Here is a 55667-nt window from a genome sequence, read left to right on the forward strand (position 1 = left end):
CCTCTCCAGATATCTGCACTGCCAAGAGCTGTGAGAGCTTTTGCTGCCTTGAAAAAGAATGGCTAAATAAATCATCCAAGACAGTTGCTCCCACAAGGGGATGGCGGTGACTTGATGGAGATTTGGCAGGCAAAAAAAAACGGGAACCTGTGACGGCTCCCGTTTTCTTGACCACCGGCGCGAATCACTTCGCCTGGTAGATGATCCCCGGGCTGCACTGGATCATCTGGTAATGATCCGGCAAGCCGTTCAGCGCTTCGGATGCACCGAGGAACAGGTAGCCGCCCGGCTTAAGGGTGCCGTGTATACGCAGCAGGATGTCCTTCTTCACTTCGGCGGAGAAGTAGATCAGTACGTTACGGCAGAACACGATGTCGAATTTGCCCAGGCTGGCATAGCTGTCCAGCAGGTTGAACGAGCGGAATTCCACCCGGTTCTTGATCGGCGCCTTGACCACCCAGCGCCCCGGCCCTTTCGGATCGAAGTAGCGTTGCAGGCGATCAGGCGACAGGCCGCGGCCGATGGCCAGACTGTCGTACTCACCCGTCTTGCAGTTGTTAAGCATGGTCCCGGACAGGTCCGTGGCAACGATCTGCACGCCACCTTTCAACTGGCCGATATTGGTCCGCTCGAACTCGTCGATGGACATCGACAGCGAATAGGGTTCCTGGCCCGACGAGCAAGCGGCCGACCAGATCCGCAGGCGCTGGCCCGGGCTGGCCTTGATGGCCGCCGGCAGCACTTTGTTTTTCAATACTTCGAACGGATAGGTATCGCGAAACCACAGGGTTTCGTTGGTGGTCATGGCATCCACCACCATTTCGCGCAAACCGCTGCGCGGCTGGGTCTGGATACGCTGCACCAGCTCGCCCAACGATTTGAGGCCCTGTTGCTCCATCAATTTGTTGAGACGGCTCGACACCAGATATTGCTTGTTTTCACCAAGCAATATGCCACAGGCTTTTTCCAGGAAGACCCGGAACTGTTCGAAATCCAAATTACCCGTAGACAAGTTACCGCCTCTTTCCATTGTATTGATTTGCCGGGCGCACAACGCGCCCGACCTTTATCCAGCTGTCTTGATCCGATCGACCACCCGGGAAGCCAGGTCATCGGGGCGGAACTTGGCAAGAAAATCGTCGGCACCGACCTTCTTGACCATTGCCTGGTTGAAGACGCCCGACAGGGACGTGTGCAGGATGATGTGCAGCTTTTGCATACGCGGATCGCTGCGAATTTCCGACGTCAGGGTATACCCGTCCATCTCCGGCATCTCGATGTCGGAGATCATCATCAGAAACTCCTCTTCCGGCTTCTTGCCCTCGTCAACCATGTTTCGCAAGTAATCCAACGCCTGCCGCCCATCGTTCAGCGCAATCACTTCAACGCCGATCGTCTGCAGGCAACGGGTCACCTGCTTACGTGCCACTGATGAGTCGTCCACCGTCAGTACCCGCAACGAAATCGCCTTGTGCTGGGTTTCGGCATCCACCACACCGTGGGAAATGGTTTCCGTGGTCGGCGCCACTTCGGCGAGGATTTTCTCCACGTCGATGATTTCCACCAACTGGCCGTCGACCCGGGTTACCGCCGTCAGGTAGTGATCGCGGCCGGTGCCCTTGGGCGGTGGATGGATCTCTTCCCAGTTCATGTTGACGATGCGCTCCACCGAGCGCACCAGGAAACCCTGGGTCTTGGTGTTGTACTCGGTGATGATCACAAACGGATTGCTCTGATCCAGCAGCCGACCGGAACCGGTGGCCATCGCCAGATCGAGAATCGGGATGGTCGCTCCCCGGATATTTGCCACACCGCACACGACGGGACTGGACTTGGGCATCAAGGTCAGCTTGGGGCATTGCAGCACCTCGCGCACCTTGAATACGTTGATCCCATATAACTGCTGGCCATCGAGACGGAACAACAACAGCTCCAGGCGATTCTGACCGACCAGCTGTGTGCGCTGGTTTACCGAATCCATCACTCCCGCCATGCCCTGACTCCTACCTAACGCTAATGTGTCCGACGCGCATTCATCACTAAACGGCACGGGGCTTGCTATTCAACCGGCATGAACGCACAAACGACATTTTCTCGACGCCTGACCACTCATTGCCGCCTCTGGCTCGGTATGCTGTTGGCTGTCTGCCTGTTCGCCTCGGGGGGACGCGCCCTTGCCGAAGCTCCGGTTACCTTGCCTGATCTCCTTATCGGCGTCACTCAGGGCTTTCTTGAATTCACCGTAGAAGACTATCTGGCTTCCAGTCAAACCGAAGGTCGCTACGAAATCGAAGTCAACCAGATCGACCCGCGCTTGCGCATGCCAATGTGTGACAAGGAATTGACTGCGTCCCTGGAAAGCCCTGCCAGGCCACTGGGACGGGTCACGGTAAAGGTCCGTTGCGACAGCGCGGCCCCCTGGACGGTCTTCGTGCCAGCCCAGGTACGCCTGTTTCGCGAAATCGTCACCACCACCCGCCCTTTGAAACGGGCCGGAATCGTCGAGCCCCAGGACGTGACGTTGCGTGAACGGGATGTCAGCCAGATCACCCAAGGGTTCCTGACTTCCGTCGATCAGGCCATCGGACAGAAACTTGTCCGACCAATGGTAGCCGACCAGATCGTGACTCTTTTGCACCTGGAACAGGCCGAAGTCGTCCGCAAAGGTGACCAGGTGGTGATCACGGCCCGTAGCGGCACCCTGGCCGTGCGGATGCCCGGCGAAGCCCTGTCCAATGGCGGCATGAACGAACAGATTCGAGTGAAGAACCTAAATTCCCAACGCGTCATCAAGGCGCAAGTGATGGCCCCAGGCCAGGTGGAAGTGGCTATGTAGTGATCCGGTAGAGACGGGTAGAAAGCTGGCGCTTGACCCTGCTGTTCCCTAGACTGTGCCTTACGCAAGGCAAGCGCAGACGTGCGCACGCTCATTGAACAAATGAGCCTAAAGTTTTTTGGGGGATGGCCGAAAACATGGCAAGCGTCCAAATACCCAGAGGTTTTTTACCATGGTCATCGATTTCAATCGTTTAAACAGCTCCTCACCATTGACAGGCACTACGCGCACCAACGCCAGCAAGGAAACTGAAAAATCCTCGCCGGCCGAGCAGGCCACCACTGTCAAGAACGGGGAGTCGGTACACCTCAGTGATGAGGCTCAGCAGTTGCAGAAGATTACTGACAAGCTGCGCGATCAACCTGTCGTCGACAACGCCCGCGTGGCCGAGTTGAAAGCAGCCATCGCCGATGGCAGCTATAAGGTCGACAGCAACCGTGTAGCCAGCAAACTGCTCAACTTCGAAGCCCAGCGCTAGGCCGCCGCCAGCGCAGGCTTTTGGATGCTAAGACCCAAGGCCAGCCATGCACGACACTCATTTATTGCAATTGATCATCGACGACTTTGTTCCAGCACAACAATTGCTGGAGCTGCTGCAGACCGAATCCCTGGCGCTGCATGGTCGCGACATGCCCTTGCTGGAAAATATCCTGGCACAGAAACAGGCATTGATCATTCTGCTCGATCAGCATGGCCGCAAACGCAGCGAGATTCTCGCCAGCCTCAATCTGCCCGCCAACAACGATGGCCTCGAGCAACTGGCCAGCCAGTCGACGATCGGCGATCAGTTGTTGTCCCAAAGCGCAGTGCTCAATGATCTGCTCGCCCAGTGCCAGGCGGCCAACGCCCGCAACGGCCAGTCGATCCAACTCCAGCAAGCCGCTACCGCCAACCAGTTGCGCATCCTCAATGGCGGTGAAATCCCGACGCTTTACGATGCTCGCGGCTCGACCGCCAAGATGGTCAAGCACCGCCCGCTCAGCCAGGCATGAAACGAACCATGCCTGCGCTCTATCAACCCGCGATAGATGCTGGCAAAATGCTGGCCATTCGTAGTCGTATTTTGCTTGGAGATTGACCCACCGTGTTCAATGCCTCAAACGCGGATGATGCTCCGCAACCGCCCAAGGTCCTTACCACGCCCCTGGAAATCTCCGGCAACCTGCGGATGCTGCAAGATAGCCACGATCCGTTGATCATTACCTTCCACGAACGCACCCAGCGCTTCCAGAGCTACCTGGTCGACGTCGATCGCGAGAAGAACACCATCGCCCTGGATGAAATGATCCCTCGCGACGGGGAGCGTTTCCTGCTCGCGGGCGAGCCGTTTCGGGTCGAAGGTTTCCATGATGGCGTGCGCATCGCATGGGAAGGCAAGGGTCCGCTGACGATCAATGAGTCCCACGATGGTCGCTGCTACCGTGGCGCCTTGCCCGACGAAGTGGTTTATCACCAACGTCGCAACGCCTTCCGCGCAGCCTTGAAGCTGGCGCAACTGGTGAGCATCGAACTGGGCGGCGACAAGCTCAAGTCACCCGTGAGCGGCAAACTGCTGGATATCTCCGCCACCGGCTGCAAGCTGCGCTTCGATGGCGACATCACCGAGCGCCTGCAATTGGGCCAGGTTTACGAGCGCTTCATCGCCGCCCTGCCCTTTGGCAACATGACGGCACCGGTCGAACTGCGCTACCTGCATTTCGAAGAACGCATCAACACCACCTTCGCCGGCGTGCGCTTCCACAATATCAGTGGCCTGGTGCAGCGGCAGGTCGAGCGTTTCGTCTATCAGCTGCAGCGCGAAGCGCGCCGCTTCGATAAAGACGATATCTGATCCCCAGCCCCGAATATTTTCTGCGCCTGGACCGACCTCATCGCGAGCAGGCTCGCTCCCATAAGGACTTGCGGTTTACCGCCCCCATATGGGAGCGAGCCTGCTCGCGATTGGCGACACCACTGCCTACTTACCTGGCTTGAGGTTCCTCAGCGTCAGCCCCCTCGGTGACCGGCTCTGCAACCGGCTCGACCTCCGGATTCGGCGTCACCTGCATCTGCTCTTGCACCACCTGCTCATCGACCCTCGGGTCGAGACACGCCACCAGCGGGGAACTGGACATGCTGTCGGGCATCGCCACGTGATGCAGCGGCGCGTCATCGACCTGATGCAGGTTGGTCACCGCTTTTGGCCGTATGCGCCACACCAGTACCAGTGCAAAGAAGGTGAAGAAGGCGTACAGCATGTGGCTGCCGAATGAGTTCATCAGCACCCCGGCCACCAGCGGGCCAATACTCGCACCTACGCCGTACGTCACCAGCAGCATCGCTGTCAGCGACACCCGGCGATCCGCTTCGACGTGGTCGTTGGAAAACGCCACCGCCAGCGGGTACAGGCAGAATTGCATCAGCGAACAGAAAAAACCGGCGACGAACAGCACTTCCAGCGGCACCGTCGACAGGATCGCCAATGGCGACGCGAAGACTGCCAGGCACAATGCAAAGCAACGGATCAGCAGCGCCCGGTCGTAACGGTCGGACAGCCAGCCCAACGGCCACTGCACCAACAGACCGGCAAAGATGCAGCTGCCCATGAACAGCCCCACCTGTTCGGTCGACAGCCCTTGCTGGGACGCATACAGCGGCGCCAGACCATAGAACGAGCCGACGATCAATCCGGAACCCAGCACCGTGCTCAGCGACTGCGGCACGCGCTTGATGAAGAACCGTGGCTCCATGGGCGCCGGACGCAACGGCGCCGGGTGGATCCGTCGGGTCAACGCCACCGGCACCAGGCACAGGGCAAAACACAACGCCACCAGCATCAGCAGCTCCAACCCCAGGGCCGGGTGGATCACGAGGATCAGTTGACCCAACACCATCCCCAGGTACGAGGCGATCATGTAGCCGCTGAACACCACCCCACGCTGCTTGGCATCGGCCTGCTCGTTGAGCCAACTCTCGATGACCATGTACTGGCACATCATGCCGAGGCCGACGATAACCCGCAGCACCACCCAGGCCGGCAGCCAGCTCACCAGGCCGTGGCCCAGCACCGCCGCACCGACGATCCCGGCACAGGCCGAATAGGCACGGATATGCCCGACGCGGGCAATCAGCCGATGGCCGATCTTGCCACCCAGCACCAGGCCGAAATAGTTGGCGGCCATCAGCGCACCGACCCACAGGCTATCCACATGCTCGGCAGCCAGGCGCAAGGCCAGGTAGGTACTCAAAAGCCCCGAACCGATAAGCATCATCAGCGAGGCGAAATAAAGCGCTCGAAAAGGTTTCCAGACTTGGCGCATCGGCGTTCCGAGCGGCTCCTTGAGATAAGTAGGGGCTGCCTCTGTAGACAGCCCGAATGCGACTTTACGTACAAAGCCTAGGCCTGGGCTGCCAGCACACGCCGTTCCCAGGGGGTGATTTCATCAAAGTAGCTGGTCAGTTCCAGGGTTTTCGTCGCAATGTAGCCTTCGATGAACTCCGTACCGAACAGTTCCTTCGCTAGAAGGCTACGTTTCAGACGCTCCAGGGCAGCGTGCAGGGTACATGGCAACGACAGATTATCCGGTACCTGGAATTCGCCCTGTATCGCAGCGCTCGGCTCCAGGCGATTTTCAATCCCATGAAGACCGGCCGCCAGGCTGGCGGCAATCGCCAGATAGGGGTTGGCATCCGCCCCGGGCAAGCGATTCTCGACCCGTCGGGCCACTGGCGAACTGGCCGGAATCCGTAACCCGGCCGAGCGATTGTCGTGAGACCAGCAGGCATTGTTCGGCGAGGCGAACGGATGACACAGGCGCTGGTAGGAATTGACGTTCGGCGCGAACAGCGCCGTGAAGTCCGCCATGCCCGCCTGCTGTCCACCGATGAAGTGCCGAAACGCTGCCGTCGGCTCGCCGACCTCGTCGCTGAACACATTACGACCGCTGTCCAGCTCGACGACACTCTGGTGAATGTGCATCGAACTGCCCGGCGTATGGGCCAGCGGCTTGGCCATGCATACCACGGTCAGGCCGTGCTTGAGAGCGACTTCCTTGAGCAGGTGCTTGAACAGGAACGTCTGGTCGGCCAGCAGCAGGGCATCGCCATGCAGCAGATTGATCTCGAACTGGCTCACGCCCATTTCATGCATGAAGGTATCGCGCGGCAACCCCAGGGCTGCCATGCATTCATAGACCTCATTGAAGAATGGGCGCAGGCCGTTGTTGGAGCTGACACTGAATGCCGAGTGGCCGTCTTCACGACGCCCATCCAGGCCCACCGGCGGTTGGAATGGCTGGGTCGGATCCGGGTTGGGTGCAAAAACAAAGAATTCCAGCTCGGTCGCCACCACCGGTGCCAGGCCCCGGGCGGCGTACCGGGCGATCACCGTCTTGAGCTGGCCACGCGTCGAGAGCCGGGAGCTTTCACCGGTCAGTTCGTCGGCATCGCAGATGGCCAGGGCGCGGGGATGCGAGCTCCAGGGCAGGCGGTGGATCTGTTTCGGGTCGGCCACCAACGCCAGGTCGCCATCGTCACTGCCATAGAAACGCGACGGCGGATAGCCGCCCATGATGCATTGCAGCAGCACGCCCCGGGCCATTTGCAATCGCCGCCCCTCCAGGAAACCCGCGGCGGTCATCACCTTGCCCCGCGGTACGCCATTGAGGTCCGGCGTGACACATTCAATCTCATCAATGCCCGTCAGTCGCTGCGCGATTGAACATTGATCATCGGTCGTCATGACGCATTCCTTGTTATGTGCGAGCCGCGAACGGCAACCCGTACAAAATAGGCTTCAGCTGTTCGGAATATCAAGCACTCGGGGACAATAAACATCGAGCCTGGGGACACCCCTGTGGGAGCGAGCCTGCTCGCGATGGCGGCGGGTCAGCTCATACCGGATTGGCTGATACACCGCTATCGCGAGCAGGCTCGCTCCCACAAGTATTTTGTGCTGTCGGGGCCACCTGCATGGAACAGGTTCAGGGCAGATAAATCCGGAACACGCCGCCCCCCAGCACACCGCCATTGGCAATTTCGGTCCGCCCGCACACGCCGCCGCGCTGGTGCAGCCCGGCGATCCGCGCGGCGAAGTAAAGGCCCAGCCCGGTGCTGCCGCTGCTGTGGTTGATACCTTGCACATAATCGGCCTGACGTTCGAGCATTTCAGGCGGATAGCCTTCGCCGTCGTCATTGATGGTGAGCACCAATTGCCCGGCTTCATCGCTGGCACTGATCAACAACGTCTGCCGGGCGTGGCGAATGGCATTGTTGATGCAGTTGTCGAGCACCGAAGCGATCAGCTCACGGTCGAAGAAGCCCAGTGGGCTCAACGGATCGACTTCATACGTGACCATGATCCCACGGCTGCGGAACACCTCCCGATGGCCGGCCAGCTGCGCCTCGATAAAGTCGTCCAGCTCGTGGTAGGCCGGGTGCAGCGGCAACTGGTTGACACCCAGCTTGTACAGCCCCAGCAGCTGCACCATCAAGCCATTGAGGTGGGCGAATTCGAACTCCATCACGCCCTGCTCGGAGGTCTGCTGCACCTCTTCAGGCAAGCGCTCGAGCCACTGCGCATGAGCCTGCATGAGCAAGGTCAGGGAGTTTTTCATGTCGTGCACGGTCGATGCGATCACCGTGGAAAAATCGAGTGCCTGTTCGCTGTCATTCATCGCCAAATGCCTTGCTTCGCAGTTTCTGATAGCGCGCAAAACGCGCATCGGTGTCGGGCATCATGCCCACCAGTTTCAGGCAGGCGCGACATTCCTCCAGCAGCTCCGATTCCACACTGGTATCGGTGCCATGCAGCAGGGATTGCGCCATATTCAGGGCAATACTGATGTTCTTCGGTTGCATCTTCAGCGCACGACGGAACAGCTCCCGTGCCTCGGGCAACGCGCCGGTCTTGTAGACCCGCACACCTTCGCGGTTCAGTTCGGCGGCGGCATTGCCTTGATTGAGGATGTTCGGGTCGTCGGTGAGCTTGGCAATACCCTGCATCACCGTCGGGTCATCCCCGTAGATTTCCGCGCAGTTCTTGAGCATCGATTCGCCGGCGCTGGTCTGGCCGAGCATCTGCAATTGCTTGGCTACCAGCAGCGCGGCCTCGGCACTCATGAATTGCTCCATGCCATCGAGGCGCTGCAGGGCCTGCTCGGTGAGTTTTTCCGCGGTTTCGGCGTCGTTCAACAACAGGCTCGTGGCTTTCATCAGTCGCGCCCGGACCTGCAGTCCCGGGTCGTTGAGGTTTTCCTTCGCCACCGCGCTGAGGGTCGTGTTGATCTCCAACCGGGTCCGGGTGTCGAGGCCCTTTTCGCTGCCCTTGCTGATAAGTGCATGGGCCAGGCCGAGGTTGCTTTCCGGATCCTTGAAACGCGACTGCGCGCCCTGCCCGACCGCCTGGCGATAGGCTCTGGAAGCGGTGTCGAAGTCTTCGTTGGCCATCGCCAACTTGCCCAGCAACGATTGCCGGCGAACCGCCAGGGGCGACAGGCGAACCGCTTCTTCCAGCACCTCCTGGGCCTGTTTCGTGTCGCCTTCGGCCACCAGCACATCGGCCATACCATCATACAAGGCAGGCATCATCGGAAAGGCCTTGAGGGCCTTTTCATAGACAGCCTTGGCCTGCGTCACCTGACCGCGCTTGAACATCAATTTGCCCAGGCCCGCATAGGCCCAAGGCAACGGACGATCGGCCAGGATGGTGTTGTACAGGCGCTCCAGGGCTTCGTTCTGGTTCAGGTCCCGCAGCGCATCGGCCCGATAACGCAGACACAACGGCCCGTAGCGCGGATCCTGCTTGCACAGGGCGATGCAGGCATTGAGCACTTCCAGCGGCTTGCCACGATCCAGCGCCTGGAGAATCGGCTTGAGCAGGGTCTTGCGCTGCTCCAGCCGCTCCAACCGCTGGGCCAGGCCCGAACGGTTGAAAGGCTTGGTCAGGTACGCATCGGGCTCATGCTCCAGGGCACTGAGTACCATGGCCTGGCTGGTCTCGGCAGTCACCATGAGGAACACGCTTTCATGGCTGATGAGCTTCTCGATCATCAGGTCTTCCAGCACCTGCTGACCGTTCTTGCGGCCGTCGCCCAAGTGATAGTCCTGCAGGATGAAGTCATAGCGCTTCTGCGAACACATGCGCAGCGCCACTTCACCGGTATCGGCGGTGTCCACGTCCTTGACGCCCAACTCACGCAACATGGAGCGGATCGAGCTGCGGAAATCCGAGAAATCATCGACGATCAGAAAACTTTTTTGGTGGTACGCCAGCATCGAGGATGTCCAGGCAAGTAAAAAGGTGCACCCAATGGCAGACAACGAAAATGCGGTCCTGCAACCCGTGGGCGCGCAGATGATAGCCACCAGCCATTATGGAGCAAGAGATTTCCGAACCTCTTGCCCTGGCTGTGCCGTGGCGCACATTGCGAACCTTTCCGGCACACACAGGTGTGGGAGAAAAACGGGCTCATCAGGCTATCGGCTGAATTCGGCTTTCCGTTAAGCGGATCGCAAGGAAGAGATTAGAAGATTGTTACCCAGACGCAGGTGCCCGGGACAGGAAGCTCATTTGAAGATGTCAGAAACCGAGGTCGACTCAGTGCTCTGCACCAGATCGATCAACCAGGTCCGGAATGCCACGACTTTTTTCGAGTTGGCAATTTCCAGTGGCGTCACCAGATAAAAGCCCAGATCGGACTTCAACTTGAGGTTGAACGGCGCTACCAGTCTGCCGGCTTTCAAATCGTCATCGACATAGGTGGAACGACCGATACACACCCCCAGCCCGTCGATTGCAGCCTGCACCGCCATCATCGCCAGATCGAACGTCAGCCGCGTGCCTTCAGCGAGCTTCTTCGGTTGCCCGGCCGCGCTCAGCCACATGTTCCAGTCGTTACTGGTCATGCCACTGACCTGCAACAGCGTGTGATTGACCAGATCGACCGGGCTTTTCAAGGCTTTGGGACCGGTCAGCAGCTTGGGACTGCATACAGGAAATATCTCATCGGACATGAGCCAGTCCGCCCGCAAGCCCTTCCAGTCGCCGAAACCGTAGCGGATCGCGGCGTCGATGCCGCCCTTGCGAAAGTCGACCAATTCGGTTGATGCGGTGACCCGCACGTCAATATTGGGAAATGCGTCCTGAAAGGACGCCAGGCGTGGCAGCAGCCACTTGGATGCCAGGGAAACCAGCGTGCTGATGGTCAATACGCTGTTTTTGGTCGACTCGAGCAGCATTTCCGTGGAATAGCGCAACTCATGAAATGCCGAGCGAATACCCGGCAAATAAGCATGGCCTTCGGTGGTCAATGCCAGACCGTCCTTGAGCCGCAGGAACAGGCGGACGCCCAGCTCATCTTCAAGGCGGCGGATCTGATGGCTGATGGCCGTCTGCGTGACATTCAGCTCTTCGGCGGCCTTGGTAAAACTCATATGGCGAGCAGCAGATTCAAACGCTTTCAATCCATTGAGAGAGGGAATTCTGGCGACCATAAGGCTGCGTAATGCTCATGAGATTTTGTCATAAGGTAGCGCCAAAGAAGTCCTTTGCAAAATGTTTTGCCGGTCATGGATCCTGGCGGCCCGCGCATTCGGGCTTACGTTACCGCCTATAAGGAAATCCCCATGAAACTGTACTTTGCCCCCATGACCTGCTCACTGTCGCCGCACATCGTGCTGCGTGAACTGGGCTTGCCTTTCGAATTGATCCGAGTCAACAACAAGACCAAAGCCACCGCCGACAGCCATGACTTCCGCGACATCAACCCAAAGGGTTACGTGGCCGCACTGATGCTGGATAACGGCCAGGTGCTGACCGAAGGTCCGGCCATCGTTCAATACCTGGCGGATCAAGTTCCGGGCAATTCCCTGGCGCCGGCCAACGGCACTTGGGAACGCACTCGCCTGCAGGAACTGCTGAACTTCATCACTTCGGAAATCCACGGTGGCAGCGCGCCGCTGTTCAATGTCGATATTCCTGAGCCCACCAAAGAAATTTTCCGGCAGAAGCTGTTCAAGCGCCTGGACTACCTGAACAACGGCCTGATGAACAAAGACTATCTGTTGGGTGACTTCGGCCTGGCCGATGCGTACCTGTTCACCGTGCTTAAGTGGCTGCCTTTCTTCAATATCGATATCGAGAAGTGGCCGAAACTTGAGTCATTCATGAATCGCATCGAAACACGTCCAAGCGTGCGCGCCGCCATAGCCGCGGAAGAGGCCACGCAACCGGTTTAACAGCCGGTCGATGCTGGCTTCTGCTGATGCTTTGGAGAGTCGGGTTGGCACTGTACCGCTATCGACGAACGGTTCGAGAGGTTACGCCAACCTTTGATCATATGGTGTCCCAGGGCAGGTTCGAACTGCCAACCTTCCCCTTAGGAGGGGGATGCTCTATCCAATTGAGCTACTGAGACACAGGTCGACCACGAGAAACGCGGTGCGATGGACGGCGTGCATGTTAACGGCCAGCCTGGCGTTTGTCATGTCGTCCGTAGGCTTTTTAAGTGTAGGCAAATGCTGCAGCCCATAGCCCCCAGCCCGATGACACGGATAAACGGGACGCCGCTCATCCGCCCCCATCTGCCTCCGCTAGTAAATCGGCAAATTGCCACTATCCTATACAATACAAGGACAGCACCGGTCTTTGCTGCCGTTCCGGTTATCCGCCGGACGGTATGGCACATAGACACGATGTGATGGTCATAGCATGCGGACCTGCTGATTTTCCAAACCAGTCCGCATTTTTGATGAAGAGTAATAGCAGAACGCCTTTACGCGGATCAATATTTGTCACAGAATTGGCGCCAATGATCTGGCAATTTTGAGGCATGATGCGGGCCTCTTAACAATTCAGGTTGAACATTTGGCTACGGTGCTTGTCCTATCGACATCCTGCGGCCAATCCCGAGAACCGCTCCCCTGAACTAACCGGTTAAATAAATATGCGCCCAATGACAAAGGCAATTTATTCCAGCCGTACGGCTGACAAGTTCGTCGTACGTCTGCCAGACGGAATGCGGGAACGCATTGCCGAGGTGGCTCGCAATCATCATCGCAGCATGAACTCTGAAATCATCGCGCGCCTTGAGCAAAGCCTTATCCAGGAAGGCGCGTTGGGTGAAGAACTGAGCATGCGCCTGGACAGCCCGGAGCTGTCATTGCATGAGCGAGAATTGCTTCAACGCTTCCGACAACTCTCCCACCGCCAGCAGAACGCCCTCGTTTCGCTGATTGCCCACCAGGATGCAGAAATGGCCGCAGACGCGCCCTGATCGCACCGCAATACCCAAAGCCAGCCTTATGCTGGCTTTTTTTTGCCTGGGATTTGGGCTCGACTTGTATTTTCGAGCCCCAAAAAGCCGCCAGACAGGCGTAATACCGTTGTGGCGAGGGGATTTATCCCCTCGCCACAACGAGCTGGGCAAGTCTTAAGTGGACAGCGTTACATCAGATAAGCGGTTTTTTTGACCAGCGACTCAGAGCAGGAAGATGGTCGCCAGCCCGAGGAAAATAAAGAACCCGCCGCTGTCGGTCATGGCGGTAATCATCACGCTCGCGCCCATGGCCGGGTCACGCCCCAACCGGGCAAGGGTCATGGGGATCAATACGCCCATCAATGCCGCCAACAGCAAGTTGAGGGTCATCGCTGCCGTCATGACCACCCCCAATGACCAACTGCCATAGAGCAGATACGCCACCACACCGATCACCCCCCCCCAAAGCACGCCATTGATCAGAGCCACCGCCAGTTCCTTGCGCATCAATCGCGAGGTATTGCCGGTGCTGACCTGATCCAGCGCCATGGCGCGAACGATCATGGTGATGGTCTGGTTGCCGGAGTTGCCGCCGATCCCGGCAACGATGGGCATCAGCGCCGCAAGCGCCACCAACCGCTCAATGGAACCTTCGAACAACCCAATGACCCGGGAAGCAACAAACGCCGTGATCAGATTGATCGCCAGCCAGGCCCAACGGTTGCGCAGGGATTTCCAGACCGAGGCGAAGATGTCTTCCTCTTCACGCAGACCGGCCATGTTGAGGACTTCGCTCTCGCTTTCCTCACGAATCAGGTCGACCATTTCATCGATGGTCAGACGGCCGATCAGCTTGCCGTTCTTGTCAACCACCGGGGCGGAAATCAAGTCATAACGTTCGAACGCCTGGGCCGCATCATAGGCGTCTTCGTCCGGATGAAAACTTACCGGATCGCTGGCCATGACGTCGGCCACCTGCTTTTCCGGGTCGTTGACCAGCAATCGCTTGATCGGCAGCACACCCTTGAGCACGCCGTCGTAGTCGACCACAAAAAGCTTGTCGGTATGCCCCGGCAGCTCCTTGAGACGACGCAGGTAGCGCAATACCACTTCGAGACTGACATCCTCACGGATCGTCACCATCTCGAAGTCCATCAACGCACCGACCTGCTCCTCGTCATAAGACAACGCCGAGCGCACGCGCTCACGCTGCTGGCCGTCGAGGGCTTCCATCAGTTCGTGGACAACGTCCCGTGGCAGTTCAGGTGCAAGGTCGGCGAGTTCGTCGGCGTCCATTTCCTTGGCCGCCGCCAGCAACTCGTGATCATCCATGTCGGCGATCAGGGTTTCACGAACCGAGTCGGACACTTCGAGCAGGATGTCACCGTCGCGATCAGCCTTGACCAGCTGCCAGACCGTCAGGCGCTCTTCCAGCGGCAGGGCTTCGAGGATGTAGGCGACGTCGGCGGAGTGCAGGTCATCGAGTTTGCGCTGCAACTCGACGAGGTTCTGCCGGTGGACCAGGTTCTCGACCCGATCATGATGCGGGCCTTCCTGGCGATGCGTCAGGTCCTCCACGACCCGCTGGCGATGCAGCAGCTCAACGACTTGCGCGAGACGGTCCTGAAGGCTTTCCTGCGTTTTCTTTACTTCAATTTCGGTCATAGGCGAACTCCACTCCCAGCAGTGGGGCACGCCGGAAGGATCAATCAGTCAATTCATGATTGGTGAAACGCGGTTTTGAGTAACTACTGGGTAAGTCCATGGAAGTATTCCAAAGCCCCGGCGGGGCTGACGGGCGCAATCATACACCGCTTGGCGTTTTAAAACGTTAAAAAATCACGGCAAGAACAAGCGCTTGCGAGACAAACCTGAACGCAGGCTGAACCTGTGGAATTACGACGTTTTATCCTGAAAAGAAAACACACCACCCGGCAAAAATGGAGCGGCTACCCTGAGGACAATCAACTGATCACAAGCCCGTGGGAGCAAAGCTTGCTCGCGATTGCAGACAGTCAATAGACAGCGAATCGGCTGGTCTACCGCTGTCGCGAGCAAGCTTTGCTCCCCGGGTAATGCATCAACTCCCACCTTTCATCCGCAAGGAAGGCGCTCGAATGCCGCTCAATCGCTATATGCTTCTGCTCGTCACCCTGTGCTGCCTGCCTTCGCGAGCGGCCGAGCACACCGTTCATCGCTGCGAAAACAGCGCAGGGCATGTCACCTTCACCACCTTGAGCTGTGGCCCGGAAGAAAACCAGTCAGTGCAGCGAATCCATCCGTACAGCCCTGGCACAATAGCCCCCGCCGGCGAATCGCTGCTGCCCGAAGCAGAGCACCGACAAACATCCAGCAACAAAACCAGGCGCAGGGAACCGACGGTCGTTGGTCAGCTCGAAGAGCGCTGTGGAAATCTACTGACCGCCGGGCAGCGGCGCGATGCGATCATGGACAGGCGCATCGTCACGGGCATGAGCCAGCAGGACGTGGAAAGCGCCCTCGGCAAACCTGACTCAATCAAGATCCGGAATTCGAGCACCCGCTACACCTACAAAGAGAAGAGCGGTCGCAGCGCAGAGGTCGTGTTCGATGAGAAAGGCTGTGTAAAAGGCAAATCGTAGGCAACAAAAAGCCCGCGTTAAACGCGGGCTTCTTGATATATGGTGCACTCGACAGGATTCGAACCTGTGACCGCTCGGTTCGTAGCCGAGTACTCTATCCAGCTGAGCTACGAGTGCAGGTTGTGGTTTTATACCAGATCACAACTGGTTGAAGCCAAGTTATTTGCATTGCTGCAAACGACTCTTAAATGGTGCACTCGACAGGATTCGAACCTGTGACCGCTCGGTTCGTAGCCGAGTACTCTATCCAGCTGAGCTACGAGTGCATGTGTTGCCGCGCATTATAGGTCGTCGAATCTTTTTGTAAAGCGCTTTTTCCAGTAATTTCAACAACTTACTGAACAAGCCGGATCACAACGCACTACATGAATAATGGCGGAGAACGGGGGATTCGAACCCCCGACACCCTTTTGAGGTGTACTCCCTTAGCAGGGGAGCGCCTTCGGCCACTCGGCCAGCTCTCCGCAACACGGGGCGTATATTAACCACCTTCATCCCCGTTTGCAAACATAAAAATCGATAAAAATTAATGGCTTGGTTCGTCGTCCTTCTCTTTCTTGATACGCAGGTAAATTTCCTCCCGGTGCACCGCGACCTCTTTCGGGGCGTTGACGCCAATACGCACTTGGTTTCCTTTGACGCCGAGCACGGTCACGGTGATTTCGCCATCGCCAATAATCAGGCTCTCTGCGCACCGACGAGTCAGAATCAGCATACCTTTCTCCTCACGCAATTCAGTTCAGGGACTACAAGTCTGCAAAACAAGGGCGTCGGACCTGCAACCGCAACGGTCGCAGCCTACAGGCCTCAGTATTGACCAGCGCGAGCAAAAGAACAGTTTTGAGACGCGCCATTCAAAAAAACAAAGGGCGCGGTAGAACCGCGCCCTTGGGACAACGCCTTATTCGCCCTGTCGAGCGGCTGCGTCGAGTTCGAAAGCCGTGTGCAGGGCACGCACGGCCAGTTCCAGGTATTTCTCTTCGATCACCACGGAAACCTTGATTTCCGAAGTCGAGATCATCTGGATATTGATGCTTTCCTTGGCCAGGGATTCGAACATGCGGCTGGCCACGCCTGCATGGGAGCGCATGCCGACGCCGACGATCGACACCTTGGCGATCTTGGTGTCCCCCACCACTTCCCGGGCACCGATCTCGGCTGCGGTCTTCTTCAGCACGGCTTCGGCGGCCTGGTAGTCGTTGCGGTGCACGGTGAACGTGAAGTCGGTGGTGTTATCGTGCGCGACGTTCTGCACGATCATGTCGACTTCGATGTTCGCGGCACTGATCGGGCCGAGAATCTTGAAGGCCACGCCGGGGGTGTCTGGCACGCCACGGATGGTCAGCTTGGCTTCATCGCGGTTGAAGGCGATGCCGGAAATGATCGGCTGTTCCATGGATTCCTCTTCATCAATAGTAATGAGGGTGCCCGGACCCTCTTTGAAGCTGTGCAGGACGCGCAGCGGAACATTGTATTTGCCAGCGAATTCGACCGCCCGGATCTGCAGTACCTTCGAGCCGAGACTGGCCATTTCCAGCATCTCTTCGAAGGTGATCTTGTCCAGGCGCTGAGCCACGGGAACCACACGCGGATCGGTGGTGTAGACGCCATCCACATCGGTGTAGATCTGGCATTCGTCAGCCTTGAGAGCTGCCGCCAGCGCAACACCGGTGGTGTCGGAACCGCCACGACCGAGGGTGGTGATATTGCCGTGCTCGTCCACGCCCTGGAAACCGGCGACCACCACGACGCGGCCAGCCTTCAGGTCAGCGCGAATCTTCTGATCGTCGATCTGCAGGATACGCGCCTTGTTGTGCGCGCTGTCCGTCAGGATACGCACCTGGTTGCCGGTGTAGGACACCGCCGGCACGCCACGCTTCATCAGCGCCATAGCCAGCAAGGCGATAGTCACCTGCTCGCCGGTGGACACGATCACATCCAGCTCACGGGGAACCGGCTGCTGCTCGCCACTGATTTGCTTGGCCAGATCGATCAGACGGTTGGTTTCGCCGCTCATTGCCGACAGCACAACCACCAGGTCATCGCCCGCATCACGGAATTTCTTAACCTTGTCGGCGACTTGTTCGATTCTCTCGACAGTGCCGACCGAGGTGCCTCCAAATTTCTGTACGATCAAAGCCATTTCAAAGCCGCCTCTGCCCATGAAGGGCGCCCAATAGTTACTACGGCGGTCGGGCCCGCGACTAGACCGCGAGCCCGAAGCACCGCCTTAAATACCCTGCTCTACAAATGCAACGGTCTGGGCCAGTGCCGCGTCCAGTGCGCCAACGTCGGTACCGCCGCCTTGCGCCATGTCCGGACGACCACCGCCCTTGCCGCCCACTGCCGCTGCGGCCTGCTTCATCAAATCACCGGCTTTGAGTTGGCCGGTCAGGTCCTTGGTCACGCCTGCGACGAGAACGACCTTTTCCTCATGGACACTGCCGAGCAGGATCACTGCGCGGCCGAGTTTGTTTTTCAGCTGATCGACCAGTCCCAACAGGGCCTTGCCGTCCTGACCGTCCAGACGCACGGCCAGTACTTTCACACCCTTGACGTCCACGGCCTGGGCCGACAGATCGTCGCCCGCGGCGCTGGCAGCCTTGGCCTGCAACTGCTCGAGTTGCTTCTCCAGCAGGCGGTTGCGCTCCAGCACTGCCGACAGCTTGTCGATCAGGTTGTCGCGGCTGCCCTTGATCAGGCTCGCCGCTTCCTTGAGTTGTTCTTCGGCAGCGTTGAGGTACGCCAGTGCCGCGGCACCGGTAACCGCTTCGATACGCCGCACGCCGGAGGCCACGCCGCCTTCACTGATGATCTTCAGCAGGCCGATGTCGCCGGTCCGGTTGGCGTGGATGCCACCGCACAGCTCCACCGAGAAATCCCCCATGCTCAGCACGCGCACGCTGTCGCCGTACTTCTCGCCAAACAACGCCATGGCGCCTTTCTTCTTGGCGGTGTCGATGTCGGTTTCTTCGGTTTCTACCGGGGAGTTCTTACGAATCTCGGCATTGACGATGTCTTCCAGGGCCTTCAGTTGCTCTGGCTTGATGGCTTCGAAGTGGCTGAAGTCAAAGCGCAGGCGCTGGCTGTCGACCAACGAACCCTTCTGCTGGACATGCTCGCCCAACACTCGGCGCAACGCGGCGTGCAGCAAGTGGGTGGCAGAGTGATTCAGCGAAGTGGCGTGGCGCACTTCGGCGTCGACATGGGCGGACACCGGCGCAGCGACCATCAGGCTGCCCGAAGCCACTACGCCGTGGTGCAGGAATGCCCCGCCGGTCTTCGTAGTGTCGCGCACGTCGAAGCGCGAGCTGCCGGCCTGCAGGTAACCGCTGTCGCCGATCTGACCGCCGGATTCGGCATAGAACGGGGTCGTGTCGAGCACGATCACGCCTTCCTGGCCTTCGCTCAGGATGTCGACCGATTGGCCGTCCTTATAGATGGCCACGATCTTGGCCGAACCGGTGGTGCCGGCGTAGCCGGTGAATTCGGTGGCCACGTCAACCTTGACCAGGCTGTTGTAGTCCATGCCGAAGGCGCTGGCGGAGCGCGCGCGCACCCGCTGGGCTTCCATCTCGCGCTCGAAGCCTTCTTCGTCGAGGGTCAGGTTGCGTTCACGGGCGATGTCGCCGGTCAGGTCCATCGGGAAACCATAGGTGTCGTACAGCTTGAACACCACATCGCCCGGCACCACGTTGCCCTTGAGTTCGGCCAGGTCCTGCTCGAGGATCTTCAGGCCCTGCTCCAGGGTCTTGGCGAACTGCTCTTCTTCGGCCTTGAGCACACGCTCGATGTGCGCCTGCTGGGATTTCAGTTCCGGGAAGGCATCCCCCATCTCGGCCACCAGGGCCGCCACGATCTGATAGAAGAAGCTGCCCTTGGCGCCCAGCTTGTTGCCGTGACGGCAGGCGCGACGGATGATCCGGCGCAGCACGTAACCGCGGCCCTCGTTGGACGGCAGCACGCCGTCGGCAATCAGGAAGCCACAGGAACGGATATGGTCGGCGACCACTTTCAGCGAGGCCTGGTTGTCGTTGGTGCAACCGATGGCCTTGGCCGAGGCGTTCAGCAGGCTCTGGAACAGGTCGATTTCGTAGTTGGAGTGAACGTGCTGCAGCACCGCACTGATCCGCTCCAGGCCCATGCCGGTGTCGACCGACGGTGCCGGCAGCGGATGCAACACGCCATCAGCGGTGCGGTTGAACTGCATGAACACGTTGTTCCAGATCTCGATGTAGCGGTCGCCGTCTTCTTCCGGCGAGCCGGGTGGGCCGCCCCAGATGTCGGCGCCGTGATCGTAGAAGATCTCGGTGCAAGGGCCGCACGGACCGGTATCGCCCATGGTCCAGAAGTTGTCGGAGGCGTAAGGCGCGCCCTTGTTGTCGCCGATGCGCACCATGCGCTCGGCCGGCACACCGACCTCTTTGGTCCAGATGTCATAGGCTTCGTCATCGGTGGCGTAGACCGTTACCCAGAGTTTTTCCTTGGGCAGGTTCAGCCACTTGTCGGACGTCAGGAAGGTCCAGGCGAAGGTGATGGCGTCGCGCTTGAAATAGTCGCCGAAGCTGAAGTTACCCAGCATTTCGAAAAACGTGTGGTGACGAGCGGTATAACCGACGTTTTCCAGGTCGTTGTGCTTGCCGCCGGCGCGCACGCACTTCTGGCTGCTCACCGCACGGGTGTAGGCACGTTTCTCCTGGCCCAGGAAGCAGTCCTTGAACTGGTTCATCCCCGCGTTGGTGAACAGCAGGGTCGGGTCATTGCCCGGGATCAAAGAGCTGGAGGCTACTCGGGTGTGGCCTTGCTCTTCGAAGAAGCGAAGGAAGGCTTCACGGATTTCTGCGCTTTTCATTAGGTTCTTCCACGGAGGCTGCGGCCAAAGGCCTGTGCAAAACGTCAACAGACGAAGCAACGGCAAAGGGCCGCATTATATCGGCCCTGCGCTTGGGGTACAGCGTGTTATGCGATAGAAACTGTCAATTGGGTCGCTTAGGCGATCAGTTGCCGGAAAATTCGACGAAAGTGGCGATCACCCGGTCGATTTGCGCAGCGCTGACGTCCAGGTGGGTCACCATCCGCAGGCGCGGCGCGGCAACGAGCTTGATGCCCCGCTCGGCGGCAAATGCCTTGAGCGCCTCGGCCCGTTCGCCCATGTGCACATAGACCATGTTGGTCTGCACCGGCTCGACCTCATAACCCGCCGCCTGTAACCCTTCGGCAAGGCGCCGGGCATTGGCGTGGTCGTCGGCCAGGCGCTGGACTTGATGATCGAGGGCATACAGCCCCGCTGCGGCCAGGATCCCGGCCTGGCGCATGCCGCCGCCAACCATTTTGCGCAATCGGCGCGCCTTGTCGATCAAGTCGACGCTGCCGCACAGGACCGAACCGATCGGCGCCCCCAGGCCTTTGGACAGGCACACCGACACCGAATCGAAATACTGGGTGATCTCCCGCGCGTCGACATCGAGCTTGACCGCTGCGTTGTACAACCGGGCGCCGTCCAGGTGCAGCGCCAAGCCGTGTTCCCGGGTGAAACGCCGGGCGCGGGCCAGGTATTCCAATGGCAACACCTTGCCTTGCATGGTGTTTTCCAGGGCCAGCAGGCGGGTGCGGGCAAAATGGAAGTCATCGGGCTTGATCGCCGCGGCGACTTGCGCCAGGTCCAGGGAACCGTCCGCCTGCACCTCAAGAGGCTGGGGCTGGATCGAACCGAGCACCGCCGCGCCGCCGCCTTCGTATTTGTAGGTGTGGGCCTGCTGGCCGACGATGTACTCATCGCCACGCTCGCAATGGGCCATCAACCCCAGCAGGTTGCTCATGGTGCCACTGGGCACGAACAACGCCGCCGCAAACCCCAGGCGCCCGGCGAGTTCGGCTTCGAGACGATTGACAGTCGGGTCCTCGCCGTACACGTCATCGCCGGTCGGCGCGCCGGCCATGGCATCCAGCATGGCGGCGGAAGGTTGGGTGACCGTGTCGCTGCGAAGATCAATAACGCTCATGAATCTGGCCTCGGGTGCTGGTGGAGGGAATTCCCTTTCGAAGGGTAATTACTGCGGGCATGGTGGGAATTAATCAAGGCTGATCCAGGGAAAAGACACAACACCCCTGCTCGCTCCCACAAAGGTTATGTGTTAAAAATCCTGCGCCGCCACACAGCGTAGCGGCAAAACGTTCTCAGGGCGGGGTGTAATTCCCCACCGGCGGTAATTGCATGCAAGGTGCATAGCCCGCGAGCGCTTGGCAATGCACGGCTTTTGCGGTGCGGCGGCAAGGTCAGCAGACCCGGTGCGATCCCAGGGCCGACGGTCATAGTCCGGATGAAGAGAGAACGGGATCGGCACCCAAGGACCGTTTGCGACTATCTGTGCGCGGCGTACCCTCGACTCCCCTTCGATTCATGACGCCCTGTTTTTCACACAAACAGGAACCAGAACATGCAACCCACTGCAATCGACAGCAAAATCAAACATCCGGGCGAGCGCGTTGCGTTCATCCAGGCCTGCTGGCACAAGGAAATTGTCGACCAGAGCCGTCACGGCTTCGTCGCGGAAATGATCAACCAGGGCTACCAGGAAAGTGATATCGACTGCTTCGAAGTCGGTGGCGCCTTCGAGATCCCGCTGCATGCCAAGCTGCTGGCCAAATCCGGCCGCTACGCCGGCATCGTCGCCGCCGGCCTGGTGGTGGATGGCGGCATCTACCGGCATGAGTTCGTCGCCCAATCGGTGATCAGCGGCCTGATGCAGGTGCAGTTGGAAACCGAGGTGCCGGTGTTCTCGGTGGTGCTCACGCCGCACCACTTCCACGCCGGGGAAGAGCACCAGAAGTTCTTCTTCGAGCACTTCGTGCACAAGGGTCAGGAAGCGGCGAAGACCTGCGCCGATACCCTGCACAAAACCCGGGCGTTGCGTCGCACTGAGCCGCGCGCCTTAGCCGTCTAACACTGGCCACAATGTGGGAGCGAGCCTGCTCGCGATGACGGAGTGTCAGTCGCCATGATGTTGGCTGATAGAACGCTATCGCGAGCAGGCTCGCTCCCACAGGGGGCCTGCTTATCGCAAATATTGCAGCCACCACAAAACAACTGTGGGAGCGGGCTTGCTCGCGAAGGCGGTGTGTCAGTAAACGATAATGTTGCTGATACACCGCTTTCGCGAGCAAGCCCGCTCCCACATTTGGAATGCGACGCCTTTCAGACCAGGTTTTCGCCGGTGGCCGGCACGATCAGGATGCCGGCCCGCAAACCATTCTTCACCTTGGGGTTGGGGAAGATGATCCGCGCCCCCTCTTCTTCGATCACCCAACGGGTCTGGGCGATGTCTTCGGCCAGCACATAACCTTTTCCCAGCTCCGAAAAGTTTTCGATATCCGCTGGCAGGTTCAGGCGGAAACTGTCGCTGTGCTTGATGATTTCCCGGGCCACGCTGAACAGCTGGAGGCCATCCAGCCCTTCGTCCAGCTCAGGTTCGTTGCCTTCGATGATCTGCTTCAGGCGGGTTTCCAGCAGGCTGACATTGACGCCTTCGTTCTCCCCGAACGGCCGCGCCTTGCCTAGTTCCAAAGTAAAGGATTCGGCCCCGAGCTGGTCGTAGGTGTAGGCGCTGAACACGATGGACGGCTTGTTCTGCAGCAACACCGCTTCCATGCCCGCCGCACGCAGGCGGGCCAGCTCACGACGTGAATGTTGTCGACCTTCCTTCCAGGGGTACAGGGCGAACTGCTCGATCTTCGAGCCGCGGATGGCCGTGTGCAGGTCGTAATGCAAGCGACTGCGCTCTGGCCGGTTGAAGAAGCTGGCAGCCAGCCGCTCCAGCTCGCACGCCCGCAGCGCTTCCGGGCCGCCGCTCAGTTCATGACGGCCATTGAAAAGCCGGTTGACGTCCTGCTCGACGAAACGCTCACCGCGGCGGATGGCCTCGGGATTGCCGAACAGGAACAGAATACGAGCCCGAGGCTTCACGTCACCACGGGCGATGTCATGCAGCAGGCGGTCGAGCAATTCGATGGGCGCGGTTTCGTTACCGTGGATCCCTGCCGATAACAGCAGGTCCAGGCCATTATCCCGGGCTTCGGGCGGCTTGACCTCCAGCGCACCCTCGCTCAACCAGCGCATGCGCACGCCTTCGACAGTCAGTTGAGTCTTCTCCGCCGGTTCACGGCCGGCGAGGGTCAGTTCAAGCAGTTTGCCGAGGGCGAGCATAGCGCGGTTTCCTTAATGGTCGTGGCCGCAATCCGGGCCATGGACATGGTCATCGTCGCCGAGGTCGGCCGGTTCCATTTCCAGCTGCAGGCTGACCAGGTTGGTTGCCAACGGGCGCAACAACAGGTTGGCGTATTCCTCATCCCCTTCCTCGACATCCACGCCGATCAGCAGCTGACCGCGGCCGTCCTGCTGGATCCACAACTCCTTGCCCTGCCACATCACCGCCACGCGGGTGCAAGAGGTTTCCAGCTGGGTGCCGTCGGTGTCTTCAAGAATCAGCTGCAGTGCATCGCTCATGTTTTACGTTCTCGTCTGGGGATAAGGCCACGCGCCCTGCTTTGACTGTAGTCAGGTCGCGCGCGCTTTCAATTGATCTGGAAAGGATAAACCGCGCCAAGTTTAAGGATTTGTGTCAGTTCATCCAGTGCCGACCGGCATTCGAGCAGCAATTGCGGGTCCGCCAGGTCGCTTTCGGTCATACGGTCGCGGTAATGACGCTCGACCCATTGGGTCAGCGAATCGTACAACGGCGCCGTCATGATAACCCCTGGGTTGACGGCCGCCAGTTCGGTTTCATTGAGAGCTACGCGCAGCCTCAGGCAAGCCGGACCGCCACCGTTCTGCATGCTCTGCTTGAGGTCGAAGACCTTCACTTCGCGAATCACCCCGCCAGAGCCCGTCAGGCCTTGCAGGTATTGCCAGACACGCGGGTTGCTGCGGCACTCTTCCGGCACGATCAACAGCATCGATCCGTCGGGACGCGACAGCAGCTGGCTATTGAACAAGTAGGAACGTACCGCGTCATCGACGCTGACCGCCGAACGCGGCACACACACAGACTGAAATGCCCCACCGACCTTGGCGAGTTTGCCGCTCAGTTCGGCCAGCATCTTGTCGGTCTCGAGAAACGCGTCCTCGTGATAGAACAACACCTCGCCATTGCCGACCGCGATCACGTCGTTGTGAAACACGCCTTGGTCGATCACCGACGGGTTCTGTTGCGCGTACACCACGCCCTCTTCCCGCAGGCCATGCAAACGAGCGACCGCGCGGGACGCTTCGAGGGTCTGGCGGGCCGGGTATTTCTGCGGCGCCGGGTAACGGGTGTCGAAAGCACTGCGACCGAACACGAAGAACTCGACGCCCGCCTCACCGTAGCTCCGGCAGAACCGGGTATGGTTGGCCGCCCCTTCGTCACCGAACTGCGCCACCGCCGGCAACGCGGCGTGATGGGCGAAGTACTGTTGATCGGCAAACATCGCCCCCAGTACGCGACTGGTGGTCGGATGCTCGATGCTGCGATGGTATTTGCAGTTCAGGTTGGCGGCGGTGAAATGCACGCGGCCATCCGCGGTGTCGGCACTCGGGCTGACGGTGGCGGCGTTGGCCACCCACATGCTGGAGGCCGAGCAACTGGCGACCAGCAGCGGCATCGCTTCTTTCGCGGCCTGCTGGATGACCTCGGCATCGCTGCCGGCAAAGCCCAACCGGCGCAGGGCAGCCACGTCAGGACGCTCCTGTGGCGCCAGCACACCTTGCTGGAAGCCCATGTCCATCAGCGCTTTCATCTTCGCCAGGCCCTGCAACGCCGCTTCCTTGGGGTTGGAGCACGCCTGGCTGTTGCTCTGGGACGCGACATTGCCGTACGAGAGCCCGCCATAGTTATGGGTCGGCCCCACTAGACCGTCAAAGTTGACTTCAAAGGATTTCATCAGCGAGGCTCCACGAGGATCTGTTTTTTATAGGCATCAGGTAACGCGTTCGATCAAACACCGCGGCGCGGCCTTCGCGAGCAAGCCCGCTCCCACAAGGGTTTTTGCAGTCCTGTGGGAACGGGCTTACTCGCGAAGAGAGCTACACCATCCGCACGCCAGGCGTCAGGGCCGCCGGCATGACAAGGCTCGGCGTCTCCAGGGACGCCACCGGGTACGCGCAATAGTCGGCCGCGTAATAGGCACTGGCGCGATGGTTACCCGAGGCGCCGACGCCGCCGAACGGCGCGCTGCTGGCAGCGCCGGTCAACTGTTTGTTCCAATTGACGATACCGGCACGGCTTTGCAGCCAGAACTGCTGGTAGCGTTCCTGAGAGTCGGACAACAAGCCGGCGGCCAGGCCGTACTGGGTGTTGTTGGCCTCGGCGATGGCCGCCGGGAAATCCGCGTAGCGGATCACTTGCAGCAGTGGCCCGAACAGCTCTTCATCAGGACGTTCGGCCACCGCCGTCACATCGAGAATCCCTGGCGTCAGCAACGCGGCCTGAGGCTGTGGCTGAGTCATCGCCAGCAGCGCCACGGCGCCGAGGCCCAGCAGATGATTCTGCGCGTCCATCAAGGCTTTCGCCGCGCCCAGGGAAACCACCGAGCCCATGAATGGCGCCGGCTGCTGGTCGAAAGCACCGACTTCAATCGCAGAACTGACCGCCACCAGGCGCGCCAGCAGGGCATCGCCCCACGCCCCTTCCGGCACCAGCAATCGGCGGGCGCAGGTGCAGCGCTGGCCGGCGGAAATGAAAGCCGATTGGATGATGGTGTAGACCGCCGCATCGACGTCCGCCACCTCGTCCACGACCAGCGGATTGTTACCGCCCATTTCCAGGGCCAGTATCTTGTCCGGGCGACCGGAGAACTGTTGATGCAACAGATTGCCGGTGCGGCTGGAGCCAGTGAAGAACAGCCCGTCGATGCCTGGATTGGCCGCCAGGGCGATACCGGTTTCCCGAGCGCCTTGCAACAGGTTCAGCACACCCGCCGGTAAACCGGCTTCGACCCAGCACTTGACCGTCAGCTCGGCGACCTTCGGGGTCAGCTCGCTCGGTTTGAACAGTACGCAATTGCCGGCCAGCAAGGCAGGCACGATATGGCCGTTGGGCAAGTGGCCGGGGAAGTTGTAAGGGCCGAATACCGCCACCACCCCGTGAGGCTTGTGCCGCAGCACCGCAGTGGCGTCGCCCAGGGGGCCGCTCTTCTCGCCGGTCCGCTCGCGGTAGCTCTGCACCGAGATGGCGACCTTGTTGATCATGCTGGTGACTTCAGTGGCCGCTTCCCACAACGGCTTGCCGGTTTCCTCGCCGATGCAGTGGGCCAGTTCGTCCGCGTGGCTCTTCAGCGCCGCGGCAAAGGCTTCCAACACCTGGATGCGTTCATCCAGCGAGCGCCGGGCCCAGTCCGGGAATGCCTGGCGCGCAGCCTGCACCGCCGACTCGACCTGCGCCGCCGTGGCGCCCTTGCCGGACCACAGCACTTGCTGGGTCACCGGGTTCAGCGATTCAAACATATCGCCCTGGCCTTCCAGCCAGCTTCCCGCGATATACAGCGAGTTCATCATTTCGACTCCCGAGCAGACAACGCAACGGCGCGCACTTGATCGCCGGCGTTGAGTTGAAGACGTTTGGCGGTCAACGGATCGACCACCAGGGTGCCCGAGGCGAAGCGCGCCGGCGCTGCCGTGATGCGGCAATCCAGGCACTTGCGGTTATGGATGAGGAACGGCGTGGCGTCGTCACCCGGCGTACCGATGGCCAGTACCAGGGCCTGGCTGTCACGGACAGCACGGATCTTGGCGGTTTCGCACTCCACGGCCGGGCCGGCATCGAAGATGTCGACGTAGCCTTGATAATTGAAACCTTCGCTCTTGAGCATCGACAAGGCCGGCTCGGTGTCCGGATGAACCTGGGCGATCACGGCGCGGGCATCCTCGGACAGGAAACAGGTGTACAGCGGGAACTTGGGCATCAGTTCGGCGATGAACGCCTTGTTGCCGACTCCGGTCAGGTAATCGGCCTGGCTGAATTCCATTTTGAAGAAGTGCCGGCCCAGACTTTCCCAGAAAGGCGAACGGCCGGTGTCGTCGGACATGCCACGCATCTCAGCGATGATCTTGTTGCCGAACAACTGCGGGTACTCAGCGATGAACAGCAGCCGCGCCTTGGCCAGCATGCGGCCGTTGAGGCCATTGCGGTAATCGGCATGCAGGAACAGCGAGCACAATTCGGAATTGCCGGTCAGGTCGTTGGCCAGGAACAGCGTCGGGATTTCCCGGTAGATGTTCAGCTCCTGGGAAGCGCTCACCGTCAGGCCGACGCGGAAGTTGTACCAGGGCTCACGCAGCCCCACGGCACCGGCGATGGCGGAGATGCCCACCACTTGGCCATCGTCGTCTTCGAGTACGAACAGGTAGTCCGCATCGCCACGCCCGGCTTCGCCGCGAAAGGTCTTCTCGGCCCAGCCAACCCGATGGGCCAGGCGCTCTTCGTTGGCCGGCAAAGTGGTCAAGCCGGTGCCGGTGCTGCGGGCCAGGGCGATCAGAGCGGGTAAATCGCTGCTGCGTACGGGACGAACGATCATGCTATCTCCTCAGACGGGCCGCTCATGCCACCCGCGAAACTCAGACTTAAACCGCCACCAGGCGCACGCTGGCGCCTTCGCCAACACCCAGTGCCTCGGCCGCTTCCATGTCCAGGATCACCGGTTTACCGGGCGCGTAATCGAGCTCGAGCAACACGGCGCGGTAATCCTGCAACTGCGCATTGGCCACCAGGTATTGCCGGCCGGCCCCCTTGACCGGTTCGCCGAGCTTGACCGGCACCACGCGGCTCTGGGCAATCGAGCGAATCCCCGAGACGCGGGCATGCAGGGTCGGGCCGCCGTCGAAGATGTCGATGTAATGATCGGTCTCGAAGCCTTCGCGCATCAGGATGTCGAAGGTGATCTGCGCCCGCGGATGAACCTGCCCCATGGCCTCCTGGGCGGCGTCCGGCAGCAGTGGCACGTAGATCGGGTAATGGGGCATCAGCTCGGCCAGGAAGGTGCGGCTCTTCAGCCCGCACAGACGCTCGGCGGCGGCATAGTTGAGGTCGAAGAAGTTGCGACCGATGGCGTCCCAGAACGGCGAATCGCCATTTTCATCGCTGTAGCCGACGATCTCGGTCACCACCGAATCGGCGAACCGCTCCGGATGGCTGGCGACGAACAGCAGGCGCCCGCGGGAATTGAGCTCCGCCCACGGCGTGCCCACCAGGTCCCGGACCACATAGAAACTGGTCAGCAGGCTGTTGCCGGTCAGATCGTGGCATTGGGAGAGCACGTGGATCTTGTTGTGGATCTTCAGCTCACGGGAGGCATGGACGAACGTCTCGTTGCGAAAGCTGTAGAACGGCTCGGAATAACCGGCCGACGCGACGATGGCCGAACAGCCCACCAGTTTGCCGGTGGCCGTGTCTTCAAGGACGAAGAAATAGCTTTCTTCACCGTTGAAACTGACTTCGGCGGCAAACGAAGCCTCGCTCGCGGCGATCTTGTCGCTCAAGCGTTCCACGTCATCCGGCAGGGAAGTGACACCGATCGGACTGTCCGCAGCCAGACGCTGTACCTCGCCCAGATCCGCCATTTGCGCGGGGCGCATCACCAGCATGGTGTCACTCCTTAACTTGAAATAAAGGGTTCGACCGAGGGGGTCGATACATGAAAAAAATACCGCACCGGCTACCGCATCCGGTCCAGTGTGGGAGCGGGCTTGCTCGCGAAGGCTGCTTATCAGTCAACATTTATGTTGAAAGTGATGGCCTCTTCGCGAACAAGCCCGCTCCCACATGGGGTCCAGTTCAGCCTGTAGGAATCAAGCCTGGGTCAGCTTCGCTACCGCCCGCTCGAAACGGTCCAGGCCGGCGTCGATGTCGGCGTCTTCCACCACCAGGCTCGGGGCGAAACGGATCACGTCCGGGCCGGCTTGCAGGATCATCAGGCCTTCCTGTTCAGCAGCGTTGAAAATATCCTTGGCCTTGCCTTTCCAGGCGTCATTCAGCACGCAGCCGAGCAACAGGCCCAGACCGCGCACCTGGGTAAACAGGCCGTACTTCTCGCCGATCTGCTCCAGGCGGGTCTTGAACTTGTCATGCTTGGCCTTGACGCCGCCGAGCACTTCAGGGGTGTTGACCACATCGATCACCGCCTCGGCCACCGCGCATGCCAGCGGGTTGCCACCGTAAGTGGTGCCGTGGGTCCCGACGACCAGGTGCTTGGCCAACGCTTCGGTGGTGAGCATCGCCGCGATAGGGAAACCACCGCCCAGGCTCTTGGCGCTGGTGAGGATGTCCGGGACCACGCCGTAATGCATGTAGGCAAACAGTTCGCCGCTGCGGCCCATGCCGGTCTGCACTTCGTCGAACACCAGCAGCGCATTGTGCGCATCACACAAATCGCGGGCTCCTTGCAGGTAGGCTTGTTCGGCCGGCAGCACGCCGCCTTCGCCCTGGATCGGTTCCAGCACCACGGCGCAGGTCTTGTCTGAAATGGCCGCTTTCAAGGCCGCCAGGTCGTTATAGGGAACGTGGGTGATACCAGTGATCTTGGGACCGAAACCGTCGGAATATTTCGACTGCCCGCCGACGTTGACCGTGAACAGCGTGCGACCGTGGAAGCTGTTGAGCGCGGCGATGATTTCGTACTTTTCCGTGCCGAAACGATCGAACGCAACACGACGGGCCAGCTTGAAGGCGGCCTCGTTGGCTTCGGCGCCGGAGTTGCAGAAAAAAGCACGCTCGGCAAAGGTGGCGTCGACCAGTTTATGGGCCAGACGCAGGGCCGGTTCGTTGGTGAATACGTTGGAGACATGCCACAGTTTGTTGGCCTGCTCGGTGAGCGCCCCCACCAGCGCCGGGTGGGCGTGGCCCAACACGTTGACTGCAATACCGCCGGCGAAATCGATCAACTCGCGGCCGGACTGGTCCCACACGCGGGAACCGGCGCCACGCACGGGAATGAAGGCAGCAGGCGCATAGTTGGGGACCATTACCTGGTCGAAATCGGCGCGTTGTACCGCGGCTTGCTCAACGGACATCGGAGTCTCCTGAAGAGAAACACTCGCCTGGAAATGGCGAGCTTGGTGAGGATTGTAAGGACAGTTTTCAGCCCGGCCTTGCCGCCAAGCGACAACTTCTTATAGCGCCAACCCCCGTTTTCATTGGGTTTATGGCAATGCGACAAATAGCGTCGCAAAGGCGCAGTTTAAACGTTGTCGGGGGACTTTAGGCGCCTGCTTGCACATTTCCGTTACCAGACACAGCAGCAGTTTGGGAGGGACACCTGTGGCGAGGGGATTTATCCCCGCTGGGCTGTAAAGCAGCCCCAAAACAGTCAACTCAATCTGCCTGGCACACCGAGGTGTCAGGGTTTGGGGTCGCTTCGCGACCCAGCGGGGATAGATCCCCTCGCCACAAATGAATCTCCCTGCCACCAGGGTCGCCGCTTAGCCCCGCTCGGCCGGCACAGAAGACAACTCGAACGGGCTGCTGCTGCGTCGCTGGTTGCGATCTTCCCGCGGCGTGGCGCCGAAGAAGTTGCGATAGGCGCTGGAGAAGTGCGGCCCCGAGGAGAAACCACAAGACAAGCCGATCTGAATGATGGATTTGCTGGTCTGCATCAGCATCTGCCGGGCCTTGTTCAGGCGCAGTTCCAGGTAATACTGGCTCGGCACGCGGTTGAGGTATTGCTTGAAGATCCGCTCCAGTTGCCGGCGGGATACGCACACGTGCTGAGCGATTTCGTCGGTAGTCAGCGGTTCTTCGATGTTGGCCTCCATCAGCAGCACCGCCTGGGTGAGCTTCGGATGACTGGAGCCGAGGCGATTCTGCAGCGGAATGCGCTGGCGCTCGCCGCCTTCACGGATGCGCTCGACCACCAGCTCTTCCGACACCGCCCCAGCCAGTTCCGCGCCGTGATCGCGCGACAGCACCGCCAGCAGCAGGTCGAGCACCGACATGCCGCCACAGGCCGTCAAGCGGTCGCGATCCCAATCGAACAAATGGCTGGTGGCGATGACCTTGGGGAAGCGCTCGGAAAAATCGTCCTGCCAGCGCCAGTGCACCGCGGCGCGGTAACCGTCGAGCAATCCCAATTGAGCCAAGGGATAGACCCCGGCCGACAAACCACCAATCACACAACCGGCACGCACCAGTTGCTTGAGTGCGCTGCTCAGGTTGGAGGCCAATGCAGCCGGGGGCTCGTCGGCCAGCAGGAACAGCTTCTGGAGGCCTTCGAGCTTGCCCGCCCAAGGTTCGCCGGGTAACTGCCAGGCGCCCTCGCCCGCCGGCTCGGCCTGCAGGAACGACAGTTCGTAGACCACTTCAGGATGCACCCGCTGAGCGACACGCAAGGCCTCCTCAGCCAGCGCCAGCGTCAAGGCTTTAGTGCTGGGCCAAATCAGGAAACCAATTCGATGGGCAGTCATGGCGGGCGATCCGAAACGAAAACAGTGTTAAAGCCAAAAGCGGCTGCAACCAAATTAGTCCATCTGGCACGTGGTGCGCAGCATGACCCAAATCAGGTGCGTAACGGGAGCAATTACTTGAGGCTGCCCGAAAGAAATTGTTGCAGGCGCTCCGATTGCGGATTGACCAGCACTTCGCGCGGGTTGCCGCTTTCTTCGACGATGCCTTTGTGCAAGAACACCAGTTGGTTCGACACCTCGCGGGCAAAGCCCATTTCGTGGGTCACCACCACCATGGTCCGGCCTTCCAGGGCCAGGGCCTGCATCACTTTGAGCACGTCGCCCACCAGTTCCGGGTCGAGGGCCGACGTCGGTTCGTCGAACAACATGACTTCCGGCTCCATCGCCAGCGCCCGGGCAATCGCCACGCGCTGCTGTTCGCCGCCGGACATGTGGCCCGGATAAGCGTCCTTGCGATGGGCCACGCCCACTTTGCTCAGGTAATGCTCGGCCTTCTCACGGGCCTCGGCCTTGGCGACGCCCAGCACATGCACGGGCGCTTCCATGATGTTTTCCAGCGCGGTCATGTGGGACCACAGGTTGAAATGCTGGAACACCATCGACAGCCGCGAACGCATGCGTTGCAGTTGCCTGGGGTCCGCGGCCTTCAATCCACCATCCTTGCCAGCCACCAGTTTCAGCTCTTCGTTGTTGAGCAGAATCTTGCCGGCATGGGGCTGCTCAAGCAGGTTGATGCAACGCAGGAAGGTGCTTTTGCCGGAGCCGCTGGAGCCGATGATGCTGATCACATCGCCGGCGGCAGCTTTCAGGGACACGCCCTTGAGCACTTCGTGACTGCCATAGCGTTTATGCAGGTCTTGGACTTCGAGCTTGTACATGTCGGTTCTCACAAAACGTCAGTCGTTGGGCAGTCGATCGGATCGACGCGTTATCAGTGCTTGCGCGGGGCCAGGTAACTCAGCCAGCGACGCTCGGCCAGCTTGAACAGGCGCACCAGGATGAAGGTCAGGCACAGGTAGAACACGCCGGCCGTGATGTAAGCCTCGAACGGCAGGTAATATTGGGCGTTCACCGTGCGCGCGGCACCGGTGATGTCGATCAGGGTCACGATGGAGGCCAGGCTGGTGGTCTGCAGCATCATGATCACTTCGTTGCTGTATTGCGGCAGCGCCCGGCGCAGGGCCGACGGCAGCAGGATCCGGCGATACAGTGTGAAACGCGACATGCCCATGGCCTTGGCCGCCTCGATCTCGCCATTGGGCGTGGCCCGCAGGCTGCCGGCGATGATTTCGGCGGTGTAGGCGCTGGTGTTGATGGCGAAGGCGAGACAGGCACAGAACGTCGCGCTGGACAGCCACGGCCAGAGGAAGCTCTCGCGCACGAACTCGAACTGCGCCAATCCGTAGTAGATCAGGAACAGTTGCACCAGCATCGGCGTGCCGCGAATCACGTAGGTGTACAGCCAGGCCGTCATGTTCACGACCGGCTGCTTGGACACCCGCATCAGCCCCAGGGGCAGCGCCGCCAGCAGCCCGAAGAACAGCGACAGCGCCAGCAACTTCAGGGTGGTCAGCAGGCCGCCGAAGTACAGCGGCAAGGCTTCATAGATGACGTTGTAGTCGAAGATCATAGATCAGCCGCCCTTACGCCTACCGAGTAGCGCTTCTCAAGGTGACGCAATGCCAGCAACGAAACACTGGTGATCACCAGGTACATTGCCGCCACTGCCAGGAAGAAGGTGAAAGGCTCACGGGTGGCATCCGCCGCCTGCTTGGCCTTGAACATCATGTCTTGCAGGCCCACCACCGAAATCAACGCGGTCGCCTTGGTCAGCACCAGCCAGTTGTTGGTGAAGCCCGGAATCGCCAGGCGAATCATCTGCGGCACCAGCACCCGGAAGAACACCTGGAACCCGTTCATGCCATACGCCATGCCCGCCTCGGCCTGCCCCTTGGGGATCGCCATGAACGCGCCACGAAAGGTTTCCGACAGATAAGCACCGAAGATGAAGCCCAGGGTGCCGATGCCGGCCGCCAGGGGGTTCAGATCAATGTAGTCGTCATAACCCAGCATCGGCGCCACGCGGTTGAGCAGGTCCTGGCCGCCGTAGAAAATCAGCAGGATCAGCACCAGATCGGGAATACCGCGTATGACCGTGGAATACAGGTCACCCAACCACGCCAGCCAACGCACCGGCGAGAGGCGCAACGCGACACCAATCAGTCCCAGGACGATGGCCAGAGCCATGGACGACAAGGCGAGCTGAAGCGTCAACCATGCGCCATCGAGGATGACAGCCCCGTAGCCTTTCAACATGATTCAGGTCCTCGAAAGTGGGATGAAAAAATGGCGCAAACCGCAGGGAGCCTGTTGCTTGCGCCATTTCGCACGAGTGGCGGAACGGTGTTACTTGCCGTAAATGTCGAAGGCGAAGTACTTGTCCTGGATTTGCTTGTATTTGCCGCTCGCGCGAATAGCAGCGATTGCGCCATTGATCTTGTCTTTCAAGGCATCGCCCTTGCGAACCGCGATCCCTACGCCGTCGCCGAAGTATTTGACGTCGGTGAAGGCCGGCCCCACGAAGGCAAAGCCTTTGCCCGCATCGGTCTTCAGGAAACCGTCATCCAACAGGGTAGCGTCTGCCACGGTGCCGTCGAGACGACCGGCGGAGACGTCCAGGTAGATTTCGTTCTGCGAAGTGTACGGCTTGATCTCGGCACCCAGCGGGGCGAGGACTTCACGGGCGAAGCGCTCGTGAATCGAACCGCGTTGTACGCCGATGTTCTTGCCCTTGAGCTCGGCCAGGCTGTCGCTGACCTGAGTACCGGCCTTCATCACCAGGCGGGCCGGGGTGTTGTAGTACTTGTTGGTGAAATCCACGGACTTCTTGCGATCTTCAGTGATCGACATCGAGGAAAGGATCGCATCGATCTTGCGCACCTTGAGCGCCGGGATCAGGCCGTCGAACTCCTGTTCGACCCACACGCACTTGACCTTCATCTCTTCGCACAACGCGTTGCCGATGTCGTAATCGAAACCGACGATGCTGCCGTCCGGGGCTTTCGAAGCAAACGGAGGGTAAGCCGCTTCGATACCGATCTTCAGGGGTTTTTCATCGGCGAATGTCGGCAGGGACAGCACGGACAATGCCAGGGCGCCAAGCAGCACAAGTTTCTTCATCTTGGGACTCCATCGGTAAAGGGCAAAACGGCAGAGTGAGCAACAGCCCAATATGCGAATGGGTGAAACAAACGTAGGTGCTGCGTCCTAAGAAGCGGGCGTTTTTATCAACGCAGGCCACGACGAGCGAGTGATCGGCATTCTAACGACAGGCCCGAAGCCGATATTTCTTCAATGCGACAACAAATTACAGAAGCACCGAGAAACCAGTTCAAGCACATTGACAGCCCAGCAAATTCATGCAAGAGCAAAAGAAAGGAAACCAATACACATTGCAAATTGCGGGCCCATTATTCGCAAACCCTTCTAATCCGGCAAGCACAGCGTGTCGGCTAATTTTATCAAGAGGCTGCGAACGCCCTGAATCGGGACTCGACGTTTCCCATCGCCTCGGTACGGTGCCTTTGGTTACACATTAAAAAACATCGGTAACGCTGCGAAAGCTCTGATGTTGAACGTCGATATTTATTCGCAGGAAAAGCTATACACAAAACCTGTGGGAGCGGGCTTGCTCGCGAAGGCAGCCTGTCTGTGGATCCTGTGCTGACCGGAGCACCGTCATCGCGAGCAGGCTCGCTCCCACAGGGGATCTGCGGCGACTGGATATTTGGAGCCGCCCCGGACCAATGTGGGAACGAGCCCGCTCGCGATAGCGGTGGCTCAGCTTGCCATTGAGTAAAGGCAAGTCGAAAAAAAGCCCCGCCCGGCAATTACCGGGCGGAGCTTTCAGGTGACACGAACCGTCGTCAGGCGACGTTCATGGTCTTGTGTGTCTCGATCAAATGCGCCACCACACCCGGGTCGGCCAGCGTGGAGATATCACCCAACCCGTCGTATTCCGCCGTGGCGATCTTGCGCAGGATACGGCGCATGATCTTGCCGGAGCGGGTTTTCGGCAGCCCTGGCGCCCATTGGATGACATCCGGCGAAGCAATCGGACCGATCTCCTTACGCACCCAGTTCTTCAGCTCCAGGCGCAGGGCTTCGCTGGTTTCTTCGCCGGCATTGAGGGTGACATAGACATAGATGCCCTGCCCCTTGATATCGTGCGGCACACCGACCACCGCCGCTTCGGCGACTTTCGGGTGGGCGACCATGGCGCTTTCGATCTCGGCCGTGCCCATGCGATGGCCGGACACGTTGAGCACGTCATCCACCCGACCGGTGATCCAGTAGTAGCCATCGGCATCGCGACGCGCACCGTCGCCGGTGAAATACATGCCGCTGAAGGTCTTGAAGTAGGTATCGACGAAACGGTCGTGGTCGCCGTACAGCGTCCGCGCCTGGCCTGGCCACGAATCGAGGATCACCAGGTTGCCTTCGGCCGCGCCTTCGATCAGGTTGCCGAGATTGTCCACCAGTGCCGGCACCACGCCGAAGAACGGACGCGTGGCCGAACCCGGTTTCAACGCCGTGGCACCTGGCAGCGGGCTGATCAGCACGCCACCGGTTTCGGTCTGCCACCAGGTGTCGACGATCGGGCAACGTTCCTTGCCGACGTTCTTGTAGTACCAGTCCCAGGCTTCCGGATTGATCGGCTCACCCACCGAACCCAGCAGGCGCAGGCTGCTGCCATCGGCGCCTTCGACGGCCGCGGTGCCCGAGGCCATCATCGCGCGAATAGCGGTCGGCGCGGTGTAAAGGATATTGACCTTGTGCTTGTCGATGACCTGGGCCACCCGGGTGATGTCCGGGTAGTTCGGCACGCCTTCGAACAACAGGGTGGTCGCGCCGTTCGCCAGCGGACCGTAGACGATATAGCTGTGGCCGGTGACCCAACCGACGTCGGCGGTGCACCAGTAGATCTCGCCCGGCTTGTAGTCGAACACGCGCTCATGGGTCATGGCCGCGTACAGCAGGTAGCCGGCCGTGGTGTGTTGCACGCCCTTTGGCTTGCCGGTGGAACCGGAGGTGTAGAGGATGAACAGCGCTTCTTCAGCGCCCATTTCCTTTGGCGCGCACACGGTGCCCGCCACCTTCATCAAGTCTTCGTACCAGATGTCGCGATGCTGGTTCCACTTGATGTTGCCCGCGGTGCGCTTGCACACGATGACTTTCTGGATGCTGCTGGTTTCCGGGTTGGTCAGCGCGTCGTCGACGTTAGCCTTGAGCGGGATCTTCTTGCCGGCACGAACGCCTTCGTCGGCGGTGATCACCACTTTGGATTTGCAGTCGATGATGCGACCGGCCAGTGCTTCCGGCGAAAAACCACCGAACACCACCGAGTGAATCGCGCCGATGCGGGTACAGGCCAGCATGGCGACCACAGCCTCGGGGATCATCGGCATGTAGATCGTCACCACGTCGCCGCGATGCACGTCCTGGCCGCGCAGGGCGTTGGCGAACTTGCACACTTCTTCGTGCAGTTCCCGGTAAGTGATCTTGCGACTCTCGGCCGGGTCATCGCCTTCCCAGATAATCGCGACCTGATCACCACGCTCGGCCAGGTGACGGTCGAGGCAGTTATAGGAAACGTTCAAGGTGCCGTCGGCAAACCACTTGATATCGACATGGTGATCGTCGAAGGACGTCTGCTTCACCGTAGTGAACGGCTTGATCCAGTCGAGGCGCTTGGCCTGCTCGCGCCAGAAGCCATCCGGGTTGACCACCGACTGTTGGTACATGGCCTTGTAGGTCGCCTCGTCAGTCAGCGTACTGGCTGCTACCTCGGGACGAACGGGATACAGAGAAGCCGCACTCATGTTTCTTACCTCGGTGACATAGTTGTTTTTGTATGGTCCCGTTGTAGCCCGGGGCGGGCCTATAGAACCATTCGACGATGGTAGTAACAAGTCCCTACAAAATGTCGGTACAAACGTGCAAGACCATAATCACAACCCATTCCCTTGTGGGAACGAGCCTGCTCGCGATGACGCCAGCCAATCCAACACAGAGTTAACAGGCACTCTTCAGCCGTCAGCGATTATTACCAAATCAACCAAAAGTCTTTATCAAAACCCGGTCTGTTTGCATCAATCCCCGCGCCCTAGAATCCATCTCGCCAACCGGCAAACATGATTGACGCAACACAGCCCCCACGAAGGCCGTTAATCAACTTCCCAAAACCTGCTCCACACGCAACCCCAAAAAGGTTGCGTGACCCCACTCGACCTCAAGAAAGGTGAAATCAGATGAAAGCTTTATGGGTCCTGGTCCTCGGCAGCCTTTGCGCAACGGCGACGGCAGACGAGGCCCCGACCGATGTCGCCCGGCAAAAAACCGCCATTGAGGAGTACACCTACTCCACCCACCTGGACATCGCCAGAATCATCTCCATGAGCGCTGTCCCGAACGTCTGCGAAGTGGTCCCGGCAAAAATGGAATACGAAGACTCCAAGGGCCAACGTCATATCCTGCGCTACAGCGTCATGGGCAACGGCTGTTCGGACGGCTGATCATTACCGCTATTTTTCAGGGCCCGATTTGATCGGGCCTGGTTGTGTCTGGCGACGTCGAAAACCCTCCCCAAACACAACATGTAGTGTAAAAACGCAAAAACAGGTCGTTTTTTGATCAAAAAATCATGTCATTCGATTCATGCAAAAAAAATCTATAACCGCCAAAGCCTTGTAAACCCTCGCTCCAACGCGAATACGCCCCCCCAGCACGCCCTCCGTGGGCGATTTCGCCGCACCACGTAGGCAAAAAAGTCCTTATAATGCCGCCTTAAACGGGCCTGCAATATTCCCTTACAGGGGATCAAGCCAGCCTGAAGCCCACGCAAAGGCCCCTCGCCTTTTCGCGTTCACCGCCGCTTCAGCATGACCCGTACATTTTTCTGTTTATTGCCTGCGTCAGCTGCAAGAAACGATTTTCCAAGATCCACCGCCGCCAGCAGGCCCTTACCAGGCTTCTGGCCCTCACGCAGGAGACGACACGTCATGCTGAGCTGGGACGAATTCGACAAAGAAGATGGCGAAGTCGCTGTAAAAGGCGCCAATGCCGGCCACGCTTCTGAAGCCAACATGGACCGCCTCGACAGCGCCGGCGGTGCCGCCGCGCTCGAAGCCCGCGCCGTGACGGCCAGCGACTCGGCCGCGATCATTCGCGCCAAAGCCGCCCTCGACAAACTCGACGTCGCCGAAGGCCTCGCCGAACTCGAGGGCGCCTCCGCCCGTGTCGCCGTCGATGAAAAGCGCATGATCAACTGCCGCGCCGACCTCAACCAGCTCGTACCTTTCAAATACGACTGGGCCTGGCAGAAGTACCTGGACGGCTGCGCGAACCACTGGATGCCGCAAGAAGTCAACATGACCGCCGACATCGCCCTCTGGAAAAACCCGGAAGGCCTGACCGACGACGAACGCCGCATCGTAATGCGCAACCTGGGCTTCTTCTCCACCGCCGACTCCCTGGTGGCCAACAACCTGGTCCTGGCCGTATACCGCCTGATCACCAACCCGGAATGCCGCCAGTACATCCTGCGCCAGGCCTTCGAAGAGGCGATCCACACCCACGCCTACCAGTACTGCATCGAATCGCTGGCCATGGATGAAGGCGAAATCTTCAACATGTACCACGAGATCCCATCGGTCGCGAAAAAAGCCGCCTGGGGCCTGAAGTACACCCGCTCGATTTCCGATCCGAAGTTCGAAACCGGCACCCCGGAAACCGACAAGGAGTTGCTGCGCAACCTGATCGCCTACTACTGCGTCCTGGAAGGCATCTTCTTCTACTGCGGCTTCACCCAGATCCTCTCCATGGGCCGCCGCAACAAGATGACCGGCGTCGCCGAGCAGTTCCAGTACATCCTGCGCGACGAATCCATGCACCTGAACTTCGGCATCGACGTGATCAACCAGATCAAGATCGAAAACCCACATTTGTGGGATGCCGAGATGAAGGAAGAAGCGACCCAGATGATTCTGCAAGGGACTCAGCTGGAGATCGAATATGCACGCGATACCATGCCTCGCGGGGTGTTGGGAATGAATGCGGCGATGATGGAGGACTATCTGAAGTTCATCGCCAACCGTCGGTTGTCGCAGATTGGTCTGAAAGAAGAGTACCCAGGCACGACTAACCCGTTCCCTTGGATGAGCGAGATCATGGACTTGAAGAAAGAGAAGAATTTCTTTGAGACGCGGGTGATTGAGTATCAGACGGGTGGTGCACTTAGCTGGGATTGATAATCCTGAGTTGCCTGTCAGTTGACGCTCTACTAAAAACCCCGTGAAAACGGGGTTTTTTGCATTTGCAGAATCAACCGTGTTTACGCCAGAACAGATTCTGGCTTCGAGATATCCCCTATCTGTTATTGAATCGGACGCGAGGCCAGGCGGTGTTAGCAAAGCCATGGTGGCGTCGGTTGCTTGAGGTGTTTCACGTGTCTCTGGGCATTCGGCATCCTAGGAGCATTCCGAGCGAAAGCTCAGTTTGTTATGTAGGAATTTTCATAGACAGGGGTAATGGCCAGTCAGTATCGTCCGAGGATTTTCAACCTCCGCGGCTGTATGGACACACCAACTGAAAAAAGTGGCTGGAGCGATGACGAGCTTGAGGCTTCGATCGATGCGTACTTGATGATGCTCGCCCGCGAGTTAAGCGGCCAGACATTCAAGAAGTCGGTTGAGAACCAGCTTTTACGTGATGGACCGCTGAGCAAGCGCAGTGCCTCATCGGTGGAATACCGTATGCAAAATATCTCGGCGGTGTTGGAACAGATGGGTTTGCGGCGCATCAGCGGCTACATGCCTGCCAAGAACATCGGGGCGGGTGTGGCTCAACGGATCCGCAAGGTACTCGCCAATAAGGTAATACCTGGCGCCGATGAAGTTGCTCCGACATCTGATCAACGAACTTTGATCAGCCGAGCCTCCAGGCTTCAAAAAAACGGACTCAAGGTCGAGCCATCAGGGAATCCAAATCCGCCGCAGGTCAGCACGGCTACGACAGCCTACGTTCGGGATCCGAAGGTTCGGGCGTGGGTTGCTGGGTTGGCGAAAGGTGTCTGCGAAGGTTGTGGCCAGAAGGCACCGTTCGAGGTGGATGGGTTGCCGTTCCTTGAAGTGCATCATGTGAAGCATTTGGCTCAGCGAGGGTCGGACAGTATTACTAATGCCGTTGCGTTGTGTCCGAACTGTCATCGGCGTTGTCATCTTGCCAGTGATAGAGAGGCATTTACTCTGTCGTTGTATGAAAGGGTTGAGCGGCTGATAGTTGAGTGACGACATTTAGTTAAAGCGGGGCTGCTTCGCAGCCCCACGGGATGGGCAAGGCTTCAGTCCAACTTCTACTGGAGATATTTAATGGCTAACGCGTTTAAAAGTGTGGCCTTCGAGTCGATTCATAGCTCGGCTGAAGCCCTGCTGAAAATCGGCGCTATCGACGAGACCACCATGGGCGAGTTCGACGAGGCGTGCATTGGTGAGGAGCCTGAAATCCCACCTGCTCAGATGTTCGGCGCTAACCCGCCGGCTTTCGCCGAGGCTTAGCCCCACGAATCGGCGCGTTAGCGGCAGGCTTGCGCGGTTCAGGCGGCGGCGCATAAATGGTTTGGAGGGCAGTGGTCAGCCCCAAGCGCAGCCCGAACTTCCTCAAAATCGATTCGATGGTGCTAAGGGTCGGATTGCCCTTGTCCTTCTCGATCTGGTACAGGGCTTTGGTCGACATCTTACACATCAGTGCAAAGGTGTCTTGGTCTAGACCGGTCACCTCGAGCCTTAGCCGGCGAACAGCGGTTCCTAGGGTTTCGTTCCCCATCGCGTGCTGCATCACGATGTCTTCAATGAGCATCTTGCGCCGTTCGCCGGGATTCTCTTCCATCAAAATTCTCGTTCAACCATAAGCAACAGCTATTCACTCCCAGCAATATAATTCCGGTTACATGAGCATTCGCACTCATATCCGGCATTATGATGCCGATTACCCTATATCTTCGGTAGGCTGGTCAAAATCAGCAGATATCCAAATTTTCCCCTTCAACCGCCCAGGTTTACGCGCCCGAGATGAATCGACATGAGGCAACAGGTCCAGATAAGGCTTGCCGTCCTTGGTGATCACCACCTTGTCGCCACGCCATGCACGCTCAGCCAGCAGGGAGAGCATGGACTTAGCTTCGCGCATGTTCACTTGTACCCGCTCACTCATCCAACACCTCCATCGGATTAGCCAAGTTAACCTGAGCAGGATATTTTCGATAGGCAGAACGATCGGGCTGACTGTCTGACATTTTTACGATGCATTGAAAACATTCAGTGCAACCCGCCCCACCACTCGCTATTAATACCCTCCCCTCAAGGACCCGAGCCCTCATGAAATTCGACCTCGCCTACTGCCTCAGCCTCGACGAAAAGCTGTCGATCTATGACGTGCGCGATTTGAATTTTGACGAGACGGTGGCCTTCGATTCCGCGAAAGAACATTTCCAGTGTCCCAACGATGCCTGTCGGGCGGCGTTTGATGTGGAGAATGTGCTGGGGACGTTCAATGCCAAGAACGTGCGCTACGTGCGTACGCCGCATTTCAAGAACATCCCCAGCACGCGGCACATAGAAGGCTGTCCTTACGTCAGCCTGAAAGCACCGGCCGCAGGGCTGGAGGCGGAAGGTGCGGAAATGGATGACGGTCGGGAGGAGCATTTTCCGTCGGAGTTGCTGCTGACTCGCCGTGAGTATGTGCGCAAGCCATCCAACCTGGCGGTGGTGGCGGACTCCATGGGCAATGAGCGAGCGCCTTCGCCTGCCAGTCATGTCGAGCACCCGAGCCGTGATTCGGCGCCGGACAAGACCAGTGTCTTCGCCCACCCGGTGGAATGTTTTGTTTCGAACTTTGCCGACAAGGACCTGCTCAAGCGCATGCCGCTGAAGATTGGCGAACACACGGCGCCCTACGCGTCGTTCTTCAAGAAGATCGAGTACCTGCTGGATAACAAAGGGTTGATTTACTGGGGGAAGATCAAGGAGATCAAGGACTACACCCAGAGCTTTCGCATCGATTTCGAACAGAAGGTCTGGTTCAAGCAAGCGGACGACGCGAAGAAGAAGCCTTACTCGGTCAACGTTTACCTGAGCAAGAAGCTGATCGACAACTACCGCAAGCGCAAGGCATTCCTGGAAGAGATCAAGCACGCCGTCGACAGTGAAGCGCCGTTGTATTGTTTCTTTTATGGCGTAACGCCGGGGTTCAAGCAGGTACCGAGCAAGAAAAATCCCGAACAGACGTTCGGGGTGTTCAGCGCCAATATCGAGAACCTGGACCACTTCATTATTCGGGAGGCGCCGGGGTTGGCTGATGGCTAGGGTACCGCGCAGTGGCTTGGCTGAAGACCGCTGGTCATTGATCAAAAAAATGAGATTGATCCGGCCTCAAAACAACTGTACAAAAACACAGTATTTTTGAATCCACTGCTTTGGAGAATCCCATGGCCTCTCTCGCAATCAAAACCACCCTGGAACGCATCGCTGTCTATCAATTCACCCCTGCCCACAGCGCACAGGCCCGCGCCATGCTGGGCTGGAGCGTCGAGGAGCTATCCCGACAATCCGGGGTTTCGGTCAAGGCTATCCGGCGCTTCGAAGCGGGAGGCGAGTTGCTCGATGTAACGCGCCTGGCGCTCGCATTCTGCCTTGAAGCCGAAGGCTTGGTGTTCTTCCCCGGCTTTGCACCGGGGCGTGGCATGAACATCAAGGGCGCCACGCCAGACCCGGCGGGGCGGCCCGACTACGCGATGATCGAATAGCGGGATCGTTGCATCGGGTATCAGGCCGCGCCAGCCTGGTTCTGATAGGCCGAGGCCTCTACATCCAGCCACCAGGCACGGCCACGATGCGGATGGGTCAGGGTGAAGGCTTCGCCCATTTGCGGCGTGGTGATGGACACATTGCGCTCCCAGGCCAGGGCCAGGATGCGGTCGAAGGGTTCAAACCAGGCATGCATCGCCAGGTCGAAGGTGCCATTGTGAATCGGCAGCAGCCAACGGCCCCTGAGGTCGATATGAGCCTGGAGGGTCTGCTCCGGCTGCATGTGGACATGGGGCCAATCGACGTTATAGGCGCCGGTTTCCATCAGCGTGAGGTCAAAGGGACCGTATCGCTCGCCGATGCGCTTGAAACCGTCGAAATAACCGGTGTCGCCGCTGAAGAAGATCCGCGTGCCGCCGTCGATCATCACCCATGACGCCCATAACGTGCTGTTGCCATCGAACAGACCGCGGCCGGAAAAATGCTGCGACGGCGTGGCTATGAACTCGATGCCATCCACTTCGGTACCTTGCCACCAATCCAGCTGACGTACCTTGCTGGTCTCGATACCCCATTTGACCAGGGTGTCACCCACGCCAAGGGGCGTCAGGAAGTACCGGGTCTTGGCGGCAAGCTTGAGGATGGCCTGGTGATCGAGGTGGTCGTAATGGTCGTGGGAAAGGATCACCGCCTCGATCGGCGGCAGCTCGTCCAGGCTGATGGGCGGCTGATGGAAACGCTTGGGTCCGGCCCACTGCACAGGCGAGGCACGGTCGGAGAAAACCGGGTCGGTGATCCAGAATTTGTCGCGCAATTTAAGCAGGACCGTGGAATGGCCGAGACGAAACACACTCTGGTTCGGCGCTGCCAACAGTTCGGCGCGTGTCAGCGGTTGGACGGTGATGGCACCCGCCGGACGGGTGGTGCGCGGTTTGTGGAGCAGCATGTTCCAGATGATGCGCAGCATCTGGCCGAACCCTTCTCGTGGGGTATGGGCGTGATTGCGATACTTCCCTTGTTCGTGTCGGGAGGCAGGGCTGGCAGCCGTGCTGTCGGTCGAGGAAGCAGGAGTGCTCATGGTGCGATAACTCCAAGGGCGTCGCCGAAAGTACGCTTCGCCGTTGCGGGACATGGGTGACTGCGAGATCTACACTCAGCCGCCCACACTAAATCTACACCAATCGGTGTAGTTTCTAGATTGCATGAATCCCGGGAGCAAGTAAACTACCAAGTGTAATTCCACGCTCATCAACCGACGAATGCCCATGACCGTACCGCAACGCCTTACCGAACGAAAACGCGAAGCCATTCTCCAGGCCGCGATTGCCGAGTTTCGCAGCAACGGTTTCGAGGTCACCAGCATGGACAAGATCGCGGCAACCGCCGGAGTGTCGAAGCGTACGGTGTACAACCACTTTCCCAGCAAGGAAGAGTTGTTCGCTGAAATCCTGAATCGGCTATGGAACAGCATTACCGCCGAGCAGGAGATGACGTACAACCCGCTGGAGCCTTTGCGTGAGCAATTGCATCGGTTACTGCAAGCCAAGCTGCGGGTGATGTCAGACGAGCACTTCCTCGATCTGGCGCGTATCGCTATCGCCGCGACCATACATTCTCCAGAGCGGGCCCAAAACATGGTTTCGCGCATGGGACAGCGTGAAGAAGGCCTCACCACCTGGATTCGCCAAGCCCAGGTCGATGGCCGGTTAAAGCCCGTGGAACCGGAATTTGCTGCCCAGCAAATGCACGGGCTGATCAAGACCTTCGCCTTCTGGCCACAGATTTCCATGGGTCAGCCGAGCCTGCCCCATGAAGAACAAGCGCAGGTGATCGAGTCAGCCCTCGACATGTTCCTGATTTGCTACCAGGCTTGAGCGCCTCGCCACGAACGCGGTATGAGGTTTACTGCTCTGGGGGCGTGTTGACAAATTTCTGGTGCATCTCAGTGGTCAAGCTGTCGATACGCTCCGTCAGTGCCTTGGTCATTTCCGTCAGGCGGGTGTTCTGCTCCAACAATTCGAGCAACTGCGCCGTATTGTGCGCGGCCTGGGCCTGACGCTCGGTATTGGCAATGGCCAGGGCTTCGCGATGTTGCGCATCGGCTTCCGCCTGGGCTTTGTCCCGAGCGGCCTGGCGGGTTTGCGCCAACAGGATCAGCGGGGCGGCATAGGCCGACTGCAGACTGAACGCCAGGTTGAGCAGAATGAACGGGTAGGCATCGAAATGCACGACGCCCGACAGGTTCAAGCCTACCCAGATCAGCACGATCAGGGTTTGCGCGCCAAGGAACATCGGCGTGCCGAAAAAACGCGCGAACGCCTCCGCCCGTAGCGCAAAGCGATCATTCCCGAAGGTGGGTCCCAGATGCGCGTGAGGCCGATGAAAACGCAAGTGATCAACAGGAGCTACGGGGGTGGATTGGTAAGGGGTCGCCATGATGTTCTCCGCCTGAGGCTGGTGCTAAAGGCACTATAACTATTAGGCGATCATCATCTAACCCAGCGCGTTCCGCTCATGAAACATCAGCGCTGCCGCAGACTACGCCCCAACTCGTCGAACAGTGTCACTACTGAACGCAAGGCGCGGCAGTCTGGCCGTGTCAGCAGCCAGAGCGCCGTGTCATGCCCATCCAGCGGCTCACCAAAGGGGATCAGTCCCTGACCTTCACCGATCAGAAAGTCCGGCAGCGCCGCGACGCCCAGACCGGCCCGCGCCAACTCGGCGACAGAGAGCATGCTGTTGCAGCGATAGGCCGGCATCACCCCGGGAAAGTGTTGTCGGCGCCAGGCCACGGTGGGGTGATCGGGGAGGAAGTCGTCCGGCGCGATCCAGATCAGGGACGCCAAGTCATCCAGATTCGCGCCAGACAGGTATGTCGGACTTGCGCAGACTCGGTAGACGACATCGCCCAGATGTCGCCCCACCAGATGTTCCGGCGGTGTGCGGGTCAGGCGCAAGGCAATGTCGGCGTCGCGGCGACTCAGGTTGGCGAAGTCGTTCGAAGTGCTCAATTCGAGGGTCAATGCCGGATAGGCCGGCATGAACCGCGCCAGCGCGGGCAGCAGCAACGCTTGCAGGACCGAGTCGGTGCAGGTCAGGCGCACGGTGCCCGTAACCACCTCACCGCCCTGCTCCACACCGATACGTGCCGCCTCCAGGGCCTGCTCGGCGCGCTCGGCCTGTTCGGACAGTGTCTGGGCCAGGCTCGTGGGCAAATACCCGGCACGGCTTTTTTCGAACAAGGGTTGGCCCAGGGCCGCCTCAAGTCGGCGTACCGAGCGGAACACCGTAGACACATCCACGTCCAACAGCCGCGCAGCCCGAGCCAGCGAGCCGCCACGGACCAACGCCAGGATCAGGGAGAGATCGGAATACTCCAGACGATAATGCGCCGATGCATTGAACACTTGGATAAACGCCAATATTGAGTGCGTGAACGCCAATCTATAGTGGCGGTCAGCAATCAACAAGCGGTGAGCCCTCCATGAAAATCCAGCGCCCTTTGCACATCGCCCTGATCGGCGACCACGACCCGCAGATAACGGCCCATAGAGCCATTCCCATCGCACTTGACCTAGCCAGCAGGCAAACCGGCCATGACGTTGGCTTTCAATGGTTGGCGACGGATCTGATCACTGACGCTACCCCTCTGGCCGACTTCAACGGCATCTGGTGCGTACCCGGCAGCCCCTACCGAAACGAACAAGGCGCCTTGCACGCCATTCGCTTTGCCCGCGAACAGCGTCGTCCATTCCTCGGCACCTGTGGTGGGTTTCAGCACGCCGTGCTGGAATACGCGCGCCACGTGATGGGCTGGACCGATGCCGCCCACGGCGAAACCTCCCCAGAAGCGCAACGGGCACTGCTGACACCGCTGAGCTGTGCCTTGGTCGAAACCATCGACAGTCTTCAGCTTGATGCGCAATCGCTGACTGCCAAGGCCTATGGCCGCCAGACAGTGTTCGAAGGCTATCGTTGCCGCTTTGGGGTCAATCCAGTGTTTGAGCGGGATTTGCTGGGTGGCCGCCTGCATGCCGTGGCCCGGGATTCGGCCGGCGAGTTGCGGGCCGTGGAGCTGCGAGATCATCCATTCTTTGTCGCGACCCTGTTCCAGCCTGAACGCGCAGCGTTGGAAAATCGGGTGCCGCCGCTGATCAAAGCCTTTGTCGAAGCGTGTGCGAGGGAGGCGGCGTGAGCGGCAAGCCCACCACAAATCCTTTGTGGGAGCGAGCCTGCTCGCGATAGCGGTGGATCAGCCTTCGACCAACTGCCGCATCGCTACGATTTCCGGCAGGTCGCTGCGTGCCATGTACACCCGCAAAGGTTCGGTGAGGTTGAGACGATCATCGATGTTCTGGTCCAACAGCAGTTGGATCCGCTCGCGTTTGAGGATCATGGTGCCGTCCGTGACAGCCACCCAGACGAACTCGCAGGTCGGAATGATGCCGTCGGCGGCCACGTCCATGCCGAAGGCGTCTTCGCTGAAGCGCACGATGTATTGGCCGGTCTTGCGGTTCAGGCCGACAAAGCCCTTGAGTTGATCGGCGGCCTGGCAGATGAAGGTTGAAGTGGTGCGCATGGTAAACCTCATGGATGCGTCCCGCGGGACGTCTGATCGATGGTTTACACGCAGGGCAGGCGAATGTCGCTTCAGGTTTCCCTCTGCCGGGGAAACTGCTGCGGCCAAGGGTACTGCAAACCGCCTGCAAAGATGTGGGAAAAATCTGTTTCCCGAAGCTTTATGTAAGTTTGGCGATAGCGCTCAGAGCGTTCAGTTGTTAAAAGATAGGCTTTGCACAACGACGAAAGGATCTCGAGCATGCCCGTCACCTTTACCCGTAGCGTGTTGATGTTGAGCCTGTTGCTCGGCGTCGGTCAGACATCGGCCGCCGAGGCGCCGAACCCCAAGGCCTTGGCCACTCGCCAGGGTATTCCCCACCCGGCGGTGATCGCTCACCGTGGTGCTTCGTTCGATGCACCGGAATCCACCGCAGCCTCTTACAAGTTGGCCCGCGACCTCGGCGCCGATTATCTGGAACTGGACCTGCAACGCAGCAAGGATGGCGTGCTGTTCGTGTTGCACGATGACAGCCTGCTGCGCACCACGGACGTCGCGACCAAGTTCCCCGAGCGCAAGGACAGCAGCGCCAACGCATTCACCATGGCCGAGCTCAAGACCCTCGATGCCGGCAGCTGGTTCAACACCGCCTACCCGGACCGCGCGCGTCCCGGGTTCGCGGGGCTGAAGATCCTGACCCTCGATGAAGTCATCGACATCGCCGAGGGAAATCCGCAGCACAAACCGGGGCTGTACATCGAAACCAAGGAGCCGAAGCTGTTCCCCGGCATCGAACGCGACCTGAAGGATAAACTGCAGGACCGCGGCTGGCTGAGTCCGGCCGGCTCCAAGTTGGCCAAAAGTGCTACCGGCGTAGGCCAGGGCAAGGGCAAAGTGGTCTTGCAGACCTTCGAAAAGAGCAGTCTCGAACTGCTGCACAAAGAGATGCCGAAGGTACCGAAGGTCCTGTTGCTGTGGGTGGGTGAAGGCAACATAGAGCCCAAGTCCAAGGTGACATTTGCCGAGTCCGGTGAAACCGACAAGGCGGCTTACTACGCCAAGCAACAACCCAAGGACCGCGCCGAGTTCGAGAAATGGGTCCAGTACGCCAAGGCCCAGGGCGTCATCGGCACCGGACCATCCGCCGCGCTGACCCACGGCGGCAGCCAGAGTTATTCAGACCTGGTGCAGCCCTGGATGAACCAATACACCCACGATCAGGGTTTGCTGGTGCATGTCTACACTGTGGATGAGCCGGTGGACTTCAAGAAAGTGATGGAGGCCGGCGTGGATGGCATTTTCACCAACCGGGCCAGTGAATTGCTCAAGTATTTCAAGCGTCCCGAAACTGGCAGTGTGACGCAGTTGCTGGAGAAGAACGGTTATTGATCAAGTGTGGGAGTAAAGCTTGCTTGCGACGAACGATAATGCGGCTGTACTGAAACCGTACTGCCCACATCGCGAGCAAGCTTTGCTCCCACAGGCTGTCGCAGTTCTTATCCCAACAAACCTTACTTCAGCAGTCCCGCGCAAAGGTTTTTTCAAATTAAGGGTGAATTAAGTTGCCACAGTTAATCTGATCCCACTTAAACGACACACCCAAGGAAAGACCTTATGAAAACTTTGACTGCCCTGTTCACCGCTGCGGCCCTGACCCTGACTGCCGGCCTGACCCACGCGGATGATGATGTTCGACCTGAACATATCCCTCAATTGGTCAAGGAAGGCAAGATCCTGCCGATGGAACAGCTGAAACAAGAAGTCGAGAAGTTGCATCCGGGAGCGACCCACGGCCTCCCTGAGCTGGATAAGCGCTTCAACGGCTATGAATACGAAGTTGAAGTACGTTACCCCGACGGCAGAGAGTATGAAGTTGAGCTCAACGCAGCCACCGGCGGAGTCCTGAAAAACGAACTCGACAAAAAGGATTAAAAAGAGCCGCGCAATCGTCAGGTTGCGCGGCTTTTTTATTCATCTATCAATCCGCTCCCACACCGCACAACTGTCACAAAACCATCAAGATTTCTTGCCATGATCTCGCCCAAGTGAACCTGTAGCCACCACAGGCACTTCCCGCCAGCGAGCCTTCATGAACCACAGCATTGACCAAAGCCACCGCGACCCGGACCTGTTCGGCCTGCTCTACGGGTTTCGTTTCCGTCCCGGCGAGCGCGGGCGGGAAATCGATTCGGCCCAGGCCCTGCAAAGCCTGCAGCAACCACAAGACAACGATGAATTCCTCTGGCTGCACCTGAACCTGGCGCATGCAGCCTGCGAGCGCTGGATGAAAAGTCAGTTGGCCTTGCCCCAGGAGTTTTTCGAAGCCTTGCACGAAGGTTCGCGTTCGACCCGCATCGAACATGTGGACTCGGCATTGCTGGCGGTGGTGAACGATGTCGTGTTCAACCTGAGCAACCTGGTCTCTTCGGACGTCTCGACCTTGTGGGTCTGCGTCCACAGCCGACTGATTGTCAGCGCACGCCTGCAACCCCTGCACTCGGTCGACAAGCTGCGCTCATCGGTCAAGGCCGGTGAGTGCTTTCGCTCACCCGTGGAACTGCTCGTGCACCTGCTGCGCGACCAGGGCGAAGTACTGACCCAGATCGTGCGCAAGACTAGCCTCAGCGTCGATCAGATCGAGGATCAGTTGCTCTCCTCGCGCCTGTCCACCAACCGCGCCGAACTCGGCGCCCAACGCCGGGTGCTGGTGCGCCTGCAACGCCTGTTGGCGCTGGAGCCCGGCTCATTGCTGCGCCTGCTGAACCGGCCGCCGCAGTGGCTGCAGAAAGAAGACGTCAAGGAGCTGCGCAAATCCACCGAGGAGTTCGCCTTGATCATCAACGACCTCACCGCGCTGGGCGAACGGATCAAGCTGTTGCAGGAAGAAATCGCCGCCAACCTCAACGAACAGACCAACCGCACCTTGTTCACCCTGACGATGGTCACGGTACTGGCTTTGCCCATCAACATCATCGCCGGTTTCTTTGGCATGAACGTCGGCGGCGTGCCGTTGGCCACTGACCCTGAAGGTTTCTGGATCCTCGTGGCACTGGTGGCGACCTTCACCTTGATCGCCGGCCGCTGGGCATTTCGCAAGCAACAAGACCAGTGAGCTGACCTGTCTAGACAACCCCATCTGTCGGTACAACAGGATTTAAAAGTCTTTCTGTCATCTTTCCTGCGGTATCCTGCCCGGGCTTTACAGAAGCGAGGATCTACCAGATCTACCAACAGACTTTGCGAGGAGCGCGATATGCACGAGATTCCTAATCTCCCCTTCCCAAGCCTGCACGACACTGAGCAGACGACCACGCTACAGGCCGCAGGGCAACCAGACGCCCGGCAACCCGAGCCCAAAGAAGCCACTGAACGCCGCCAGGCCGACAGCGAAGACTGATCCATCAGCACCACCAGACCGTGTGGAAAGCGCAGGCTCTGGACGAAAAGCCTTGATACTCGTTCATGCTGCGTTGAAAACAGCCTCGCAATGCTCATGTACTCCAGTACACTGCGCTTGCCCGGCTGTTTTCGCCTTGCCTGACCTTCGTCTCAAGTCTTTTCGTACAGAGCCTAAGATGCGCTTTCCACACTGCCTGAATCCGAGCCCCGACCATGACCGATGACAACTTCAGCGAAGCCCAGGCCAGTGTGCTGATCGGCACCACTGAAAAAATGGTCGAGATCTGGACGCGCCTTTCGCCAGAGAAACAAGCCACGCTGCTGGCCCGTTTCGGCACCGAGGAAAATGCCCTCGCCGCGTTGGTCACCACACACCTGGTCGCCGGGCAAAACGAGGCCTGACAGGCAAATAGTTTTACTTTCCCACGCCTCATTTCTACGCGCGCCGTTATCATAAGCAGCCTATCTATCCAGCTGCTCCGTGGACCTTTTCCCATGTCAGATTCCCAGCGCCCCCTGGCGGTCACGCTGCAAGTCGTTTCCATCGTTCTCTTCACCTTCATCGGCTATTTGAATATCGGCATTCCCCTGGCCGTGCTGCCCGGGTTCGTCCATGGCGAATTAGGTTTTGGCGCGGTCATCGCCGGGCTGGTGATCAGTGTCCAGTACCTGGCCACCCTGCTCAGCCGCCCTTACGCGGGCAAGATCATCGACAACCTGGGCAGCAAGCGCGCCGTCATCTTCGGCCTGGCCGGGTGTGGGCTGAGCGGTGTGTTCATGCTGGTCTCGGCCTGGACTCATGACCTGCCGACGCTGAGCCTGACCAGTCTGCTGATCGGTCGCCTGGTGCTGGGCAGCGCGGAAAGCCTGGTGGGCTCAGGCTCGATTGGCTGGGGCATCGGCCGGGTCGGCGCCGCGAATACCGCCAAGGTGATTTCCTGGAACGGCATCGCCAGTTATGGCGCGCTGGCGATAGGCGCACCACTGGGGGTGTGGCTGGTCAAGTCCCTGGGACTGTGGAGCATGGGCGTCAGCATCATCCTGCTGGCCGTGCTGGGGGTGGCGCTGGCCTGGCCGAAAACCGCCGCGCCCGTGGTTGCCGGCGAGCGCCTACCGTTCATGCATGTACTGGGGCGTGTCCTGCCCCATGGCAGCGGCCTGGCCCTGGGTTCCATCGGTTTCGGCACCATCGCCACGTTCATTACCCTGTACTACGCGACCCAACATTGGGACAACGCGGTGCTGTGCCTGAGCCTGTTCGGTGCCTGCTTCATCGGTGCACGCCTGCTGTTCGGCAATCTGATCAACCGCCTGGGAGGCTTTCGGGTAGCAATTGCCTGCCTGTCAGTGGAAACCCTTGGCTTGTTGCTCCTATGGCTGGCACCCGATGCGCAGTGGGCACTGGCGGGCGCAGCGTTGAGCGGCTTCGGTTTTTCGCTGGTATTCCCGGCACTGGGTGTCGAGGCCGTCAATCTGGTACCGGCCTCCAGCCGTGGGGCGGCGGTGGGCGCTTATTCGCTGTTCATTGATTTGTCACTGGGGATCACCGGACCATTGGCCGGCGCGATTGCAGCAGGGTTTGGCTTTGCCTCGATCTTCCTGTTCGCGGCCTTGGCAGCGCTCGGCGGCCTGGCGTTGAGCATCTACCTGTACCGGCAGGCGCCGAGGTATCGCGAGGAACGCAATAGAAACTAAAAATCCACCTTGCCCCGCCCGGCCTTGATCGAACCACGCTTGCTCTTGGACTCCAGGCGACGCGTCTTCGAGCCCAGGGTCGGTTTGGTCGGACGGCGCTTCTTCTCGACCTTGGTGGCACTGAGGATCAGCTCGGCCAGGCGCTCCAATGCATCGGCCCGGTTCTGTTCCTGTGTCCGGTACTGCTGGGCCTTGATGATCAACACGCCATCGCTGGTGATGCGGCTGTCACGCAGGGCCAGCAGCCGCTCCTTGTAGAACTCGGGCAGCGACGAAGCAGGAATGTCGAAGCGCAGGTGCACGGCGCTGGAGACCTTGTTGACGTTCTGCCCCCCGGCGCCCTGGGCGCGGATGGCCGTCAGCTCGATCTCGGCATCGGGAATGTGCACGTTGTTGGAAATCGCCAGCATGGAAAGCGTCCGGTATCAGGCCCCACAGAATACCCCGAATCCTCTGTGGGAGCGGGCTTGCTCGCGAAAGCGGCGTGTCAGTCAGCAAAAATATTGAATGTAACAACGCCTTCGCGAGCAAGCCCGCTCCCACAGGGATTGGACTGGACCAGAAAAAAACAAACCCGGCATTCAGCCGGGTTTGGGGTATCTCAAGGATGCCTACTTGGCAGCCGCTACGGTCAATCCATGCTGGGCACTGCGCTTGTTCTTGATCAGGTAGCACACCCACATGAACACCAGCCACACCGGAATCGCGTATACCGAAATCTGGATACCGGGAATCATCAGCATCACGCCGAGGATGAACACCACGAACGCCAGGCAGATGTAGTTGCCATAGGGGTACCACAGCGCCTTGAACAGCGGCACCTGGCGAGTCTGGTTCATGTGCTGGCGGAATTTGAAATGCGAGTAGCTGATCATCGCCCAGTTGATCACCAGAGTCGCGACCACCAGCGACATCAGCAGCTCCAACGCATGCTGCGGGATCAGGTAGTTCAGCAAGACCGCCACCAGGGTCACCGCCGCCGAGGCAAGGATCGAACGCACCGGCACGCCGCGCTTGTCGATCCGGGCCAGGGCCTTGGGCGCATCGCCCTGCTCGGCCATGCCCAGCAGCATGCGGCTGTTGCAGTAGGTACCACTGTTGTACACCGACAGCGCGGCGGTCAGCACCACGAAGTTGAGGATATGCGCCGCCGTGTTACTGCCCAGCATCGAGAACACTTGCACGAACGGGCTACCGCTGTAGGCATCGCCGGAGGCATTGAGCGTGGCCAGCAAACTGTCCCAAGGGGTCAGGGACAACAGCACCACCAGGGCACCGATGTAGAAAATCAGGATCCGATAGATCACCTGGTTGATGGCCTTGGGAATCACGGTTTTCGGCTTGTCGGCCTCGGCGGCGGTGAAACCAAGCATTTCCAGGCCACCGAAGGAGAACATGATGATCGCCATCGCCATCACCAGCCCACTCACGCCATTGGGGAAGAACCCACCGTGTGACCACAGGTTCGTCAGCGAAGCTTGCGGGCCGCCATGGCCACTGACCAGCAGGTAGCTGCCCAAGGCAATCATGCCGACAATCGCCACGACCTTGATGATCGCGAACCAGAACTCGGCCTCACCGAAGACTTTGACATTGGCCAGGTTGATGGCGTTGATCAGGATGAAAAACGCCGCCGCCGAGGCCCAGCTCGGAATGTCCGGTGCCCAGTAATGGATGTACTTGCCCACGGCCGTCAGCTCGGACATGCCCACCAGGATATACAGAATCCAGCAATTCCAACCCGACAGGAACCCGGCGAAACCGCCCCAGTACTTGTGGGCAAAGTGGCTGAAAGAACCGGCTACCGGCTCTTCGACGATCATTTCGCCCAACTGGCGCATGATCATGAAGGCGATAAAGCCGCAGATGGCGTAGCCCAGGATCATCGACGGGCCGGCTGATTTCAGCACCCCCGCCGAGCCCAGGAACAGGCCGGTACCGATCGCGCCGCCGAGGGCGATCAATTGAATATGTCGATTTTTCAGGCCGCGTTTCAGCTCGCCTGTATTTACACCGGTCATGCGTCACCTGTT

Annotated in this window: 56 protein-coding genes, 4 tRNA genes and 1 riboswitch; of the genes, 22 read left to right on the forward strand and 38 right to left on the reverse strand. The window is 59.4% G+C overall.

What is annotated here, in order from left to right; genetic code table 11:
- Positions 1 to 184: 184 nt before the first annotated feature.
- Both cheR and FBX99_RS00010 read right to left on the reverse strand, forming a co-directional pair.
- On the reverse strand, positions 185 to 1012 hold the full coding sequence (gene cheR, locus FBX99_RS00005) for a protein-glutamate O-methyltransferase CheR (RefSeq protein WP_178111821.1): 828 nt from the start codon (positions 1010 to 1012) through the stop codon (positions 185 to 187).
- A gap of 54 nt (positions 1013 to 1066) precedes the next feature.
- Entirely contained in the window at positions 1067 to 1993 is a 927-nt protein-coding gene (locus FBX99_RS00010; protein WP_144930284.1) for a chemotaxis protein CheV, read from the reverse strand.
- A gap of 78 nt (positions 1994 to 2071) precedes the next feature.
- On the opposite strand from FBX99_RS00010, the gene flgA reads away from it, so the two are divergent.
- From flgA to FBX99_RS00030, 4 genes are all read left to right on the forward strand, one after another.
- Positions 2072 to 2836 (forward strand): flagellar basal body P-ring formation chaperone FlgA, encoded by a 765-nt coding sequence (flgA, locus tag FBX99_RS00015; RefSeq protein WP_144930285.1) that lies wholly within the window; start codon positions 2072 to 2074, stop codon positions 2834 to 2836.
- 172 nt (positions 2837 to 3008) lie between these two features.
- Positions 3009 to 3314, forward strand: coding sequence for a flagellar biosynthesis anti-sigma factor FlgM (flgM, locus tag FBX99_RS00020; protein ID WP_144930286.1), 306 nt, complete (start codon positions 3009 to 3011; stop codon positions 3312 to 3314).
- A gap of 46 nt (positions 3315 to 3360) precedes the next feature.
- Positions 3361 to 3828 carry a flagella synthesis protein FlgN gene (locus tag FBX99_RS00025; RefSeq protein WP_047701073.1) on the forward strand — a complete coding sequence of 156 codons (468 nt, stop codon included), beginning with the start codon at positions 3361 to 3363 and terminating at the stop codon, positions 3826 to 3828.
- Between the two features lie 92 nt (positions 3829 to 3920).
- Positions 3921 to 4667, forward strand: coding sequence for a flagellar brake protein (locus FBX99_RS00030; protein WP_144930287.1), 747 nt, complete (start codon positions 3921 to 3923; stop codon positions 4665 to 4667).
- Positions 4668 to 4797: 130 nt separating this feature from the next.
- Here FBX99_RS00030 and FBX99_RS00035 read toward each other — a convergent pair whose 3' ends face one another.
- The 5 genes from FBX99_RS00035 to FBX99_RS00055 form a co-directional block, all read right to left on the reverse strand.
- Positions 4798 to 6135 (reverse strand): MFS transporter, encoded by a 1338-nt coding sequence (locus FBX99_RS00035; protein WP_144930288.1) that lies wholly within the window; start codon positions 6133 to 6135, stop codon positions 4798 to 4800.
- A 77-nt stretch (positions 6136 to 6212) separates the two neighbouring features.
- Entirely contained in the window at positions 6213 to 7454 is a 1242-nt protein-coding gene (locus tag FBX99_RS00040; protein WP_178111830.1) for a glutamine synthetase family protein, read from the reverse strand.
- A 343-nt stretch (positions 7455 to 7797) separates the two neighbouring features.
- A complete protein-coding gene (locus tag FBX99_RS00045) occupies positions 7798 to 8490 on the reverse strand; it encodes a sensor histidine kinase KdpD (RefSeq protein ID WP_144930290.1) in 693 nt (230 codons plus the stop codon).
- Positions 8483 to 10090 (reverse strand): tetratricopeptide repeat-containing response regulator, encoded by a 1608-nt coding sequence (locus tag FBX99_RS00050; RefSeq protein ID WP_144930291.1) that lies wholly within the window; start codon positions 10088 to 10090, stop codon positions 8483 to 8485. The genes FBX99_RS00045 and FBX99_RS00050 overlap by 8 nt, the downstream gene beginning before the upstream one ends.
- Before the next feature lie 291 nt (positions 10091 to 10381).
- The gene (locus FBX99_RS00055) at positions 10382 to 11308 is read right to left on the reverse strand and encodes a transcriptional regulator GcvA (protein ID WP_145130355.1); all 927 of its coding nucleotides are present in this window, start codon (positions 11306 to 11308) and stop codon (positions 10382 to 10384) included.
- A 132-nt stretch (positions 11309 to 11440) separates the two neighbouring features.
- Here FBX99_RS00055 and gstA point away from each other — a divergent pair, with 132 nt between their 5' ends.
- A complete protein-coding gene (gene gstA / locus FBX99_RS00060; RefSeq protein ID WP_145130356.1) occupies positions 11441 to 12052 on the forward strand; it encodes a glutathione transferase GstA in 612 nt (203 codons plus the stop codon).
- Positions 12053 to 12154: 102 nt separating this feature from the next.
- On the opposite strand, the gene FBX99_RS00065 is transcribed toward gstA, so the two are convergent.
- Positions 12155 to 12231 (reverse strand) — tRNA-Arg (locus FBX99_RS00065).
- A gap of 528 nt (positions 12232 to 12759) precedes the next feature.
- Here FBX99_RS00065 and FBX99_RS00075 point away from each other — a divergent pair.
- The gene (locus tag FBX99_RS00075) at positions 12760 to 13089 is read left to right on the forward strand and encodes an Arc family DNA-binding protein (protein WP_144930296.1); all 330 of its coding nucleotides are present in this window, start codon (positions 12760 to 12762) and stop codon (positions 13087 to 13089) included.
- A gap of 204 nt (positions 13090 to 13293) precedes the next feature.
- Here FBX99_RS00075 and mgtE read toward each other — a convergent pair whose 3' ends face one another.
- The gene (gene mgtE / locus FBX99_RS00080; protein ID WP_144930297.1) at positions 13294 to 14736 is read right to left on the reverse strand and encodes a magnesium transporter; all 1443 of its coding nucleotides are present in this window, start codon (positions 14734 to 14736) and stop codon (positions 13294 to 13296) included.
- A gap of 452 nt (positions 14737 to 15188) precedes the next feature.
- Here mgtE and FBX99_RS00085 point away from each other — a divergent pair, with 452 nt between their 5' ends.
- Positions 15189 to 15692 carry a cell envelope protein SmpA gene (locus FBX99_RS00085; protein WP_144930298.1) on the forward strand — a complete coding sequence of 168 codons (504 nt, stop codon included), beginning with the start codon at positions 15189 to 15191 and terminating at the stop codon, positions 15690 to 15692.
- A 40-nt stretch (positions 15693 to 15732) separates the two neighbouring features.
- Here FBX99_RS00085 and FBX99_RS00090 read toward each other — a convergent pair.
- The 7 genes from FBX99_RS00090 to ltaE form a co-directional block, all read right to left on the reverse strand.
- Positions 15733 to 15809: transfer RNA gene (locus tag FBX99_RS00090), tRNA-Arg, on the reverse strand.
- A gap of 72 nt (positions 15810 to 15881) precedes the next feature.
- Positions 15882 to 15958: transfer RNA gene (locus FBX99_RS00095), tRNA-Arg, on the reverse strand.
- A 107-nt stretch (positions 15959 to 16065) separates the two neighbouring features.
- A tRNA-Ser gene (locus tag FBX99_RS00100) sits at positions 16066 to 16156 on the reverse strand.
- 62 nt (positions 16157 to 16218) lie between these two features.
- Positions 16219 to 16407 (reverse strand): carbon storage regulator CsrA, encoded by a 189-nt coding sequence (csrA, locus tag FBX99_RS00105; RefSeq protein ID WP_003178872.1) that lies wholly within the window; start codon positions 16405 to 16407, stop codon positions 16219 to 16221.
- A 186-nt stretch (positions 16408 to 16593) separates the two neighbouring features.
- Positions 16594 to 17835, reverse strand: a complete 1242-nt coding sequence (locus FBX99_RS00110) for an aspartate kinase (RefSeq protein ID WP_047701090.1) — start codon at positions 17833 to 17835, stop codon at positions 16594 to 16596.
- Positions 17836 to 17922: 87 nt separating this feature from the next.
- Complete coding sequence (gene alaS / locus FBX99_RS00115; RefSeq protein WP_144930299.1) at positions 17923 to 20544, reverse strand: alanine--tRNA ligase; 2622 nt, start codon at positions 20542 to 20544, stop codon at positions 17923 to 17925.
- A 145-nt stretch (positions 20545 to 20689) separates the two neighbouring features.
- Entirely contained in the window at positions 20690 to 21694 is a 1005-nt protein-coding gene (gene ltaE / locus FBX99_RS00120) for a low-specificity L-threonine aldolase (RefSeq protein WP_145130358.1), read from the reverse strand.
- A 167-nt stretch (positions 21695 to 21861) separates the two neighbouring features.
- Positions 21862 to 22029, forward strand: a riboswitch (FMN riboswitch).
- Between the two features lie 100 nt (positions 22030 to 22129).
- Here ltaE and FBX99_RS00125 point away from each other — a divergent pair.
- On the forward strand, positions 22130 to 22636 hold the full coding sequence (locus tag FBX99_RS00125) for a 6,7-dimethyl-8-ribityllumazine synthase (RefSeq protein WP_145130360.1): 507 nt from the start codon (positions 22130 to 22132) through the stop codon (positions 22634 to 22636).
- 251 nt (positions 22637 to 22887) lie between these two features.
- Here FBX99_RS00125 and astE read toward each other — a convergent pair whose 3' ends face one another.
- The 13 genes from astE to acs all read right to left on the reverse strand — a co-directional run bounded on the left by astE (position 22888) and on the right by acs (position 38003).
- Complete coding sequence (astE, locus tag FBX99_RS00130) at positions 22888 to 23895, reverse strand: succinylglutamate desuccinylase (protein WP_144930302.1); 1008 nt, start codon at positions 23893 to 23895, stop codon at positions 22888 to 22890.
- A 12-nt stretch (positions 23896 to 23907) separates the two neighbouring features.
- Complete coding sequence (locus FBX99_RS00135) at positions 23908 to 24195, reverse strand: hypothetical protein (RefSeq protein ID WP_024776525.1); 288 nt, start codon at positions 24193 to 24195, stop codon at positions 23908 to 23910.
- A 68-nt stretch (positions 24196 to 24263) separates the two neighbouring features.
- Positions 24264 to 25610, reverse strand: coding sequence for an N-succinylarginine dihydrolase (astB, locus tag FBX99_RS00140; RefSeq protein WP_144930303.1), 1347 nt, complete (start codon positions 25608 to 25610; stop codon positions 24264 to 24266).
- Positions 25611 to 25752: 142 nt separating this feature from the next.
- A complete protein-coding gene (gene astD, locus FBX99_RS00145; protein ID WP_178111822.1) occupies positions 25753 to 27222 on the reverse strand; it encodes a succinylglutamate-semialdehyde dehydrogenase in 1470 nt (489 codons plus the stop codon).
- Positions 27219 to 28241, reverse strand: a complete 1023-nt coding sequence (gene astA, locus FBX99_RS00150; RefSeq protein ID WP_144930304.1) for an arginine N-succinyltransferase — start codon at positions 28239 to 28241, stop codon at positions 27219 to 27221. Before astA ends, astD begins: the two co-directional genes overlap by 4 nt.
- A gap of 46 nt (positions 28242 to 28287) precedes the next feature.
- Positions 28288 to 29307 (reverse strand): arginine/ornithine succinyltransferase subunit alpha, encoded by a 1020-nt coding sequence (gene aruF, locus FBX99_RS00155; protein WP_144930305.1) that lies wholly within the window; start codon positions 29305 to 29307, stop codon positions 28288 to 28290.
- A 204-nt stretch (positions 29308 to 29511) separates the two neighbouring features.
- A complete protein-coding gene (locus FBX99_RS00160; protein WP_144930306.1) occupies positions 29512 to 30732 on the reverse strand; it encodes an aspartate aminotransferase family protein in 1221 nt (406 codons plus the stop codon).
- Positions 30733 to 31140: 408 nt separating this feature from the next.
- Complete coding sequence (gene argR / locus FBX99_RS00165; RefSeq protein WP_047701099.1) at positions 31141 to 32121, reverse strand: transcriptional regulator ArgR; 981 nt, start codon at positions 32119 to 32121, stop codon at positions 31141 to 31143.
- A gap of 113 nt (positions 32122 to 32234) precedes the next feature.
- Positions 32235 to 32999: an ABC transporter ATP-binding protein gene (locus FBX99_RS00170; protein WP_144930307.1), complete on the reverse strand. Its 765-nt coding sequence runs from the start codon at positions 32997 to 32999 to the stop codon at positions 32235 to 32237.
- A gap of 53 nt (positions 33000 to 33052) precedes the next feature.
- Positions 33053 to 33751 carry an ABC transporter permease gene (locus FBX99_RS00175; protein ID WP_041023510.1) on the reverse strand — a complete coding sequence of 233 codons (699 nt, stop codon included), beginning with the start codon at positions 33749 to 33751 and terminating at the stop codon, positions 33053 to 33055.
- A complete protein-coding gene (locus tag FBX99_RS00180) occupies positions 33748 to 34437 on the reverse strand; it encodes an ABC transporter permease (protein WP_003178836.1) in 690 nt (229 codons plus the stop codon). The genes FBX99_RS00175 and FBX99_RS00180 overlap by 4 nt, the downstream gene beginning before the upstream one ends.
- 90 nt (positions 34438 to 34527) lie before the next feature.
- Positions 34528 to 35301 (reverse strand): ABC transporter substrate-binding protein, encoded by a 774-nt coding sequence (locus tag FBX99_RS00185; RefSeq protein WP_145130362.1) that lies wholly within the window; start codon positions 35299 to 35301, stop codon positions 34528 to 34530.
- A gap of 746 nt (positions 35302 to 36047) precedes the next feature.
- The gene (gene acs, locus FBX99_RS00190; protein ID WP_047701102.1) at positions 36048 to 38003 is read right to left on the reverse strand and encodes an acetate--CoA ligase; all 1956 of its coding nucleotides are present in this window, start codon (positions 38001 to 38003) and stop codon (positions 36048 to 36050) included.
- Between the two features lie 429 nt (positions 38004 to 38432).
- Between acs and FBX99_RS00195 the strand changes: the two genes are divergently transcribed.
- From FBX99_RS00195 to FBX99_RS00210, 4 genes are all read left to right on the forward strand, one after another.
- Positions 38433 to 38696, forward strand: a complete 264-nt coding sequence (locus FBX99_RS00195) for a DUF2790 domain-containing protein (protein ID WP_145130364.1) — start codon at positions 38433 to 38435, stop codon at positions 38694 to 38696.
- 486 nt (positions 38697 to 39182) lie between these two features.
- On the forward strand, positions 39183 to 40430 hold the full coding sequence (locus FBX99_RS00200) for a ribonucleotide-diphosphate reductase subunit beta (protein WP_024776511.1): 1248 nt from the start codon (positions 39183 to 39185) through the stop codon (positions 40428 to 40430).
- A 324-nt stretch (positions 40431 to 40754) separates the two neighbouring features.
- Positions 40755 to 41468: an HNH endonuclease signature motif containing protein gene (locus FBX99_RS00205; RefSeq protein WP_144924971.1), complete on the forward strand. Its 714-nt coding sequence runs from the start codon at positions 40755 to 40757 to the stop codon at positions 41466 to 41468.
- Positions 41469 to 41549: 81 nt separating this feature from the next.
- Positions 41550 to 41735 carry a hypothetical protein gene (locus FBX99_RS00210; protein ID WP_144924944.1) on the forward strand — a complete coding sequence of 62 codons (186 nt, stop codon included), beginning with the start codon at positions 41550 to 41552 and terminating at the stop codon, positions 41733 to 41735.
- Here FBX99_RS00210 and FBX99_RS00215 read toward each other — a convergent pair.
- Entirely contained in the window at positions 41707 to 42066 is a 360-nt protein-coding gene (locus FBX99_RS00215) for a helix-turn-helix domain-containing protein (RefSeq protein WP_144924941.1), read from the reverse strand. The genes FBX99_RS00210 and FBX99_RS00215 overlap by 29 nt on opposite strands.
- A 99-nt stretch (positions 42067 to 42165) precedes the next feature.
- Positions 42166 to 42390 carry a type II toxin-antitoxin system Phd/YefM family antitoxin gene (locus FBX99_RS00220; RefSeq protein ID WP_144924938.1) on the reverse strand — a complete coding sequence of 75 codons (225 nt, stop codon included), beginning with the start codon at positions 42388 to 42390 and terminating at the stop codon, positions 42166 to 42168.
- Between the two features lie 164 nt (positions 42391 to 42554).
- Here FBX99_RS00220 and FBX99_RS00225 point away from each other — a divergent pair, with 164 nt between their 5' ends.
- Positions 42555 to 43541 (forward strand): hypothetical protein, encoded by a 987-nt coding sequence (locus tag FBX99_RS00225; RefSeq protein WP_144924935.1) that lies wholly within the window; start codon positions 42555 to 42557, stop codon positions 43539 to 43541.
- A 122-nt stretch (positions 43542 to 43663) separates the two neighbouring features.
- Positions 43664 to 43981 carry a helix-turn-helix transcriptional regulator gene (locus FBX99_RS00230; protein ID WP_024779566.1) on the forward strand — a complete coding sequence of 106 codons (318 nt, stop codon included), beginning with the start codon at positions 43664 to 43666 and terminating at the stop codon, positions 43979 to 43981.
- A gap of 20 nt (positions 43982 to 44001) precedes the next feature.
- Here FBX99_RS00230 and FBX99_RS00235 read toward each other — a convergent pair whose 3' ends face one another.
- On the reverse strand, positions 44002 to 45060 hold the full coding sequence (locus FBX99_RS00235; RefSeq protein ID WP_145130366.1) for an MBL fold metallo-hydrolase: 1059 nt from the start codon (positions 45058 to 45060) through the stop codon (positions 44002 to 44004).
- A gap of 187 nt (positions 45061 to 45247) precedes the next feature.
- Here FBX99_RS00235 and FBX99_RS00240 point away from each other — a divergent pair, with 187 nt between their 5' ends.
- Positions 45248 to 45856, forward strand: a complete 609-nt coding sequence (locus FBX99_RS00240) for a TetR/AcrR family transcriptional regulator (RefSeq protein ID WP_144924928.1) — start codon at positions 45248 to 45250, stop codon at positions 45854 to 45856.
- Positions 45857 to 45884: 28 nt separating this feature from the next.
- Here the strand turns inward: FBX99_RS00240 and FBX99_RS00245 are convergent, their stop codons facing one another.
- Together FBX99_RS00245 and FBX99_RS00250 are read right to left on the reverse strand one after the other, a co-directional pair.
- A complete protein-coding gene (locus tag FBX99_RS00245; RefSeq protein WP_144924925.1) occupies positions 45885 to 46418 on the reverse strand; it encodes a DUF1003 domain-containing protein in 534 nt (177 codons plus the stop codon).
- A gap of 86 nt (positions 46419 to 46504) precedes the next feature.
- On the reverse strand, positions 46505 to 47452 hold the full coding sequence (locus tag FBX99_RS00250) for a LysR family transcriptional regulator (protein WP_144924922.1): 948 nt from the start codon (positions 47450 to 47452) through the stop codon (positions 46505 to 46507).
- A gap of 14 nt (positions 47453 to 47466) precedes the next feature.
- Between FBX99_RS00250 and FBX99_RS00255 the strand changes: the two genes are divergently transcribed.
- Complete coding sequence (locus FBX99_RS00255; RefSeq protein WP_144924919.1) at positions 47467 to 48177, forward strand: CTP synthase; 711 nt, start codon at positions 47467 to 47469, stop codon at positions 48175 to 48177.
- A gap of 57 nt (positions 48178 to 48234) precedes the next feature.
- On the opposite strand, the gene FBX99_RS00260 is transcribed toward FBX99_RS00255, so the two are convergent.
- Entirely contained in the window at positions 48235 to 48561 is a 327-nt protein-coding gene (locus FBX99_RS00260; protein WP_144924916.1) for a DUF2025 family protein, read from the reverse strand.
- A gap of 71 nt (positions 48562 to 48632) precedes the next feature.
- Entirely contained in the window at positions 48633 to 48803 is a 171-nt protein-coding gene (locus tag FBX99_RS00265; RefSeq protein WP_144924913.1) for a M3 family metallopeptidase, read from the reverse strand.
- Between FBX99_RS00265 and FBX99_RS00270 the strand changes: the two genes are divergently transcribed.
- From FBX99_RS00270 to FBX99_RS00290, 6 genes are all read left to right on the forward strand, one after another.
- Positions 48802 to 49929 (forward strand): glycerophosphodiester phosphodiesterase, encoded by a 1128-nt coding sequence (locus FBX99_RS00270; RefSeq protein ID WP_144924910.1) that lies wholly within the window; start codon positions 48802 to 48804, stop codon positions 49927 to 49929. The two genes, FBX99_RS00265 and FBX99_RS00270, sit on opposite strands and share 2 nt — an antisense overlap.
- Before the next feature lie 225 nt (positions 49930 to 50154).
- Positions 50155 to 50472, forward strand: coding sequence for a PepSY domain-containing protein (locus tag FBX99_RS00275; protein WP_144924907.1), 318 nt, complete (start codon positions 50155 to 50157; stop codon positions 50470 to 50472).
- A gap of 157 nt (positions 50473 to 50629) precedes the next feature.
- Positions 50630 to 51652 (forward strand): transporter, encoded by a 1023-nt coding sequence (locus FBX99_RS00280; RefSeq protein WP_144924904.1) that lies wholly within the window; start codon positions 50630 to 50632, stop codon positions 51650 to 51652.
- Between the two features lie 141 nt (positions 51653 to 51793).
- Positions 51794 to 51937 (forward strand): hypothetical protein, encoded by a 144-nt coding sequence (locus FBX99_RS28800; RefSeq protein WP_178111823.1) that lies wholly within the window; start codon positions 51794 to 51796, stop codon positions 51935 to 51937.
- Between the two features lie 215 nt (positions 51938 to 52152).
- Positions 52153 to 52341, forward strand: coding sequence for a hypothetical protein (locus FBX99_RS00285; RefSeq protein ID WP_144924901.1), 189 nt, complete (start codon positions 52153 to 52155; stop codon positions 52339 to 52341).
- Positions 52342 to 52434: 93 nt separating this feature from the next.
- Positions 52435 to 53634, forward strand: coding sequence for an MFS transporter (locus FBX99_RS00290; protein WP_144924898.1), 1200 nt, complete (start codon positions 52435 to 52437; stop codon positions 53632 to 53634).
- On the opposite strand, the gene arfB is transcribed toward FBX99_RS00290, so the two are convergent.
- A complete protein-coding gene (arfB, locus tag FBX99_RS00295) occupies positions 53631 to 54044 on the reverse strand; it encodes an alternative ribosome rescue aminoacyl-tRNA hydrolase ArfB (RefSeq protein WP_041020761.1) in 414 nt (137 codons plus the stop codon). The two genes, FBX99_RS00290 and arfB, sit on opposite strands and share 4 nt — an antisense overlap.
- A 201-nt stretch (positions 54045 to 54245) precedes the next feature.
- A complete protein-coding gene (locus FBX99_RS00305) occupies positions 54246 to 55655 on the reverse strand; it encodes an amino acid permease (protein ID WP_144924895.1) in 1410 nt (469 codons plus the stop codon).
- Positions 55656 to 55667: the final 12 nt, after the last annotated feature.

This window comes from Pseudomonas sp. SJZ074 (assembly GCF_007828215.1).
GTDB lineage: Bacteria > Pseudomonadota > Gammaproteobacteria > Pseudomonadales > Pseudomonadaceae > Aquipseudomonas.

Bases quoted from the DNA above. Each gene is read 5' to 3' on its own strand.
- FBX99_RS00195 (WP_145130364.1), top strand. From the start codon at position 38,433: ATGAAAGCTTTATGGGTCCTGGTCCTCGGCAGCCTTTGCGCAACGGCG.
- FBX99_RS00180 (WP_003178836.1), bottom strand. From the start codon at position 34,437: ATGTTGAAAGGCTACGGGGCTGTCATCCTCGATGGCGCATGGTTGACG.
- FBX99_RS00210 (WP_144924944.1), top strand. From the start codon at position 41,550: ATGGCTAACGCGTTTAAAAGTGTGGCCTTCGAGTCGATTCATAGCTCG.
- astB (WP_144930303.1), bottom strand. From the start codon at position 25,610: ATGAAATCCTTTGAAGTCAACTTTGACGGTCTAGTGGGGCCGACCCAT.
- FBX99_RS00175 (WP_041023510.1), bottom strand. From the start codon at position 33,751: ATGATCTTCGACTACAACGTCATCTATGAAGCCTTGCCGCTGTACTTC.
- FBX99_RS00260 (WP_144924916.1), bottom strand. From the start codon at position 48,561: ATGCGCACCACTTCAACCTTCATCTGCCAGGCCGCCGATCAACTCAAG.
- FBX99_RS00280 (WP_144924904.1), top strand. From the start codon at position 50,630: ATGAACCACAGCATTGACCAAAGCCACCGCGACCCGGACCTGTTCGGC.
- acs (WP_047701102.1), bottom strand. From the start codon at position 38,003: ATGAGTGCGGCTTCTCTGTATCCCGTTCGTCCCGAGGTAGCAGCCAGT.
- FBX99_RS00230 (WP_024779566.1), top strand. From the start codon at position 43,664: ATGGCCTCTCTCGCAATCAAAACCACCCTGGAACGCATCGCTGTCTAT.
- flgA (WP_144930285.1), top strand. From the start codon at position 2,072: ATGAACGCACAAACGACATTTTCTCGACGCCTGACCACTCATTGCCGC.
- FBX99_RS00010 (WP_144930284.1), bottom strand. From the start codon at position 1,993: ATGGCGGGAGTGATGGATTCGGTAAACCAGCGCACACAGCTGGTCGGT.
- astE (WP_144930302.1), bottom strand. From the start codon at position 23,895: ATGCTCGCCCTCGGCAAACTGCTTGAACTGACCCTCGCCGGCCGTGAA.
- FBX99_RS00035 (WP_144930288.1), bottom strand. From the start codon at position 6,135: ATGCGCCAAGTCTGGAAACCTTTTCGAGCGCTTTATTTCGCCTCGCTG.
- aruF (WP_144930305.1), bottom strand. From the start codon at position 29,307: ATGCTGGTGATGCGCCCCGCGCAAATGGCGGATCTGGGCGAGGTACAG.
- FBX99_RS00220 (WP_144924938.1), bottom strand. From the start codon at position 42,390: ATGAGTGAGCGGGTACAAGTGAACATGCGCGAAGCTAAGTCCATGCTC.
- FBX99_RS00285 (WP_144924901.1), top strand. From the start codon at position 52,153: ATGACCGATGACAACTTCAGCGAAGCCCAGGCCAGTGTGCTGATCGGC.
- FBX99_RS00240 (WP_144924928.1), top strand. From the start codon at position 45,248: ATGACCGTACCGCAACGCCTTACCGAACGAAAACGCGAAGCCATTCTC.
- FBX99_RS00245 (WP_144924925.1), bottom strand. From the start codon at position 46,418: ATGGCGACCCCTTACCAATCCACCCCCGTAGCTCCTGTTGATCACTTG.
- FBX99_RS00055 (WP_145130355.1), bottom strand. From the start codon at position 11,308: ATGGTCGCCAGAATTCCCTCTCTCAATGGATTGAAAGCGTTTGAATCT.
- argR (WP_047701099.1), bottom strand. From the start codon at position 32,121: ATGACTGCCCATCGAATTGGTTTCCTGATTTGGCCCAGCACTAAAGCC.
- FBX99_RS00125 (WP_145130360.1), top strand. From the start codon at position 22,130: ATGCAACCCACTGCAATCGACAGCAAAATCAAACATCCGGGCGAGCGC.
- FBX99_RS00225 (WP_144924935.1), top strand. From the start codon at position 42,555: ATGAAATTCGACCTCGCCTACTGCCTCAGCCTCGACGAAAAGCTGTCG.
- FBX99_RS00025 (WP_047701073.1), top strand. From the start codon at position 3,361: ATGCACGACACTCATTTATTGCAATTGATCATCGACGACTTTGTTCCA.
- FBX99_RS00040 (WP_178111830.1), bottom strand. From the start codon at position 7,454: ATGACCGCCGCGGGTTTCCTGGAGGGGCGGCGATTGCAAATGGCCCGG.
- alaS (WP_144930299.1), bottom strand. From the start codon at position 20,544: ATGAAAAGCGCAGAAATCCGTGAAGCCTTCCTTCGCTTCTTCGAAGAG.
- astD (WP_178111822.1), bottom strand. From the start codon at position 27,222: ATGATGAACTCGCTGTATATCGCGGGAAGCTGGCTGGAAGGCCAGGGC.
- FBX99_RS00305 (WP_144924895.1), bottom strand. From the start codon at position 55,655: ATGACCGGTGTAAATACAGGCGAGCTGAAACGCGGCCTGAAAAATCGA.
- FBX99_RS00270 (WP_144924910.1), top strand. From the start codon at position 48,802: ATGCCCGTCACCTTTACCCGTAGCGTGTTGATGTTGAGCCTGTTGCTC.
- FBX99_RS28800 (WP_178111823.1), top strand. From the start codon at position 51,794: ATGCACGAGATTCCTAATCTCCCCTTCCCAAGCCTGCACGACACTGAG.
- FBX99_RS00265 (WP_144924913.1), bottom strand. From the start codon at position 48,803: ATGCTCGAGATCCTTTCGTCGTTGTGCAAAGCCTATCTTTTAACAACT.
- FBX99_RS00255 (WP_144924919.1), top strand. From the start codon at position 47,467: ATGAAAATCCAGCGCCCTTTGCACATCGCCCTGATCGGCGACCACGAC.
- FBX99_RS00050 (WP_144930291.1), bottom strand. From the start codon at position 10,090: ATGCTGGCGTACCACCAAAAAAGTTTTCTGATCGTCGATGATTTCTCG.
- ltaE (WP_145130358.1), bottom strand. From the start codon at position 21,694: ATGAGCGTTATTGATCTTCGCAGCGACACGGTCACCCAACCTTCCGCC.
- FBX99_RS00045 (WP_144930290.1), bottom strand. From the start codon at position 8,490: ATGAATGACAGCGAACAGGCACTCGATTTTTCCACGGTGATCGCATCG.
- flgM (WP_144930286.1), top strand. From the start codon at position 3,009: ATGGTCATCGATTTCAATCGTTTAAACAGCTCCTCACCATTGACAGGC.
- mgtE (WP_144930297.1), bottom strand. From the start codon at position 14,736: ATGACCGAAATTGAAGTAAAGAAAACGCAGGAAAGCCTTCAGGACCGT.
- FBX99_RS00215 (WP_144924941.1), bottom strand. From the start codon at position 42,066: ATGGAAGAGAATCCCGGCGAACGGCGCAAGATGCTCATTGAAGACATC.
- FBX99_RS00110 (WP_047701090.1), bottom strand. From the start codon at position 17,835: ATGGCTTTGATCGTACAGAAATTTGGAGGCACCTCGGTCGGCACTGTC.
- FBX99_RS00205 (WP_144924971.1), top strand. From the start codon at position 40,755: ATGGACACACCAACTGAAAAAAGTGGCTGGAGCGATGACGAGCTTGAG.
- FBX99_RS00170 (WP_144930307.1), bottom strand. From the start codon at position 32,999: ATGTACAAGCTCGAAGTCCAAGACCTGCATAAACGCTATGGCAGTCAC.
- FBX99_RS00075 (WP_144930296.1), top strand. From the start codon at position 12,760: ATGCGCCCAATGACAAAGGCAATTTATTCCAGCCGTACGGCTGACAAG.
- FBX99_RS00290 (WP_144924898.1), top strand. From the start codon at position 52,435: ATGTCAGATTCCCAGCGCCCCCTGGCGGTCACGCTGCAAGTCGTTTCC.
- gstA (WP_145130356.1), top strand. From the start codon at position 11,441: ATGAAACTGTACTTTGCCCCCATGACCTGCTCACTGTCGCCGCACATC.
- FBX99_RS00135 (WP_024776525.1), bottom strand. From the start codon at position 24,195: ATGAGCGATGCACTGCAGCTGATTCTTGAAGACACCGACGGCACCCAG.
- FBX99_RS00200 (WP_024776511.1), top strand. From the start codon at position 39,183: ATGCTGAGCTGGGACGAATTCGACAAAGAAGATGGCGAAGTCGCTGTA.
- csrA (WP_003178872.1), bottom strand. From the start codon at position 16,407: ATGCTGATTCTGACTCGTCGGTGCGCAGAGAGCCTGATTATTGGCGAT.
- FBX99_RS00085 (WP_144930298.1), top strand. From the start codon at position 15,189: ATGCCGCTCAATCGCTATATGCTTCTGCTCGTCACCCTGTGCTGCCTG.
- FBX99_RS00275 (WP_144924907.1), top strand. From the start codon at position 50,155: ATGAAAACTTTGACTGCCCTGTTCACCGCTGCGGCCCTGACCCTGACT.
- astA (WP_144930304.1), bottom strand. From the start codon at position 28,241: ATGATCGTTCGTCCCGTACGCAGCAGCGATTTACCCGCTCTGATCGCC.
- FBX99_RS00185 (WP_145130362.1), bottom strand. From the start codon at position 35,301: ATGAAGAAACTTGTGCTGCTTGGCGCCCTGGCATTGTCCGTGCTGTCC.
- arfB (WP_041020761.1), bottom strand. From the start codon at position 54,044: ATGCTGGCGATTTCCAACAACGTGCACATTCCCGATGCCGAGATCGAG.
- FBX99_RS00235 (WP_145130366.1), bottom strand. From the start codon at position 45,060: ATGAGCACTCCTGCTTCCTCGACCGACAGCACGGCTGCCAGCCCTGCC.
- FBX99_RS00160 (WP_144930306.1), bottom strand. From the start codon at position 30,732: ATGTCCGTTGAGCAAGCCGCGGTACAACGCGCCGATTTCGACCAGGTA.